49 protein-coding genes and 1 pseudogene (2 of these 50 cut by a window edge) are annotated in these 57,671 nt (G+C 66.9%); 26 read left to right on the top strand and 24 right to left on the bottom strand.

The genetic code is table 11. From position 1 onward, the window contains the following. Together ACWDTI_RS21375 and ACWDTI_RS21370 are read left to right on the top strand one after the other, a co-directional pair. A protein-coding gene (locus ACWDTI_RS21375; RefSeq protein WP_449740134.1) for an Rv0361 family membrane protein crosses the window boundary here: on the top strand, nt 1–1,732 show its 3' portion. 692 nt of this gene lie to the left of the window's left edge; 1,732 of the gene's 2,424 nt are visible here — the last part of the coding sequence; the start codon falls outside the window, past its left edge; it ends in the stop codon at nt 1,730–1,732. After that, complete coding sequence (locus ACWDTI_RS21370; RefSeq protein ID WP_449740133.1) at nt 1,729–1,929, top strand: hypothetical protein; 201 nt, start codon at nt 1,729–1,731, stop codon at nt 1,927–1,929. Before ACWDTI_RS21375 ends, ACWDTI_RS21370 begins: the two co-directional genes overlap by 4 nt. 78 nt (nt 1,930–2,007) lie before the next feature. Here ACWDTI_RS21370 and fbaA read toward each other — a convergent pair whose 3' ends face one another. Continuing rightward, complete coding sequence (fbaA, locus tag ACWDTI_RS21365; RefSeq protein ID WP_449740132.1) at nt 2,008–3,042, bottom strand: class II fructose-bisphosphate aldolase; 1,035 nt, start codon at nt 3,040–3,042, stop codon at nt 2,008–2,010. A gap of 150 nt (nt 3,043–3,192) precedes the next feature. On the opposite strand from fbaA, the gene ACWDTI_RS21360 reads away from it, so the two are divergent. Both ACWDTI_RS21360 and ACWDTI_RS21355 read left to right on the top strand, forming a co-directional pair. Next, nucleotides 3,193–4,221, top strand: a complete 1,029-nt coding sequence (locus tag ACWDTI_RS21360; protein ID WP_449740131.1) for a DUF368 domain-containing protein — start codon at nt 3,193–3,195, stop codon at nt 4,219–4,221. Between the two features lie 64 nt (nt 4,222–4,285). Next, the gene (locus tag ACWDTI_RS21355; RefSeq protein ID WP_449740130.1) at nt 4,286–5,005 is read left to right on the top strand and encodes a DedA family protein; all 720 of its coding nucleotides are present in this window, start codon (nt 4,286–4,288) and stop codon (nt 5,003–5,005) included. Between the two features lie 5 nt (nt 5,006–5,010). On the opposite strand, the gene ACWDTI_RS21350 is transcribed toward ACWDTI_RS21355, so the two are convergent. Together ACWDTI_RS21350 and ACWDTI_RS21345 are read right to left on the bottom strand one after the other, a co-directional pair. Beyond that, nucleotides 5,011–5,271 carry a zinc ribbon domain-containing protein gene (locus ACWDTI_RS21350; protein ID WP_449740129.1) on the bottom strand — a complete coding sequence of 87 codons (261 nt, stop codon included), beginning with the start codon at nt 5,269–5,271 and terminating at the stop codon, nt 5,011–5,013. A gap of 96 nt (nt 5,272–5,367) precedes the next feature. Next, the gene (locus tag ACWDTI_RS21345) at nt 5,368–6,585 is read right to left on the bottom strand and encodes an FAD-dependent monooxygenase (protein WP_449740128.1); all 1,218 of its coding nucleotides are present in this window, start codon (nt 6,583–6,585) and stop codon (nt 5,368–5,370) included. Nucleotides 6,586–6,689: 104 nt separating this feature from the next. Between ACWDTI_RS21345 and ACWDTI_RS21340 the strand changes: the two genes are divergently transcribed. The 4 genes from ACWDTI_RS21340 (at nt 6,690) to ACWDTI_RS21325 (ending at nt 10,508) form a co-directional block, all read left to right on the top strand. Further along, nucleotides 6,690–7,502: an IclR family transcriptional regulator gene (locus tag ACWDTI_RS21340; RefSeq protein ID WP_449740127.1), complete on the top strand. Its 813-nt coding sequence runs from the start codon at nt 6,690–6,692 to the stop codon at nt 7,500–7,502. 152 nt (nt 7,503–7,654) lie between these two features. Then, nucleotides 7,655–8,686 (top strand): cupin domain-containing protein, encoded by a 1,032-nt coding sequence (locus ACWDTI_RS21335; protein ID WP_449740146.1) that lies wholly within the window; start codon nt 7,655–7,657, stop codon nt 8,684–8,686. A 251-nt stretch (nt 8,687–8,937) separates the two neighbouring features. Next, nucleotides 8,938–9,762 (top strand): fumarylacetoacetate hydrolase family protein, encoded by an 825-nt coding sequence (locus ACWDTI_RS21330; protein ID WP_449740126.1) that lies wholly within the window; start codon nt 8,938–8,940, stop codon nt 9,760–9,762. Between the two features lie 17 nt (nt 9,763–9,779). Further along, nucleotides 9,780–10,508 (top strand): maleylpyruvate isomerase family mycothiol-dependent enzyme, encoded by a 729-nt coding sequence (locus tag ACWDTI_RS21325; protein WP_449740125.1) that lies wholly within the window; start codon nt 9,780–9,782, stop codon nt 10,506–10,508. Between the two features lie 236 nt (nt 10,509–10,744). Here ACWDTI_RS21325 and ACWDTI_RS21320 read toward each other — a convergent pair whose 3' ends face one another. Further along, on the bottom strand, nt 10,745–11,521 hold the full coding sequence (locus ACWDTI_RS21320; RefSeq protein WP_449740124.1) for a MerR family transcriptional regulator: 777 nt from the start codon (nt 11,519–11,521) through the stop codon (nt 10,745–10,747). Nucleotides 11,522–11,661: 140 nt separating this feature from the next. On the opposite strand from ACWDTI_RS21320, the gene ACWDTI_RS21315 reads away from it, so the two are divergent. The 5 genes from ACWDTI_RS21315 (at nt 11,662) to ACWDTI_RS21295 (ending at nt 17,854) form a co-directional block, all read left to right on the top strand. Beyond that, nucleotides 11,662–12,660, top strand: coding sequence for an NAD-dependent epimerase/dehydratase family protein (locus tag ACWDTI_RS21315; RefSeq protein WP_449740123.1), 999 nt, complete (start codon nt 11,662–11,664; stop codon nt 12,658–12,660). A gap of 66 nt (nt 12,661–12,726) precedes the next feature. Beyond that, the gene (locus ACWDTI_RS21310; protein ID WP_449740122.1) at nt 12,727–13,794 is read left to right on the top strand and encodes a thiamine pyrophosphate-dependent dehydrogenase E1 component subunit alpha; all 1,068 of its coding nucleotides are present in this window, start codon (nt 12,727–12,729) and stop codon (nt 13,792–13,794) included. Then, entirely contained in the window at nt 13,791–14,804 is a 1,014-nt protein-coding gene (locus ACWDTI_RS21305) for an alpha-ketoacid dehydrogenase subunit beta (RefSeq protein ID WP_449740121.1), read from the top strand. Before ACWDTI_RS21310 ends, ACWDTI_RS21305 begins: the two co-directional genes overlap by 4 nt. A gap of 9 nt (nt 14,805–14,813) precedes the next feature. Beyond that, complete coding sequence (locus ACWDTI_RS21300; RefSeq protein WP_449740120.1) at nt 14,814–16,214, top strand: SRPBCC family protein; 1,401 nt, start codon at nt 14,814–14,816, stop codon at nt 16,212–16,214. Nucleotides 16,215–16,363: 149 nt separating this feature from the next. Further along, nucleotides 16,364–17,854, top strand: coding sequence for a long-chain-fatty-acid--CoA ligase (locus ACWDTI_RS21295; protein ID WP_449740119.1), 1,491 nt, complete (start codon nt 16,364–16,366; stop codon nt 17,852–17,854). Between the two features lie 99 nt (nt 17,855–17,953). Here ACWDTI_RS21295 and ACWDTI_RS21290 read toward each other — a convergent pair whose 3' ends face one another. The 4 genes from ACWDTI_RS21290 to ACWDTI_RS21275 are packed head-to-tail and all read right to left on the bottom strand — an operon-like array spanning nt 17,954 to nt 21,145. Next, nucleotides 17,954–18,628 carry a TrmH family RNA methyltransferase gene (locus ACWDTI_RS21290; RefSeq protein WP_449740118.1) on the bottom strand — a complete coding sequence of 225 codons (675 nt, stop codon included), beginning with the start codon at nt 18,626–18,628 and terminating at the stop codon, nt 17,954–17,956. A 1-nt stretch (nt 18,629) separates the two neighbouring features. Next, complete coding sequence (gene pyrE / locus ACWDTI_RS21285; protein ID WP_449740117.1) at nt 18,630–19,190, bottom strand: orotate phosphoribosyltransferase; 561 nt, start codon at nt 19,188–19,190, stop codon at nt 18,630–18,632. Between the two features lie 30 nt (nt 19,191–19,220). Next, nucleotides 19,221–20,120: a hypothetical protein gene (locus ACWDTI_RS21280; protein WP_449740116.1), complete on the bottom strand. Its 900-nt coding sequence runs from the start codon at nt 20,118–20,120 to the stop codon at nt 19,221–19,223. Between the two features lie 14 nt (nt 20,121–20,134). Beyond that, a complete protein-coding gene (locus ACWDTI_RS21275) occupies nt 20,135–21,145 on the bottom strand; it encodes a D-2-hydroxyacid dehydrogenase (RefSeq protein ID WP_449740115.1) in 1,011 nt (336 codons plus the stop codon). A 234-nt stretch (nt 21,146–21,379) separates the two neighbouring features. On the opposite strand from ACWDTI_RS21275, the gene ACWDTI_RS21270 reads away from it, so the two are divergent. The 4 genes from ACWDTI_RS21270 (at nt 21,380) to ACWDTI_RS21255 (ending at nt 28,837) form a co-directional block, all read left to right on the top strand. Further along, entirely contained in the window at nt 21,380–24,370 is a 2,991-nt protein-coding gene (locus ACWDTI_RS21270; RefSeq protein WP_449740114.1) for an FAD-binding and (Fe-S)-binding domain-containing protein, read from the top strand. 774 nt (nt 24,371–25,144) lie between these two features. After that, the gene (locus tag ACWDTI_RS21265; protein ID WP_449740113.1) at nt 25,145–26,338 is read left to right on the top strand and encodes a M24 family metallopeptidase; all 1,194 of its coding nucleotides are present in this window, start codon (nt 25,145–25,147) and stop codon (nt 26,336–26,338) included. 10 nt (nt 26,339–26,348) lie between these two features. Further along, nucleotides 26,349–27,584 carry an aminotransferase-like domain-containing protein gene (locus ACWDTI_RS21260; RefSeq protein ID WP_449740112.1) on the top strand — a complete coding sequence of 412 codons (1,236 nt, stop codon included), beginning with the start codon at nt 26,349–26,351 and terminating at the stop codon, nt 27,582–27,584. Further along, nucleotides 27,581–28,837: a M20 family metallopeptidase gene (locus tag ACWDTI_RS21255; RefSeq protein ID WP_449740111.1), complete on the top strand. Its 1,257-nt coding sequence runs from the start codon at nt 27,581–27,583 to the stop codon at nt 28,835–28,837. Before ACWDTI_RS21260 ends, ACWDTI_RS21255 begins: the two co-directional genes overlap by 4 nt. A 34-nt stretch (nt 28,838–28,871) precedes the next feature. Here ACWDTI_RS21255 and ACWDTI_RS21250 read toward each other — a convergent pair whose 3' ends face one another. The 8 genes and pseudogenes from ACWDTI_RS21250 to kdpF all read right to left on the bottom strand — a co-directional run bounded on the left by ACWDTI_RS21250 (nt 28,872) and on the right by kdpF (nt 38,858). Further along, on the bottom strand, nt 28,872–30,263 hold the full coding sequence (locus ACWDTI_RS21250) for an MFS transporter (RefSeq protein ID WP_449740110.1): 1,392 nt from the start codon (nt 30,261–30,263) through the stop codon (nt 28,872–28,874). Nucleotides 30,264–30,351: 88 nt separating this feature from the next. Beyond that, a pseudogene (locus tag ACWDTI_RS21245) lies at nt 30,352–30,809 on the bottom strand (GntR family transcriptional regulator). 116 nt (nt 30,810–30,925) lie between these two features. Then, nucleotides 30,926–31,618 (bottom strand): response regulator, encoded by a 693-nt coding sequence (locus ACWDTI_RS21240; protein ID WP_449740109.1) that lies wholly within the window; start codon nt 31,616–31,618, stop codon nt 30,926–30,928. Beyond that, complete coding sequence (locus ACWDTI_RS21235; RefSeq protein WP_449740108.1) at nt 31,615–34,161, bottom strand: DUF4118 domain-containing protein; 2,547 nt, start codon at nt 34,159–34,161, stop codon at nt 31,615–31,617. Before ACWDTI_RS21235 ends, ACWDTI_RS21240 begins: the two co-directional genes overlap by 4 nt. Before the next feature lie 9 nt (nt 34,162–34,170). Next, complete coding sequence (locus ACWDTI_RS21230) at nt 34,171–34,800, bottom strand: potassium-transporting ATPase subunit C (RefSeq protein ID WP_449740107.1); 630 nt, start codon at nt 34,798–34,800, stop codon at nt 34,171–34,173. A 2-nt stretch (nt 34,801–34,802) separates the two neighbouring features. Further along, entirely contained in the window at nt 34,803–36,947 is a 2,145-nt protein-coding gene (gene kdpB / locus ACWDTI_RS21225) for a potassium-transporting ATPase subunit KdpB (RefSeq protein WP_449740106.1), read from the bottom strand. Beyond that, on the bottom strand, nt 36,944–38,758 hold the full coding sequence (gene kdpA, locus ACWDTI_RS21220) for a potassium-transporting ATPase subunit KdpA (RefSeq protein WP_449740105.1): 1,815 nt from the start codon (nt 38,756–38,758) through the stop codon (nt 36,944–36,946). Before kdpA ends, kdpB begins: the two co-directional genes overlap by 4 nt. Before the next feature lies 1 nt (nt 38,759). Then, on the bottom strand, nt 38,760–38,858 hold the full coding sequence (kdpF, locus tag ACWDTI_RS21215) for a K(+)-transporting ATPase subunit F (protein ID WP_449740104.1): 99 nt from the start codon (nt 38,856–38,858) through the stop codon (nt 38,760–38,762). 356 nt (nt 38,859–39,214) lie between these two features. Here kdpF and ACWDTI_RS21210 point away from each other — a divergent pair, with 356 nt between their 5' ends. Further along, on the top strand, nt 39,215–40,009 hold the full coding sequence (locus tag ACWDTI_RS21210) for a PE-PPE domain-containing protein (protein ID WP_449740103.1): 795 nt from the start codon (nt 39,215–39,217) through the stop codon (nt 40,007–40,009). A 54-nt stretch (nt 40,010–40,063) separates the two neighbouring features. Beyond that, the gene (locus ACWDTI_RS21205; RefSeq protein WP_449740102.1) at nt 40,064–40,663 is read left to right on the top strand and encodes a DUF6611 family protein; all 600 of its coding nucleotides are present in this window, start codon (nt 40,064–40,066) and stop codon (nt 40,661–40,663) included. Nucleotide 40,664: 1 nt separating this feature from the next. Here ACWDTI_RS21205 and ACWDTI_RS21200 read toward each other — a convergent pair whose 3' ends face one another. Continuing rightward, on the bottom strand, nt 40,665–41,063 hold the full coding sequence (locus tag ACWDTI_RS21200) for a PPOX class F420-dependent oxidoreductase (protein ID WP_449740101.1): 399 nt from the start codon (nt 41,061–41,063) through the stop codon (nt 40,665–40,667). Between the two features lie 149 nt (nt 41,064–41,212). Between ACWDTI_RS21200 and sigK the strand changes: the two genes are divergently transcribed. Continuing rightward, nucleotides 41,213–41,806 (top strand): ECF RNA polymerase sigma factor SigK, encoded by a 594-nt coding sequence (sigK, locus tag ACWDTI_RS21195; protein WP_449740100.1) that lies wholly within the window; start codon nt 41,213–41,215, stop codon nt 41,804–41,806. A gap of 16 nt (nt 41,807–41,822) precedes the next feature. Here the strand turns inward: sigK and ACWDTI_RS21190 are convergent, their stop codons facing one another. From ACWDTI_RS21190 to ACWDTI_RS21180, 3 genes are all read right to left on the bottom strand, one after another. Continuing rightward, nucleotides 41,823–42,221 carry a PPOX class F420-dependent oxidoreductase gene (locus tag ACWDTI_RS21190; RefSeq protein WP_449740099.1) on the bottom strand — a complete coding sequence of 133 codons (399 nt, stop codon included), beginning with the start codon at nt 42,219–42,221 and terminating at the stop codon, nt 41,823–41,825. Between the two features lie 45 nt (nt 42,222–42,266). After that, nucleotides 42,267–42,866, bottom strand: a complete 600-nt coding sequence (locus tag ACWDTI_RS21185) for a DNA-3-methyladenine glycosylase I (RefSeq protein ID WP_449740098.1) — start codon at nt 42,864–42,866, stop codon at nt 42,267–42,269. Nucleotides 42,867–42,938: 72 nt separating this feature from the next. Then, nucleotides 42,939–43,511 (bottom strand): helix-turn-helix domain-containing protein, encoded by a 573-nt coding sequence (locus ACWDTI_RS21180; RefSeq protein WP_449740097.1) that lies wholly within the window; start codon nt 43,509–43,511, stop codon nt 42,939–42,941. A gap of 135 nt (nt 43,512–43,646) precedes the next feature. On the opposite strand from ACWDTI_RS21180, the gene ACWDTI_RS21175 reads away from it, so the two are divergent. Continuing rightward, nucleotides 43,647–44,492: a class I SAM-dependent methyltransferase gene (locus ACWDTI_RS21175; RefSeq protein WP_449740096.1), complete on the top strand. Its 846-nt coding sequence runs from the start codon at nt 43,647–43,649 to the stop codon at nt 44,490–44,492. Between the two features lie 172 nt (nt 44,493–44,664). Here ACWDTI_RS21175 and ACWDTI_RS21170 read toward each other — a convergent pair whose 3' ends face one another. Continuing rightward, nucleotides 44,665–45,399, bottom strand: a complete 735-nt coding sequence (locus ACWDTI_RS21170) for a class I SAM-dependent methyltransferase (RefSeq protein ID WP_449740095.1) — start codon at nt 45,397–45,399, stop codon at nt 44,665–44,667. A gap of 188 nt (nt 45,400–45,587) precedes the next feature. Next, nucleotides 45,588–46,238, bottom strand: coding sequence for a TetR/AcrR family transcriptional regulator (locus tag ACWDTI_RS21165; RefSeq protein ID WP_449740094.1), 651 nt, complete (start codon nt 46,236–46,238; stop codon nt 45,588–45,590). Between the two features lie 143 nt (nt 46,239–46,381). Here ACWDTI_RS21165 and ACWDTI_RS21160 point away from each other — a divergent pair, with 143 nt between their 5' ends. Continuing rightward, the gene (locus tag ACWDTI_RS21160; RefSeq protein ID WP_449740093.1) at nt 46,382–47,923 is read left to right on the top strand and encodes an MFS transporter; all 1,542 of its coding nucleotides are present in this window, start codon (nt 46,382–46,384) and stop codon (nt 47,921–47,923) included. An 83-nt stretch (nt 47,924–48,006) separates the two neighbouring features. Here the strand turns inward: ACWDTI_RS21160 and clpB are convergent, their stop codons facing one another. Continuing rightward, nucleotides 48,007–50,559 carry an ATP-dependent chaperone ClpB gene (gene clpB, locus ACWDTI_RS21155; protein ID WP_449740092.1) on the bottom strand — a complete coding sequence of 851 codons (2,553 nt, stop codon included), beginning with the start codon at nt 50,557–50,559 and terminating at the stop codon, nt 48,007–48,009. Nucleotides 50,560–50,908: 349 nt separating this feature from the next. On the opposite strand from clpB, the gene ACWDTI_RS21150 reads away from it, so the two are divergent. After that, nucleotides 50,909–51,946 carry a tocopherol cyclase family protein gene (locus ACWDTI_RS21150; protein ID WP_449740091.1) on the top strand — a complete coding sequence of 346 codons (1,038 nt, stop codon included), beginning with the start codon at nt 50,909–50,911 and terminating at the stop codon, nt 51,944–51,946. A gap of 369 nt (nt 51,947–52,315) precedes the next feature. Then, nucleotides 52,316–53,440 (top strand): metallophosphoesterase, encoded by a 1,125-nt coding sequence (locus ACWDTI_RS21145; protein ID WP_449740145.1) that lies wholly within the window; start codon nt 52,316–52,318, stop codon nt 53,438–53,440. Between the two features lie 73 nt (nt 53,441–53,513). Here ACWDTI_RS21145 and ACWDTI_RS21140 read toward each other — a convergent pair whose 3' ends face one another. Then, entirely contained in the window at nt 53,514–55,991 is a 2,478-nt protein-coding gene (locus ACWDTI_RS21140; protein WP_449740090.1) for an OmpL47-type beta-barrel domain-containing protein, read from the bottom strand. Between the two features lie 502 nt (nt 55,992–56,493). Here ACWDTI_RS21140 and ACWDTI_RS21135 point away from each other — a divergent pair. Together ACWDTI_RS21135 and ACWDTI_RS21130 are read left to right on the top strand one after the other, a co-directional pair. Further along, nucleotides 56,494–57,348, top strand: coding sequence for an oxygenase MpaB family protein (locus ACWDTI_RS21135; protein WP_449740089.1), 855 nt, complete (start codon nt 56,494–56,496; stop codon nt 57,346–57,348). A 239-nt stretch (nt 57,349–57,587) separates the two neighbouring features. Then, a protein-coding gene (locus ACWDTI_RS21130; protein ID WP_449740088.1) for a hypothetical protein crosses the window boundary here: on the top strand, nt 57,588–57,671 show its 5' end (the start). The gene runs 87 nt beyond the window's last position; 84 of the gene's 171 nt are visible here — the first part of the coding sequence; the start codon lies at nt 57,588–57,590; its stop codon lies beyond the right edge, outside the window.

Here is a 57,671-nt window from a genome sequence, read left to right as displayed (position 1 = left end):
GGCGCCGGCGGACGGCGACATCCCTGCGTCGGAGGTGGCAGCCGACGAGCATGCGGACGACGAGCCGGAGTCCGCACCCGACGCCGGCGCCGAGAGCGTGGACGGCACCCCGGCAGCATCCGACGCACCGACGGACGCCGTCGATGCGGATGCCGAAACCAGCGCTGCCGACACCAGCGACGCGGAGACCGGCGACTCCGACACCAACGACGCCGACGCCGACACCGACGACGCTGTGTCCGCTTCCGACGAGTCCGCCGAGCTGGAGACCGCCGCCGACGAGGACGAGCCCACCGCCGAGGATCAGACCGCCGAGGTCGCCGACTCCGCAGAGCCTCCCACCCCACCGACACCCAAGGGCGGTCGAGGCATCGACTCGGCCACCAAGGTGATCCGCCGCGACGAGCTGCCCGACACCAGCGACCTCGAGGACCTGGAGAACATCGACGCACTCGGCGCGCCCGCCGGGGAGGCCGAAAGCGACACGCACGATGAGAGCGACGAGTCGCCGGGTGAGGTGACGCCCGCCGGGGTCTCCGGTGCGCCGTCCGACTCGCCGACCACGGTGATGAAGGTCGCGGCGGTCGCGGGCGCAACCGCGGCGGTTGTCGGCGCCGAGCAAGCTGACAGTGATCAGTCCAGCGACGAACACTCCGAGGCACAGACCGCAGCCCTGGACACCCAGACCATCACCACCGACACGGACTCCGACGCAGCCAAGTCGGATGACACGGGCGAGGCAGCAACCACCGCACTCGAAACCTCACCTGCCGACACCGACGAGGCAGACACAGCAGAGTCAGACACCGCGGACGACGCAGCGACCACCGCACTCGCCACTACCGCACTCGCCACTACCGCACTCGCCACTACGGCACTCGCCACCACGGCAGCCGACACCGACGAGGCACACGCCGAAGAGTCAGACACCGAAAAGTCAGACGCAGCCGAGTCAGACACGGCGGACGAGGCAGCAACCGCCACCCTCGATGCGACCGCACCCGCTACCGAGGTACTCGAAGGCGCCGAATCCGACGACACAACGGCCGAAACCACCGAGGCCGAAGCCACCGAGGCCGACAACGCCACGGCCGAAACCACCGAGGCCGACGACACCGGGGCTTCCACCCCGGCCGCCACCAAGTCGATGCCGACGACTCCCGATGACGACGAGTGGGTCGACGCCGGCACTGCGAAGACCTCGGCAGCCGATGGCTGGGCGACCACCGCCCACAAACCCGAACGCATCCCCGGCAAGGTGGAGCCCGAGAAAAAGACTGCGAAGACCTCGGGCGGGCATCGCGGACGACGCGTGGCGCTCGTCGCCGTTGCGGCGGTCGTCGTCGTCGCGGCGATCGTCGGGGGCATCTTCGCGTACATGAACCTGCGGCCGCCGGCCCCCGAAGATCAGGCCGCGGATTCGGCCAAGCAGTTCTCGGAGGCGCTCTATGACGGCGATCTGACAACCCTGCGCTCGATCACCTGCGGTGATCGGCATCAGTTCTACACGTCGATCAGCGACGAGGACTTCCAGCAGATCTACGCGCGGCAGAAGGCTCGCAACGAGCTGATCGACGTCGGAGACGTCAAGGCGGTCAAGATCACGGCCGACGGCAACCAGGCCGTCGTGGAGGTCGAGGCCACCCACACCGCCCGCCCCGGCACCCCGCAAACGGTGACGATCAACCTCCAGAAGTCCGGCGACGACTGGAAGGTGTGCACGCCGCAGTGACCCATGGACCACAGCCCGACGGACCACGGCCGCTCTGGTACGAGCCGCCGACCCGTCCGACCGTGCTCCCTCGTAGCGTCGTGGAGTCCGAACCGCTCGCGGCGCGTCGGCGCCGGGTGGAACCGTCGGTCGTCATCGCCGCGATCGTCATGCTCATGCTGGCCGGGGGCGTGGTCTACGGCCTGACGGCGGTGTGAGTCACCGGCCTCCCCGCATACAACAAAAAGGGGCGCCCCGCACCGGCGGGACGCCCCTTGTCGTTCAGGTGAGGTCGATCAGGCGCTGATCGACTTGCCGACCGACTTGAGGTCGGTGCAGGCCTCGATCACCCGGTCGGTCATCGACGCCTCGGCCTTCTTCGACCACACGCGCGGATCGTAGGTCTTCTTGTTGCCGACATCACCGTCGACCTTCAGCACACCGTCGTAGTTCTCGAACATGTGGCCCGCGATCGGACGGGTGTAGGCGTACTGGGTGTCGGTGTCGACGTTCATCTTGACGACGCCGTAGCTGAGCGCCTCCTCGATCTCGCTCTTGAGCGAGCCGGAACCGCCGTGGAAGACGAAGTCGAACGGTTTGGAACCCTCGGGCAGACCGAGCTTCTTGACGACGACCTCCTGGCCGGTCTTGAGTACATCGGGACGCAGCTTGACGTTGCCCGGCTTGTAGACGCCGTGCACGTTGCCGAACGTCGCGGCCAGCAGGTAGTGACCTTTCTCACCGGTGCCCAGCGCATCGACGGTCCGCTCGAAGTCCTCGGGCGTGGTGAACAACTTGTCGTTGATCTCCGCCTCAACCCCGTCCTCTTCACCGCCGACGACGCCGATCTCGCACTCGAGAATGATCTTCGCGGCCGCGGCCTTCGCCAGCAGTTCCTGCGCGATCGACAGATTCTCGGCGATCGGCACCGCACTGCCGTCCCACATGTGGGACTGGAACAACGGATTCTTGCCCGCGTCGACCCGCTCCTGCGAGATCGCCAGCAATGGCCGGACGTAGGTGTCGAGCTTGTCCTTCGGGCAGTGATCGGTGTGCAGGGCGATCGTCACGTCATACTTCGCGGCGACCACGTGCGCGAACTCGGCGAGCGCGACCGCACCGGTCACCATCTCCTTGATACCGAGACCCGAACCGAACTCGGCACCACCGGTCGAGAACTGGATGATGCCGTCACTGCCGGCATCCGCGTAGCCCTTGATCGCGGCGTTGATCGTCGAAGAAGAGGTGCAGTTGATCGCCGGAAACGCGTAGCCCCCCTCCTTCGCCTTCGTTAACATCTCGGCGTACTGCTCCGGAGTTGCAATGGGCATCGAGCATTCCTTCCAAAGGTTGGACATACCGGACATACCCGCATGTGCGAGTTGCGACGCCCTCAGTATGGCAGGTCAACGCATCGCTGTTGCGTTGACTGACGGATCACCTGACCTGTCCGAAATGCCGTTTTCGCGACGATCCGTAGCATGGCAACGGTGACGGCCTCCGAACCTTCGACCACCTCGCGCACCGACACCCCACCCCCGACCGACAGTGGATCGGCTCCCGCGACGCCACAAACACCTTCCCGCCCGGCGCCGTCGGCTGTCGCCGGCATGCTGCTCCGCGGCGGACTCATCGGGGCCGCCGAGACGATTCCGGGCGTGTCCGGCGGGACTGTCGCCCTGGTGACCGGTATCTACAGCCGGCTCATCGCGTCGGCGAAAGCGCTCACCGACATCCCCCGGGCGATCACGTCGCCTCAGCGTTTGCGCACCACGCTCGGATACGTCGACTGGTGGCTGCTGGTGCCCGTCGCCCTCGGCATGGGGATCGTCGTGGTGTCGATCGCGGGCACCATGGAATCGTTCGTCACCGACCAGCCCGTTTACTCCAAGGCGCTGTTCATGGGCATGATCGCGGCGTCGGTGGCGATCCCGTTCCTGGAGGTCAGACCCGGAGCACTCACCAGCCCTCCCGCACGGCTGCGCGCCGGACTGCTGTTCGTCGCGACGGCCGCGATCGCGTTCACGCTGACGTCCCTCCCCCGCAACGACGTCGCCGACCCACCACTGCTCCTCGTCTTCGGCGCGGCGGCCGTGGCGGTCTGTGCGCTGGTGCTGCCAGGCGTATCCGGGTCGTTCTTCCTGCTGGTGATGGGCCTGTACGCGCCGACGATGGCCGCCGTCGATCAGCGTGACCTCCCCTATCTGGCGGTGTTCGCCGCCGGCGCCGTCGTCGGTCTCGCGTCGTTCGTTCGCGCGCTGGAATGGCTGCTCGAGAACAACCACACGATCGCCATGGTCGGTGCCGCCGGACTGATGCTGGGATCGTTGCGGGCGTTGTGGCCGTGGCAGACCGACACCGGGCAACTCCTCGGGGTCGGCGACGACTGGCCGGTGGCGCTGACCCTGTTCGTGGTGGGCGCCGGCGTCGTCGCGTCGATGGCGATGCTGCAGCGGAGGCGCTACGTCGCCGACGCGCTGGCGTCGTCGATCGCCCATTCGCGATCGTGACCGACGACACCCCAGGTCAGCGCTGTCAGCTTCTCCCAAGCTTTGGCCGGTACGCTTGGCTCCCGTGATTGTTTCCGCTCTCGCCCAGACCACGACGACCGCGGTGGCACTTCCCGGCATCCTGGACCCCATCAACGTGCTGTCCTGGTTCGGGGCCTGGGCGTTCTGGGGTCTGCTGCTCGTCGTCCTGATCGAATCCGGGGTGCTGTTCCCGGTGCTGCCCGGCGACTCGCTGCTGTTCGTCGCGGGCATGGTCGTGGCCGCCGGCGGCAAGGAAGGGATCGACAAGTTCGCCTCACTCTGGCAGCTGCTCATCTTCATCCCACTCGCAGCGATCATCGGCGGCCAGATCGGTTACTGGATCGGTCGCTACGTCGGCACGGAGATGTTCAAACCGGATGCCCGGTTCCTCAAGGAGCGCTATCTCATCGAGGCGCACGAGTTCTTCGAGAAACGTGGTCCCATCACGATCTTCCTGGCCCGATTCGTGCCGATCGTCCGGACGATCGCGCCGATCGTCGCCGGTGCCGCGCGGATGAAGTACTCGGTGTTCTTCATTTACAACGTCGCGGGTGCCATCGTCTGGGGCGCGGGCGTCACCCTGCTCGGCTACTGGCTGGGCGGCTTCGAGATCGTGCAGAAACTCATCGAACCGATCTTCATCGCGATCGTTGTGGTGTCGGTCCTGCCGATGTTCATCGAGTGGTACCGCCGTCGACGCAACACCGACAAGGTCGAGCCGGCCGCGCAGACGCCGGAACAGTCGTCGACCGACCCCGCCTGAGTCCGCTAGACCTGCTGGCGCAACCCGACGATCCTCGGGTGGTCACGCCAGGCCGGCATCTCGGCCATGAGGCGACGCGCGGAGCGCACGGCGTCCTCCCAGGACAGTTCCCGGTGTTCGGTCAAGATCTGTGCCGTCAGCGCGTCCAGCCGCGCGTCGAATGTCTGTAGGTGACCGTCGCCGTCGGTGCAATACGCGCAATAACGAGCCGTCTGCACCGGCATCCCACAACTCTCGCAATGGTGATGCGACTCCAGGACGGACATGGTGCTCTCCTTCACCTTGTGACGTTCTCTCAGACTGAACCGCCGCAGGCCGGGCACAACAGGGTCGTTGTGCCCGGCCTGGCGGATTGTGACGTATCAGACAGCCCTCGTCAGAGCCCCCGCACGGTCGCTCGAGTAGGCCCAGAGCCAGTCCGTGTACTTGTAGCTCGAGGTGTCCCGGGTACGGAACAGTTCATTGCGCGCGACCCTCGCCGTGCCGTCGAGGTGCCAGAGCTCCCCCCACATCCGGCCGGTGGTGAGGATGCGGTTGCAGCGTGGCGCACGCTCGGCGTTGACCGCGGCCAAAGTCCGGTCCCAGGCGTCGGCGCCGCCGACCGACAACTCTTCGTCCGCGTAGTCGGCGATGCACTTCGCGTCCTCGATCGCCATCACCGCACCCGAGGCCAGATACTGCAGCGGCGGATGGGCGGCGTCCCCGAGCAGGATCATCCGGCCGTCCACCCAGTTGTCGATGGGTGCGCGGTCGTACATCGGCCACCAACGGTCACGCCACAGGTGATCGGTGGCCGACCGCACCGTCGGATGGCAGTGGTCGTAGGCGTGTGCGAGCTCGTCGGGCCCGCCCCACTCGGCCTTGCCTTCCCGGTAGCCCGGTGATTCGAACACGGCGACCTGGTTGAGCATCGACCCACCGCGCAGCGGGTACTGGATGAAGTGGCACCGAGGGCCGATGTATCCGACGACGTCACGGATACCTTGCCCGGCCGGCACCTCATCCATCGGGAAGGTCCCGCGGTAGGCGACGTAGCCGGACGAGACCGGCTGATCGTCGGACAGTTTGGCGCGCAGCCGCGACTTGAGTCCGTCCATGGCCAGGACCGCATCGGCTTCGTGCGCGGCGCCGTCGGCGGTCGTCAGTACCGCTCGGTTGCCCTCGGTGACCACGTCGTCGACGGTCTGCGAGGTGAGCAGTTCGGCGCCGGCGTCACGCGCGGCATCGATCAGCAGCGCGTGCAGATCGCTGCGGTGGATGACGAAGTAGGGACCGCCGTAGCGCGCCTGGAAGTCCGCGCCCAGGTCGAGTCGGGTGAGCTCCTCGGCGGTGACCGCATCGCGGAACACGATGTTGCCGGGCAGCACTCCGCGTTCCAGTGCGGTGTCGAGCAGACCCCAGGAGTCGAGCATGCGCGAGCCGTGCGGGCCGATCTGCAGTCCGGCACCGACCTCGCCGAACTCCGGTGCCCGTTCGAACAGCGTGACCGACGCACCCTTACGGGCGAGGGCCAGCGCGGCAGCGGCGCCACCGATGCCGCCACCGGCAATCAGGACTCGTGAATCATGAAGGGAGGACATGTTCTTCTCCTTTGGAAGATCTTCGGCTCAGACGGCCGGAAGCGTGGGCGGTCATGCACACCACAGTGATGGCGCGCACAACTCGTCGCCCATACAATTCTGCTATGCAGAAACTCTCGGCGAAGCGCAAGATCGAGCGGCCGTCCTATGTCATCGAGTCGGTGGACAACGCTCTGCGGTTGCTGGAGTTGCTGCGCGACGTGGGCGAGATCCGCCTCTCGGATGCGGCGTCCGAACTCGGCGTGGCCAACTCGACGGCCCATCGTCTGCTCGCGATGCTCACCTACCGGGGGTTCGCCGTCCAGGACGAGCGGCGGCGCTATCACCCGGGCCCCGCACTCGGCGCCGGCCCGGCGCGGCAGGGGTGGACCCGCGACTTCACCGATCGCTCGCGACCCCACCTCGAAGCGCTGACCGGACTGACCGGGGAAACCACCAATCTCGTCATTCGGGTCGGCACCCAGGCGCGATTCCTCGATTCGGTCGAGTCCGGCGGCATGTTGCGGGCGGGCGACCGACGCGGGCAGGTGCTCGACGCCCATCGCACCGCAGGTGGCCGCGCCCTGCTCGCCGAGCTCCCCGAGGCCGTGCTCGAACAGCTCTACCTGCGTCCCGACGACCACGAAGGGCCCGCCGACTCGCACGATCCGCGCCTGACGCGCGACGAGTACAACCTTTTCCACGCCGAGATCCGGCGCGTACTCAACTCCGGTGTCGGCATCAACCTGCAGCAGAGCGAAGACGGCGTCGCGGCGTTCGGGATGGTCGTGCACAACGGCGCGGGCGTCGCGCTCGGCGCCATCACCGTCGCCGTTCCGGCCACCCGCTACGAACTACACGCGCGCGGCCCGCTCATCGGGCAGTTGCGGCGAACCGTCCGGGAGACCGAACTCGACGTCGCCGACATCGCACCCTGATTTTCTGCACAACAGAAAGTTCTGCCCGATCGCTCGACCCCCTCGTAGCGTGGCGTCCCAGTGATCCACCACATACCGATGGAGTAGCGATGACCACCACGATCAAGACCGGGGCCGGGCCCACGGCGCAGGAGCAAGCCGCCCTCGACGCGATGTACCGCAAGTTCGATGCCGCCCACCTCAATCCGCTGTGGACGCAGCTCGGTGACCTGATGCCGATGGCCCCGTCGCCTCAGGCCGTCCCGTATGTCTGGCGCTGGGCCGACCTGCTGCCGCTCGCCGAGGAAGCCGGGCGACTGGTGCCGGTCGGACGCGGCGGCGAACGCCGGGCCATCGCGTTGGCCAACCCCGGACTCGGCGGCCGTCCCTACATCAGCCCCACGCTGTGGGCCGCGATCCAGTACCTCGGCCCACGCGAGACGGCCCCCGAACACCGGCACAGCCAGAACGCCTTCCGCTTCGTCGTCGAGGGCGAGGGCGTCTGGACCGTCGTCAACGGTGACCCGGTGGCCATGCGCCGTGGCGACTTCCTGCTGACCCCGGGCTGGAACTTCCACGGTCACCACAACGAGACCGACAACCCGATGGCATGGATCGACGGCCTCGACATCCCGTTCAGCCACTACGCCGACACCGGCTTCTTCGAGTTCGGTTGTGAGGGGGTGAGCGACGAGTCGATGCCGAATATCTCACGCGCCGAACGCCTCTGGGCACATCCGGGGCTGCGTCCGCTGGTCGGCCTGGACGCCAAGACCAGTTCGCCGATAGCCGCCTACCGATGGGAGCACACCGACGCAGCGCTGGCCGAGCAACTGGCCCTCGAGACCGAGGGCTACCCGTCGACCACCGAACCCGGGCACGCCGCGATCCGCTACACCAACCCGACGACCGGTGGCGACGTGATGCCGACCATCCGCGCCGAGTTCCATCGCCTACGCGCCGGCACGGTGACCCGCACCCGCCAGGACGTCGGCACCACCGTCTTCCAGGTCTTCGACGGCACCGGATCGATCACTCTCGGCGAGGACGTCCATCAACTCGCCAAGGGCGACCTGATCGTCGTCCCGTCGTGGGTGCCATGGTCGGCCACCGCCGAGAACGACCTCGACCTGTTCGCGTTCTCCGACGCACCCATCATCGAGCGCCTGCACTTCAACCGCACCCAGATCACCCCTGCCGGTTGAGCCTGTCGAAACCCCATCTGCGCCGGTGGATCTCGATGCGGCGCCTCGCTTCGCTCGGAGCCTTACTCGATCAGCGGAGGAGCGAGCTCGGCATCCGCGGGACGGGCAACCCCTCCATCCGCCGGACGGGCAACCCCTCCATCCGCGGGACGGCAACCCTTCCCGCTGGTCGAGTAAGCCCGGCGACGAAGGAGCCGAGCGCATCGAGACCCACCCACCCAACCACCACCAACCACGAAGGAACCCACCCGATGAAGCTCGCCACCCTCCGCCTCGACGGAACCACCACCGCTGCCGTCGTCGACACCGACGCCAATTCCGCCACCGTCATCGACGGTCACTCCGACGTCGGTTCACTTCTGGCGCAGCCGAATTGGCGAGGAATCGCCGAGTCGGCCGCCGGCCAGACCATTGCGCTCGACGACGCCGACCTCGCCCCGGTCGTCCCACGCCCCGGCAAGATCTTTTGTGTCGGACTGAACTACGCCACCCACATCACCGAGATGGGTCGCGACCTGCCGCAGTACCCGACCCTGTTCCTCAAGGTCGCCGAAGCCCTCACCGGTCCGTACGACGACGTCGTCGTCCCGCAGTATGCGGCGAAGGAACTCGACTGGGAGGCCGAACTCGCCGTGATCATCGGCCGCGAGGCCTACCAGGTGTCCGAGGCCCGGGCCGCCGACCACATCGCCGGGTACTCGGTGATCAACGACTACACGATGCGCGACTACCAGTACCGCAGCCTGCAGTGGGATCAGGGCAAGAACTTCGAGAAGACCAGCGGCTTCGGCCCGTGGCTCGACACCGACTACGAACTGGGCTCCGTCATCGAGACCCGCCTCGACGGTGAGGTGATGCAGCACGCCACCACCGACGACCTCGTCTTCAAGCCGGCCGCGCTGGTCGAGTACATCTCACACATCGTCACCCTCAATCCCGGTGACGTGATCATCACCGGGACCACCGGCGGCGTCGGTCACGCCCGCAAGCCGGCTCGCTACATCGGCGACGGCCAGACAGTCGAAGTCACCATCGACGGCTTGGGCGCGGTGCGCAACCGCACCGTCGTGAAGTGACGAGTACGCTGACCAGCATGTCGCACAACCATTTTCCGGATCTGGATGTGGCCGACCGGCTCGCCGTCGCGCGCGCCGGCACGGCCCATTTCGGGCGGCTTCTCGCGTCACTCACCGACACGCAGCTCGACGAGGCGTCGTTGCTGCCGGGTTGGTCGCGCAAACATCTTGTCGCCCACGTCGGGTACAACGCCGCCGCGATCAGCCGGCTCGTCGAATGGGCGGCCACCGGAGACGAAGTCCCCATGTATCCCTCCGTGGAGGCGCGCAACGAGGAGATCATCAGCGGGGCAACGCTGCCCGCGCAGGCTCTGCGAAATCTCTTTGATCACACCGCGGCCCGGCTCGACGAGAAGTGGCGCAACCTACCCGACGACCGATGGGACTTCCCCGTCAAGACAATTCAGGGCCGGACCGTCCCGGTGTCGGAGACTGCATGGATGCGCACGCGCGAGGTCTGGATCCACGCCGTCGACCTCGCGTCGGGCGCGACGTTCGCCGAGTTCCCCGAACCAGTGGTGAACAGCGTGATCGATGACATCGCAAATGCGTGGCGCCGTAACGACTCCGGATTAGATCTGCGCCTCGTTCTGCCGACCGGTGAGATCGATATCGATCCCGACCGTACCGGCGACCGCGTCGTGGTGTCCGGCCCCGCCCCTGCCGTGCTGCGCTGGATGGCCGGGCGCGGCGACGAGGGAGTAACCCTGTCCGACAACACCACCCAGCCTCCCCGCTGGCTCTGACAGCGAGGACCACCCCGGCCCGCCCGCTGGGGTGGTCGCCGCTTCGCCGATCGAGCAATGACCCGATCTTGCGAGGGCACGAATCGAGATCACCTGTCGGACAAGTCATCTCGACGCGCTTTGCCATCGCTCCTCGTCCACTCGATCGGCGGAGCGGCAAGCCGTACGCTCCTTCGCGCCATCGCTCCTCGTCCACTCGATCGGCGGAGCGGCAAGCCATACGCCCCTTCGCGCCGTCACTCCTCGTTTTCCCGGTCGGCGCCGTGACCTTCCGCCCGCTCCCAGAGCTCATCGGCATGCGCGATCGCGGTGCCGATCTCCTCGGCCATGACGTGGGCCGCCGACTGCCACGCAACCGCGCGAATCCGTTCCAAATTCGCCTGGAAGTCCTCCGCGGTGCCCTGGTACTGATGGCCGCGTTCGGACATCCACTTGACCACATGCCGCTCGCAGAGGTCTCGAAAGCTCTCGCGCATGACATCGGCGGACCACTTACTCAGCGCGAAATCGGCTCCGAGAGAATGTAGTTCGAGAGCTCCCCGTAGCTGCGGGATACTTTCGGCGAACCAGACCTTCCGCCCGTCCGACGTCGTCCGGCGCTCCAGGTAGCCGCTGGAGACGAGCGCCGGCACCTGATCCGGATACGCGTCGCCGAGCACATCGGCGAGTTCGCCCTCGTCGAGTTCCCGGCTCGAGGTGGCCAGCCATGCCGACCCGGCGATGGACGGGCCGAGCAGGTCGACGACACTGCTCTGCGATTCACCCGCATCCCCCAGCACCGTACGGATCGTCTGCAGACGCAGGCCCCTGCCCTGCAGGGCGGCGATCGACCGGAGCCGTTCGAGGTGAGCGGGCCCGTATACCGCCTGCCCGCCCCGGCGCACGGGCCGCGGAAGCAACCCTTCGGATTGGTAGTAGCGGATGGTCCTCGCGGGCACATCCGCCACCTTTTCGAGCTCACTCAACGAGAACTCGGTGTTCGCGTCGGTGCCATTCGCTGCCATAAGTCCCATGAAATCACCTTCTGATGTCAGTTCGCACTGTTATGACAGGCAACACTTGACAGTGCGATGTGAAGTATCTTACTGTCATATTACAGTTTTTACTGACATACACCAGCGATCACCGTTGGCACCCACCACAGGAGGTATCCATGACGGACGCACGCCCCACCCCCGCCGTCCCGTCCAAGGTCTTCATCACCGGAGCCGGCGGCTTCATCGGCCGCACGCTGGCCGCCCGCCTGCGTGAGCTCGGCGCCACCGTCACCGGCGTCGACCTCGTCGCCGATCCGGCCGAGGGGATCGTCGAAGGCAGCACCACCGACCCGTCGACCTGGGCACATGCACTCGAGGGCGTCGACGCGGTGATCCACACCGCAGCCATCGTCAGCACCGTCGCCCCCGTCGAGCAGGCCTGGAACGTGAACGTGCTGGGCACCAAGAAGGTCCTCGACGCCGCAATCGACGCGGGCGTCGGTCGCTTCGTGCACCTCAGCTCGATCGCCGCCTACGGCTGGGATTGCCCCGATCACGTCACAGAGGATTACCCCACCCGCGTCACCGGCGGTGTCTCCACCTACACCGACACCAAGACCAACTCCGAACTGGTGGTCCTGGCCAACGGCAAGCGCGGCATGGAAACCACCATCGTGCGACCGGCCGACGTCTACGGCCCCGGCTCGGTGTGGGTGCGTGAGCCGCTGGCGATGATCAAGAAGAAGCAGATGATCCTGCCGGAGAACGGCTCGGGCGTGTTCGACGTCATCTACATCGACAACTTCGTCGACGCGATGGTGCTCCTGCTGGCCGCCGACGGCAAGGACGTCGACGGACAGGTCTTCAACTTCGGCGAGGAGCTGTTCCGCACCACCGGCGAGTACTTCGGCGAACTGGCCTCCTGGGTCCCCGGCGGCAAGGTCACCTCGGTGCCCATCAAGGTCGCGGTCCCGGCGCTCAACGTCGTCGGCGCCGTCCAGCGCCGCCTCGGCATGAAGAGCGAGCTCGGCGGCGCACTGATGCACATGTTCAACCGCAAGGTCGTCGTATCCAACGAGAAGTCACGCACCGTGCTCGGGTTCAAGCCCGTCGTCTCCTACGAAGAGGGCATGGCGCGGCAGAAGGAATGGGCCCGCCGAGAAGGTCTCATCTGAGCCTGTCGAACCAACCACAACCACGAGAAAAACAATGAACCACAAAATGATTGACGGAGGTCACCGATGAGTAAGAACCGGATGAACGCCGCCCAGATCTACCGGACGATGGTCCGGATGCGACTGGTCGACGAAGCATTTGTCGAGGCATGGAAGGACGGACTCGTCCCGGGCGAGTACCACTCGGCCCACGGCGAGGAAGGCATCAACGCCGGCGTCCTCGCACACCTGACCGAGGCCGACACCCTCGCCCTCGATCACCGCAACACCGGCCCGTTCGTCGCTCGCGGCATCGAACTCGAGCCGCTGATGCTCGAGGTGCTCGGCTCGGACGAGGGCATCGCCCGCGGTATGGCCGGACACATGCACATCTTCGATCCGGCCTGCAACGCCGGCGCGGACGGCATCGTCGGTGCGGGCGGACCGCTCGCCGTCGGCCAGGCGATCGCCCACACCCGGTCGAATCCGGGCAGCGTCGCCGTCACCTTCCACGGTGAGGCCGCGATGAACCAGGGCATGATGATGGAGGCCTACAACATGGCCGTCGCGTGGAACCTGCCCGTCGTGTTCGTCTGCAAGGACAACAAGTGGGGCATCACCACCTACTCCAGCGATCAGACCGCCGGTACCCCAGTGCAGCGCGCCAAGGGATTCGGCCTGCACGTCGAGACGGCTGCCGGACACAAGGTCGGCGACGTGCACCGCGCGGCCGGCAAGCTCATCGACCGCGCCCGTGCCGGCAAGGGCCCCGGGTTCCTCTACGTGACCTGCCATCGCCCCAACGGACACCTCGAGGGCGACCCGCTGGTCGGCCTGCTCCGTCAGCCGAAGCAGCAGCTGTCGGTCTGGCTGCCCGAGCTGATGGCCGGATTCAACAACACCCAGAGTGGAACCACCGGCGAGAAGGTGCGCGCGATGGTCGGCGTCGGCAAGCGTGCCGGCCGTTTCACCCGCGACATGACCCTCAACACCTACAAGGACCCGGTCCGACGTGGCCGGTCCCTGGTCGGGGCGGAAGCCGCGGCCACCATCGAAGCCCAAGAGCGAGCAGAAGTTCTCGCCGCCATCACCGCAACCCGTGCGCGCGTCGGAAAGCGCATCGGATTCGGCGTCACCACAGGAGGAACCCGATGACCATCATGCGTTTTGACGAAGCTGTCGATCACGGCCTGGGCCAGGCCATGGCGGCCGACCCCTCGGTCGTCACCTGGGGCGAGGACATCGAGATCCTGCGCCGCGTGCTGCAGAGCCGTTTCGGTCCCGAGCGTGTCCGCGACACACCGATCTCCGAGCAGGGCTTCATGTATGCCGGCATCGGCGCCGCCATGGCGGGCCTGCGTCCGGTGGTCGAGCTCTACATGATCGACTTCGGCATGGTCGGCTGGTCGGCCATCTCCAACGCCGGCTCCAAGTTCAAGGACTTCTCCGGCGGCCGCTGGAACGTCCCGATGGTGCTGCGCGCCGGTGTCGGCGGCTGGTACGCCGACGGCGGTCAGCACGAGCAGACCTTCTGGGGCAGCCTCGCCTCCTACCCGTCGACCGAGGTCGTGGTGCCGTCCACCCCGGCCGACGCCGCCGGACTGATGCTGTCGGCCGTGCAGAGCGACGAGTTCACCGTCTTCCTCACGCCGAAGCTGCTCGACCAGCAGATCCTCGACTACCTGGGCGGCGACCAGCGCGACACGCTGGACCTCACTCCGGTGCAGCCCAAGGCCGGCGCCATCGGCGACGTCCCCGACGTCGTCACGCCGATTCCGTTCGGCAAGGCCGCCACCCGCCGCACCGGCTCCGACATCACCCTGGTCTCGGTCGGCATCGGCGTGCACCGCTGCCTCGAGGCGGCCGAGGCGCTCGCCGCCGACGGCATCGACGCCACCGTGCTCGATCTGCGCACCCTCGCGCCGCTCGACACCGAGGCCATCGTCGAGCACGTGAGCCGCACCGGCCGGGTCGTCGTCGCCGACGAGGACTACAGCCGAGGCGGACTCACCGGCGAGATCGCCGCGCTGCTCCTCGAATCCGGCACCAACGCCCGCTATGCGCGGGTGGCCGTGGAACAGACCATCCCGTTCGCGCCGCACCTCGAGTACGGCGTGCTCCCCAACGCGGAGCGCATCGCTGCGGCCGCCAAATTCCTTGCCTGAGGACCGATCATGACCACATCATTACCCCTGGCCCAGGTTGCGCTCAGCGTGAGCGACCTGCAGCACAGCCAGCGCTGGTACCGCGACATCTTCGGTTTCGCCGAGGCCGGCGGCACCCACGCCTTCATCCCGCTGCTGGGATCCGAAGACGTGCAGAACGTGCCGGGCGCCACCAGCGTCTGCTGGTGGATGCTCGACGGCACCCCCGGATTCCAGATGGAGCTCTTCGAGTTCTCCAAGCCGGAGCCCAAGCCGGTTCCCGCAGACTGGCGTCCGAGCGACATCGGTTACACCACGGTCGGTTTCCACGTGTCCGACTTCGACGCGACGCTCGATCGGCTGGCTCGCCGCAACGTCACCCCGCTGACCGAACCGATGGGAATCCTCGGGTCGCGACGCGTGTGCGTCACCGATCCCGACGGCGTGCTGCTGGAGATCATGGAGGACGACCCGCGTGTCGACGGGATGGGCCCGCGTCCGCAGACCCCCGCCGTCGTCCGCTTCACGACTCTGTCGGTGCCGGACCTCGCCGAGGCCCGACGCACCTGGATCGACGTGATGGGTCTGCCCGAGGTGAACCTCACCCTGCACGACGCCGAGCACGAAAAGCTCTGGGGTCTGGCCGGTTCCATGCGCGACTCGTTTGTCGTCCAGGCCGGCGACGCCTTCCTCGAGGTGGTGCAGTATCTCGATCCGATCGGCAAGCCGTGGCCGGAGGGCTATCACATCAGCGACCTCGGCATCCTGAACATCGCGCTGGGTCTGCCGGATCGTGCCTCGCTCGACGCCCTCGTCGAGAAGGGCCAGAAGGTCGGCATCGAGCCCAACACCACCAAGGGTACGGTCGTCGACAAGATCTGGTACGCCTCATACGTCAACGACCCGATGGGCTTCTCCATCGAGTTGCTCTGGCACGGCAGCAAGGGCAAGCGCCGTGCGGCCGACCCACTGGGTCTGCTGGAGCTCGGCTTCACCGAGAAGAAGCCGCCGGTCAAGCGGGTCAGCGCCGTCGCCCAGACGACGGCCACGCCGGAGCAGGTGTGGGCCGTGCTCGACGACCACGCCTCGATGTCCGAGTGGACACCGTTCAAGCGCTCCCAGGTCGTCAACGGCGGCGACGAGCGTGGCGTCGGACTGGTCCGCGAACTCAGCGGCGGACCGGTCGGCATGAAGGTCAGCGAACAGATCGTCGCGGCCGATGCCCCGCATCGCATGGAGTACACCGCCAAGGGCGCACCGGGCATGAAGCGCTACTTCAGCATCATCGACGTCGAGGCCAACCCGGCCGGCGGCAGCACGATCACCTGGGAAGCGCAGTACCGCACACTCCTGCCCGGATCGACCGCGATCACCGGTCGTATGGTGCAGACCCTCGCCGACGGGCTCGCCCGCGCGGCAGAACGTAGCTGATTCCCCGCTCCCCAGCAGCACGCGACAGTCACGAAGGGTCTCAACCAGACCCTTCGTGGCTCGCCGGCGCTTCGCACCGCAGCGAGCACCGCGCCGCGCGGTCACCACGGGTCACCCCCAAATCTCTTCCCCACGAACAGGACTCACGAATGAACCTCACCGACAACCTGCGCCGCACCGCAGAGCGTCACCCCGACGTCGTCGCGATCAAGCTCGACGACGCCGAGATCACCTACGCACAGCTGAACGGCCTCGCGGCGAAAACCGCTATGTGGCTTCGTGATCTGGGCGTCGAGCCCGGCGACCGCGTCGCCGTGTCGCTGCCGAACATCCCGCACATGCCGGTGATCTACTACGGCATCCTCTGGGCCGGCGGCGTCGTCGTGCCGATGAACCCGCTGTACAAGGACCGCGAGTTCGCCCACGTCCTGCGCGACAGCGGCGCCAAGGCGTTCTTCGCCTGGAACGGCGTCGCCGAGCAGGCCGCCAAGGGCGCCGCCGAGGCGGGCGTGACCTTCGTCGAGGTCGATCCGGCCACCTTCCTCGGTCAGGTCACCGAACATTCGGCGATCAAGGCCGCCGATCGTGGCGGCGACGACACCTCGGTGATCCTCTACACCTCGGGTACCACCGGCGCACCTAAGGGCGCCGAGCTCACCCATGCGAACATGATCCGCAACGCCGAGATCTGTGCCGACGCACCGTTGGTCGGACTCTCCACCGGCGACGTGGTGTTCGGCGGGCTGCCGCTGTTCCACGTCTTCGGACAGACGTGCATGATGAACGCCGCCGTGCTGACCGGTGCGACCCTCACCCTGCTGCCGCGGTTCGACCCGGAACGCGCCCTCGAGATCATCGAGCGCGACAAGGTCACCCACATGGGCGGCGTCCCGACGATGTTCGTCGCGCTGTCTCAGTTCACCGAGCATGAGCGCTTCGACACGTCGAGCCTGACCCGGTGTGTTTCCGGCGGCGCAGCATTGCCCGTCGAGGTCCTCAAGGCGTTCGAGGACGCTTACGGCGCAGTGATTCTCGAGGGCTACGGCCTGTCCGAGACCTCCCCGGCGGTGTCCTTCAACCATGCCGACCGGGAGCGCAAGCCCGGCTCGGTCGGCCAGCCGGTCGAGGGCGTGGAGATGAAGCTCGTCGACGACGCCTGGAACGAGGTGCCCGAGGGTTCCGACGGCGAGATCGCGGTCAAGGGACACAACGTGATGAAGGGCTACTTCGGTAACCCGGAAGCCACCGATGCCGTGCTGCGCGACGGTTGGTTCCGCACCGGCGACATCGGTCGCCGCGACGAGGACGGCTACTACTTCATCGTCGATCGCGCCAAGGACATGATCATCCGCGGTGGGTACAACGTCTACCCGCGCGAGGTCGAGGAAGTGCTGTACGGACATCCGGCCGTCGGCAGCGTCGCCGTCGTCGGCATCCCGAGCCAGATGCACGGCGAGGAGGTCGCCGCGGTGGTCACCCTCAAACCGGGCATGACCGCCACCGAGGACGAGATCCGCGACTACGCCAAGGAGCGGGTTGCCGCCTACAAGTACCCGCGGGTCGTGCGTCTCGTCGATGCACTGCCCCTCGGCCCGACCGGCAAGATCCTCAAGCGCGAGATCACGGTCGATTCGCTGTAGGCACCGCATCTCCGCGTACGTCGAGGCAATCGGCGTACCGCACCGACAAGGTCGTCGGCGCTCACACTTCGAGGGGGTGAGCGCCGGCGACCATCGTCGTCACCAGGCGGTGTTCAGATCCGCATGCTGCCGCACCCACGCGTGCATGGCGATCCCCGCCGCCACACCGGCATTGATGCTGCGGGTGGACCCGAACTGCGCGATCGACACCGTCAGGTCGGCGTGATCCTGGGCGTGGTCGCTGACCCCTGGCCCTTCCTGGCCGAACAGCAGCACGCAGTCTCTCGGTAGCTCAACGGTTTCCAGAGGTTGCGCGCCCGGCGTGTTGTCCACCGCCACCACCGTCAGGCCCGAATTCCGCGCCCAGACAATCAGATCCGCCACCGTCTCGTGGTGATGCAGATGCTGGTATCGGTCGGTGACCATGGCGCCCCGCCGATTCCAGCGTCGTCGACCGACGATGTGCACCGCCGCCGCCGCAAACGCATTGGCCGTGCGGACCACGGTTCCGATGTTCGCGTCGTGCGCGAAGTTCTCGATCGCAACGTGAAACGGATGACGACGGGTGTCGAGGTCGGCGACGATCGCCTCGCGCGTCCAATACCGGTAGGCGTCGACGACGTTTCGGGTGTCGCCCTCGGCCAACAGTTGCGGGTCGTAGCGCGGATCCGTCGGCGGCGGGCCCTCGCGCGACACGTCCCACGGACCCACACCCACCGCCGGTCCCGCCTGCCACTCGGTCGGACCGGCCTCGTCGGCGTCGGCCGGAGTCACCTCAGGCGAGTCCGAGATCGGCCAGCCCGAGCAGCGAGCGATACGGCACGCCGAGCTTGCCGATCACCTCGTCGGCGCCGGTCGCCCGGTCGACCACGGTCGCGACACCGACGACGTTCGCCCCGATCGCCCGTGCGGCCTCGACGGCCGTCGACGGCGACGCACCGGTGGTGGAGGTGTCCTCGACGATCAACACGTTGCGCCCGACGATGTCGGGGCCCTCGATCTGCCGTTGCATCCCGTGTGCCTTGGCGGCCTTGCGGACCACGAATGCGTCGATCGGCCGCCCTTGCGCGTGCATGATCGACGTGGCGACGGGGTCCGCGCCCAGAGTGAGGCCACCGACCGCGTCGTAGTCCCAGTCGGCGGTGAGTTGCCGCATCAGTGCGCCTATCAGCGGGGACGCCTCGTGGTGCAGCGTGGCCCGTCGAAGGTCGACGTAGTAGTCGGCCTCTTTGCCGGACGAGAGCGTGACCTTGCCGTGCACGACGGACAGTTCCGTGACCAGGGCGGCCAGCCGCCCACGATCGGCAGCATCGACGGACGGTGTTGACGACGTCATCTCACTCATTCTTCGGTCAGTGGCGTGCGTTCAGGGCGCACGGTGCCGGTTGGGGCGGTCGGTTGGTTGTACCGGCATCGGCTGCATCCGGCGACCGGCCGTCGGCGGGCCGGCACTTTCCGGGCCTGCCGACGGGCTCGGGTTCGGTGGCCTCGGCGGAGCCGCGGGGCGTGTCGCCTCCGGAGCCGGACTCCCCACCGGTTCGCCACCCTCGATGCGGGCGCGACGCTCGTCGTCGCGCATGTGATCGGTCTTCTCGTCGGCGAACTCGGCCCGGATCGGACCGTGCGGATCCCGCGGGTCCGGGGCGTCCTGCGGGTCGGTGACCGGGGGCAGGACCCGCAGCAGGTCGGCGAACCGACGCACCACTTCGAGTCCGGTGTCGAGGTGCTCGTCGTCGGTGGTCAGCGGCATCGACCCGAGCGCCCAGTTGCCCTCGTTCCACAGCACCTCGATGTAGGTCGGCGCGTTGTTGGCCAGCGCGACCATCCGGCGGTCGCAGACACGTCGTGCGACGTCGAGGTTGTTGGAGAACATCACGCGGGGGCCCATCGCACCGAGCAGCTCGACGTCGTCCTCCGCGGGCGCCAGGACATCCTCGTGTCGCAGGTCGATCACCACCCGCGACGCCGACGACCGGCGCACGGCGATCACGGTCGCGGTCTCGGTGACGTCGAACACCACCGCTTCCGCACCCCCGTAGTGGCCGAACGCGACGTCCTGAATTTCCGCCGTATCCGCGACGTTCATGGTCGCGCGGTGAAACACCTTGCGCAGCTTGCTGTCCGTCTCACGGAATTTGAACTCGTGGCGGTCGCCCCACACTGCGCGCTGGTGGCGCGCAACATTCGAACGCCGACGATCCAGCCACAGCAGAAGGCCGGCACCGATCAATGCCAGCACTGCGATCACGAAATACACGATGGTCATCGCGCTACAGCCTACTATCGGGCGCGACTCCCGGCGGTCGCGACATAACCACGTTCTTTGTCGACGACGTTGCGCAGCACCTCGGCGGGCTCCCCGGGCTCCGCGATATAGCGCCGCAGGTTGTCCAGGAACAGTTCGGCGAGCTCGTCTCGCCAGCCCCGGACGTCACCGCTCATGTGTGCGGAGATCGCGACATTCGCCATGGTCCAGAGCGGGCTGTCGGCGGGTAGCGGTTCGGCGTCGAACACGTCCAGCGACGCCGCCCCGATGGCTCCGGTACGCAGGGCGTCGACGAGGGCGGGCTCGTCGACGAGCTGCCCACGACCGACGTTGATGAAGTGCGCGTCATCACGCATGGCGGCCAGGACCGGCGCATCGATCATGCGCTCGGTCTGCGCGGTGAGCGGCGCGATCGCGACGACGGTGTCGAAGTCGCCTACGTATGCGCGCAGGTCGGCGGTCGGGTGGACGGTCCCGAAGTCGGGGTCGTCGGCGCGCGCCGTGCGACCGGCCCCCTCGACCCGCATGCCGACCGCGCGCAGAAGCCGGGCGGTCGCCCGGCCGATGCCGCCGGTCCCGATCACCAGCGCCGACGTGCCCGCCGTCCGAGTCGTCTCCCGATGTCGCCACTCGGTCCGTCGCTGGAACTCCTTGGACTCGTGTAACTGCTTGTCACGAGCCAGTATTGAGGCGAGCACGAACTCTGCGATCGGCTGGTCGAACACGCCGGACGCATTGGTGACCACCACCTCCGAGTCGCGTAGCTCGGCGAAGAGCAGCGAGTCGACACCGGCTGCGCACACGTGCACCCACCGTAGGTCGTCGGTCGCCGGACCCCAATTGTCTTTCAGCGCACGGGAAAAGAAGTCCCAGACAAGCAGCACGTCGGCACCGGGGAGAGCCTGGGGAAGGGCGGGGGCAGTGCAAAGCCGAACAGTCGCAAGCTTTTCGATCTCCGCGAGGTTGTGCGGCCGCCGAACATGGTCCGCGCCGAGTATCGCGATGGTCGGTCGGATGCTGTTCACCTCTCCCACCGTAACCCAGAGCTGAATATGCGCGCGGTGTCAGCCGAAGGCGACGTCAACCATTGCTTCGGCCGACCGCTGGCGCCGCAGTATATTCGGCTCCGACGCCGGCGACCCTCTCCGACCCGCAGGAGGCGCACCCGGCATCGTCAGGGACGAGCAAATCGCTCTTGGCCTGCGACGATTCACCGCGGCCCTGACGGAAGCACTCGAGACCGATACCCTCGGTCAGAGATGACGCATGCCCGCAGCTCAGCAGTGACGGACGGCGACTCCGATGTCGTCGGCGATCTCGCACGTCTCGGCGTCGAGGTCGACGGCTCGTCCCGCCGTCTCAGCGAATACTCGTACGACGCATCGAACTATCGGGTGCGGCCGATGGCGGTCGTGTTCCCCCGATCGGCCGACGACGTGGCCCGGACCGCCGCCTATTGCCACGACCACCGCGTACCGATCATCGCGCGATCGGGCGGCACATCCATGGGTGGCAACGCCATCGGCGCCGGCGTGGTGCTCGACTTCTCGCGGCACCTCGACCGGCTCCGCGAGGTCGACGCCGACGGCAGAGCAGCGGTGGCCGACGCGGGCATCGTGCTGAGCACGCTGGCTTCCGAGGTCCGGGACGCCACCGGAGGTCGTCTGACGTTCGCCCCCGATCCGTCGTCGGCGTCGCGCGCGTGCCTGGGTGGCGCGATCGGCAACGACGCCTGCGGCAATCACTCGGTGCGCTACGGCCGCACCACCGATCACATCGAGGAACTCCACCTCGTCACGGCGGACGGCCTCCGGCTCACCGCCACTCGATCCGGTGTGTCCGCAACCGACGAAACCGATTCTGTCGCAACCGAACGAGCACGCGACCTGACGACCGGCCTGCAAGATCTGACCGGCCGCAACCTCGCGATCCTGCGGACCGACCTGGAGACCATTCCACGCCAGGTGTCCGGATATCACCTCGCACACCTGTTGCCGGAGCACGGATTCGATGTCGCTCGGGCGCTCGTCGGCAGCGAGGGAACCTGCGCGATCGTCGTCTCGGCACGTGTGCGGCTGGTGCCGGTTGCGTCGTCGCAGTTGCTGGTGTGCGTCGGGTATCCGTCGGTGGTCGACGCCGCCCGCGACGTTCCGGCGATACTGCCGTTCGCGCCGTCGGCGATCGAGGGCATCGATCGGAGCATTGTCGCCACCATGCAGGCACGGCGTGGCCGCGACTCGGTCACCGGTCTCCCCGGCCTTGTTGTCGCCGATGGTGAGACACAGAGTGCGGCATGGTTGTTCATCGATCTGGATGAGCAGAGTGCGGATCGGATGGGAGAGGCCGACGTGGCGTCGACCGCCAAGCGCCTCATCGAGGATCTGCAGGTGCAGGGCCGGATGATCGACGCGACCACCGTCGACGACCCGGCCGTCCGCCGGGCACTGTGGCGTGTGCGCGAAGACGGGGCCGGTCTCTCCGCTCGGCTGGCCGACCCCGACGACGAGAGTGTCGGGGCCGGCTACGAATCCTGGCCGGGGTGGGAGGATGCTGCCGTAGCGCCCGAACGCCTGGCCGACTACCTCGACGACTTCTCCACGCTGCTCGATCGTTTCGACCTCACCGGCGTGATGTACGGCCACTTCGGCGCCGGCTGCATGCACGTCCGCATCACCTTTGACCTCCGCACCGCCGCCGGTCGCGCACGGATGGACATGTTCTGCACGGCCGCAGCCGAACTCGTCGTCGCACATGGTGGTTCGCTGTCCGGAGAACACGGCGACGGCCGTGCCCGATCCGCGCTGCTGCCGATCATGTATTCACCCGCGATGCTCGCCGCCTTCGCGGAGTTCAAACGCATCTGGGACCCACACCGAATCCTCAATCCGGGCAGCATCATCGATCCCCCGCCGATCTCCGACGACCTCGCCCTCGCCGATGTCCCGAATCGGAAATGGCCGACCGAGATCCACTTCGGCGGCACACAGAGCCCGGGCACCGACTCGCGGCTCGATCCGTTCGTCCATGCGGTGCAGGCCTGTATCGGCGTCGGCCGCTGTCGAAGCGCCACCAGCGGTGTGATGTGCCCGAGTTACCGGGCTACCCGGGACGAGAAGGACTCCACCCGCGGACGAGCGCGGGTGCTGCAGGACCTGGTCCGAACCGCACCCGACCTCACAACGGCGTGGCGTTCACCGGATGTCGCCGATGCCCTGGATCTGTGTCTGTCCTGCAAGGCCTGTTCGACGGACTGCCCGACCGGCGTCGACATGGCCTCGTACAAGTCGGAGTTCCTGCACCATCACTACCGGCGGCGGCGACGTCCGCTCTCGCACTATTCGCTCGGTTGGATGCCCGCGTGGCTGTCGGCGGCGGGCATTGCCGCCCCGGTCGTCAACACGGCCTTACGCAGTCCGCTGCGGTCGCTCGCCGCCCGCGCCGGCGGCCTCGACCCACGACGATCCATGCCCCGGTTCGCCACACGCCGTCAGCGTCGCAGTCACCTCGAGTCACTGCCCGGCGTCGACCCGCACACTGACACGATCCTGTTCGTCGACTCGTTCACCACTGCGTTCCGCCCGCAGGTCGCCACCGCGGCCGCACAGGTCCTGGGCGCCACCGGCGACCGCGTCGGCTGTACCGCCGAGAACTGCTGCGGCCTCACCTGGATCTCCACCGGGCAACTCACGCATGCCCGGAAGGTGCTCTCCCGCACCGCCCTTGCGCTCGACGACGGCACCGATCGACCGATCGTCGTACCCGAACCGAGTTGCGCTGCCGCCCTGCGCAAGGATCTCCCCGAATTGGTACACAGCTCGGCCGCACAACGAGTTTCCCGACGCGTGCACAGCTTCGCCGACTTTCTTCCCACGCTGATCGACGACGGTTGGCAACCACCGGCGCTGCCCGAATCTGTGACGCTGCAGATCCACTGCCACGAGTACTCGGTCTTCGGTGCCCGATCCGGCCGTGCCGCCCTGGAAACGCTCGGCGTAACGGTCCACGCAGCCGACGGATGCTGCGGAGTGGCAGGCAATTTCGGCTTCGAGAAGGGACACTACGAGGTCAGCATGCAGGTCGCCGAACACGCGCTGGCCCCGGCCCTGCGGTCCGCCCCCGACCGCCCGGTGATCACCGACGGCTTCAGCTGCGCGATGGCCGTCTCCCACCTGGCCTCCGTCGATCCCGGCATCACCGCCACCGGCCTGCACCTCGCCGAACTGCTCACGGGTTGGCCGCAGACCCGATGACCGCCCCAAGGCCCCTTTCGCCGGTGGATCTCGATGCGCTTCGTCGCTATCGCTCCTCGCTTACTCGATCAGCGGAGGGGGCGACCGCCCGAATCAGTCCGCCGCCGCATCGAGACCACTCGCCTCTTCGCTGGTCGAGTAAGGCACCGAGCGCAGCGAGGCGCCGCATCGAGACCCCTCCCCTCCGCCGGTCGACCGAGCGCATCGAGACCCCTCCCCTTCGCTGGTCGAGTAAGGCACCGAGCGCAGCGAGGCGCCGCATCGAGACCACCGCGGCAAGAGATCTCGATGCGCGGGCTCGCAAGCTCGCTCGCTTACTCGATCAGCGGCGGGAACGACGCTTCCGATCAGCCCAGAGCGCAGCGAGGCGCCACATCGAGACCCCTCCCCTCCGCCCGTCGACCAAGCCCTTCGAGACCCCTCCCCTTCGCCCGTCGACCGAGCGCATCGAGACCCCTCCCCTTCGCTGGTCGAGTAAGGCACCGAGCGCAGCGAGGCGCCGCATCGAGACCACCGCGGCAAGAGATCTCGATGCGCGGGCTCGCAAGCTCGCTCGCTTACTCGATCAGCGGCGGGAACGACGCTTCCGATCGGCCAGAGGGCAGCAAGGCGCCACATCGAGACCACCGTCCCAGAATCACACCCCGAGAGGAGTCCGATGACCACCAACCACGCCCACCCCGCACTCCCACAAGCCCTCTCCCACCTCCTCATCGACGAGTTCCTCGACATCAAGTATGTCGCCCGTCCGATCCGGAATCGATAAGGAGGCGTATGTATCTCGGCGCTCAGCTGTTCACCGACAGCGAGTACCACCATCGGCTCACGCGCGTCCGTGAGCTGATGGATCGGCAGGGCCTCTCGGCCATCATCGTCACCGATCCGGCGAACATCTTCTACCTGATCGGGTACAACGCATGGTCGTTCTACACCCCGCAGATGCTGTTCGTGCCGATCGACGACGACATGGTGTTCTTCGCCCGCGAGATGGATGCCCATGGCGCGCACCGCACGACGTGGCTGCCCGAGGACCAGATCGTCGGCTATCCGGAGAGTTACGTGCACCGCCCGCACGTGCATCCGTTCGACTGGGTGGCATGGGCGCTGCGTCAACGGCACCAGATCGCGCCCGCCTCCAAGGGCGGTTCGGTCGGCCTCGAGATGGACTCGCACTTCTTCTCCCCCAAGGCCTACCGCGCGCTGGTCAACGCCATTCCGGAGTGGAAGCTGGTCGACAACTTCGAACTCGTCAACTGGGTGCGGTCGGTCAAGTCCGACGCCGAGGTCCAGCTGATGCGCCAGGCCGGCATGGTGTGTTCCGAGGCCATGCGTGCGGCCATCGACACCATCGATGTCGGTGTGCGGCAGTGCGATGCCGCCGCCGCCATCTCGCAGGCCCAGATCACCGGGACCGACGAGTTCGGCGGTGACTACCCGGCGATCGTGCCGATGCTACCGACCGGCGCCGCTGCCGACACCCCGCATTTGACCTGGCATCAGGGCACTTTCGCCGACAACGAGGCCGTCACCATCGAACTGACCGGTGCCCACAATCGATACCACTGCCCACTGGCGCGTACCGTCACGCTGGGCACACCGACCAAGGATCTGGACTACGTCGCCAACGCCACCGCCGAGGGTCTCAACAACGTCCTCGACGCCATCCGCCCTGGCGTGGCCACCCGCGAACTGGCGTCCACATGGAACTGGAGCCTGGCGAAGTACGGCCTCGAAAAGCCTTCGCGGCTCGGCTATTCCATCGGTATCGGCTATCCACCGGATTGGGGCGAACGGACCATCAGCATCCGCACCGAAGACGAGACCATTCTCGAAACCAACATGACCTTCCACATCATCTGCGGAATGTGGATGGACGACTACGGTTTCGAGCTCTCCGAGTCGGTACGGGTGAGCCCCACCGGCGTCGAGACGTTCACCGCCTTCCCCCGCGAACTGATCCGAAAATGAGGTGATCACCATGTCCGCCCACGCTCCCACCATCCCCCTCGCCGGGCGCGCCAAGAACCTCGTCGGGTCGCTCATCGACTCGTCGACCTCACTGCTCGCCTCGCAGCAGCACGACATCGTGCGCTTCGCGATGGGCGCCCCCGCCGACGAGGCCGTGCCGGCCGACGAGTTCCGGCAGATCGCCGGGGAGATCCTCGATCACACCTCGTTCACCTACGGCGCCACCGAAGGCGAGCCCCGGCTGCTGGGGCTCCTCGTCGACTACCTGGCAACCACCCCGGACCCGTCGAGCCACGAACGCCTCGTCATCACCACCGGCGGAATGCAGGGACTCGACCTCGCCGGCAAGCTCTTCATCGACCCGGGCGACCTCGTCGTCGTCGAGTCCCCCACGTACACCAACGGCAGCGCCACCGCCCTCTCGTACGGCGCGCAGCTGCTCGAAGTACCCGTCGACGACGAGGGAATGCAGGTCGATCAGCTCGAATCCCTTGTCGCGCACACCCATCAGGTCCCGAAGGCGATCTACACCATCCCCACCTTCCAGAACCCGTCCGGGGTGACCCTGTCCGAGGAACGCCGCCGAGAGCTCCTCCGGCTCGCACACCGGTGGGGTGCGGTGATCATCGACGACGACCCGTACGGACTGCTGCGCTTCGCCGGCGACGACATCCCCACCTTCCAGACCCTCAGCCCGCAGGATCCGCTGGTGTTCTCGGTGCGCACCTTCTCCAAGATCCTCGCCCCGGGGTGGCGCGTCGGGTGGGTCGATGCCGATCCGTCGTTGCGGCAGTTGCTGATCAACGGCAAGCAGGCGATGGACACCTGCACCAACGTCCCCAATCAGCACATCGTCGCCGAGTACATCGCTCGCGGCGGCCTCGACGATCACCTGGCGGGCATCCGTGGTCTGTACCGCGAGCGCAAGGAGGCCATGATCGACTCCATCGGTCGGCATCTCGGCGACCGGGTGACCACCACCGACCCCGAGGGCGGCTTCTTCCTGTGGGTCACCCTGCGCGATGAGTTCGCGGAGATCGACACCCGGGAACTGTTCGAGGTCGCACTCGCCGACGGCGTCGCCTTCATCCCGGGACCCGCCCTCTCGCCCGGTGGCCGGTTTCGCAACGCGCTGCGACTGTGCTTCGCGTCGAGCACCCCGGACCGCATCGACGAGGGCATCCGCCGCCTCACCACAAGTCTCGAGAAGATGGCGCATACTTCCATGAGGGGTTTTCGACGATGAGAGGTGGAGCGGTGTCGCTGACGGAGGCCGAGACCGGGGTTCTCTCGCACATCACCCCGGACACGGTCGCGATGCTCACCGCCGGTCTCGTGGAGGCCGCGAGCGAGAATCCGGGCGGCACCGAAGCCGACGCCGTCGCGGTCCTGGCGCAGGCATGCCGCGGGGCCGGATTCACCGTCGACGTCCACGAGGTCGCGCCCGATCGCCCCAACCTCGTTGCCACGCTGCCGGCCGGCGACGGTCCCGGCCTGATGCTGCTCGGCCATTCCGACGTCGTCCCCGCCGGGCCCGGCTGGACGTCGGACCCCTATCGCCCGCGCTTCGCCGACGGGCGGATCTACGGCCGCGGCACCACGGACATGAAGGGGGGCCTGGCGGCGGCGGTCGTCGCCATGCAGGCGTTGTCACATGCCGGCGCCTACGGCATCGACCTCGCCGGCCCGGTGCAGTTGGTCTGCACCGTCGACGAGGAGGAGCACGGTCTCGGTGTGCGCGATTTCGTCGCCCGCCCGTCCGGCGCCGGGAGCGAAGCGAGCGGGCCGAATGCCAACGCTCACACATTCGTCGGATGCATCGTCGCCGAGCCCACCGACTTGACGATCGTGCGCGGCTGCCGCGGGGCGTCGTACCTCCGGGTCGACATCACCGGGCGCGCAGCACATTCGGGACGGCCCGCCGACGGCCGCAGCGCCATCGAGGCGGCCGCCTCGATCGTCGACCTCATCCGCTTCGACCATCGGCAACTCGGCATGACCGCCGACGGCCTGCTCGGCTCGGGAACCTGGAACGTCGGCACCATCACCGGCGGACAGGGGATCTCGGTGGTGGCGCCGATGTGCGAACTCGGCATCGACCGGCGCCTCATGCCCGATGAGGACGCCAACGACATCGCCGACCAATTGCGCACTGCCATCACCGATTCCGGGATCGACACCGACGGCATCTCGGTGAACGTCACCGTCACCATGGAGATGCCCGGATTCGCCACCCCCGCCGACCATCCGCTCGTCACCAGCTCGGTCGCCGCGGTCACCGACGCCGGGCGGGAGACGTCCGTCGGTGGGTGGAGCGCCGCCTGCGACGGTGGATTCGTCAGCCGTGACCTCGGCATCCCGACCATCGTCCTGGGGCCCGGCAACATCAACACCGAAGCACACCAACCCGACGAGTCCGTCGCCGTCGCCGACCTCGAAACCGCCGCCCGCGCCTACACTATCGCCGCCCTGCGGCTACTGGCCGCCCCCGTCGGCTGAGCCACATCTCACCTCTCTCTCGACGCGCCTCCAATCAGGAATCCTGAGGAGTCGTCCCCGCCGGCATCTGGGAGTCGTTCTCCCTGCTCGGAATCTCCGTGCCGCGCAGCGAGCATCCGGCGGTCTCCTTGAGGAAGGTGAGGGCGAGCATGCCGATGGCGCAGGAGCCCATCATGTAGATGGCGGGGAACAGGTTCCAGCCGGTCGACTCGACCACCGCGTCGTTGACCAGCGGGGCGGTGCCGCCGAACGCGGCGGTCGCGACGTTGTAGGAGATGGCAAACCCGGCGTAGCGCACCTGGGTCGGGAACATCGCCGGGAAGGTCGCCGAGATCGTGGCCAGCTGCGGGATGTACAGCAGGCCCAGAACGACGAAACCGACTATTGCCCAGGCAAATCCCTGACCCATCAGCCAGTACAGCGGAAGCGCGAGGACGAACAGGCCGATCAGCGATCCCCACCACATCGGTTTACGCCCGGTCGTATCCGACCACCGGCCGAAGAACGGGATCATCACCATCATCGCCAGCTGACCGATCAGCACGACGGTCGATCCCGACGAATCCGAGAGTCCGATCGTGCTCTTCAAATACGTCGGCTGATAGGCCAACAGCGTGTAGTTCGCGACGTTCAACGCGATGACCATGCCGAACATGATCAGGATCGGCCGCCAGTAGTTGCTCAGCAGATCCTTCAACCCCTGCCACGCGGAGCGCTCGACCTCGGCCTTGTGCTCCAACTCCTGGAACACCGGCGTGTCCTCCATCTGCGAGCGCAGGTAGAGCCCGATGAGCCCCAGCGGCAACGCGATCAGGAATGGGATACGCCAACCCCAGGTTTGCATGGCGTCGTCGGACAGCAGCAATTCCAGCAGCAGGACCACGGCGGTACCGGCACTGAAGCCGGCCAGTGTGCCGAACTCGAGGAACGAGCCGAACCGGCCGCGTTTCTTGTCCGGCGCGTACTCGGCCATGAACGTTGCGGCGCCACCGTATTCGCCTCCGGTGGAGAAGCCCTGGATGATCCGCAGCGTGATCAGCAGGATCGGTGCCCACACGCCGGCCACGGCGTGCGTCGGCAGCAGACCGATCAGTGCGGTCGCGCCGGAGATCAGCAGAATCGTCATGGCCAGCACTGATTTCCGGCCGATACGGTCACCGATCGGACCCCAGATCATGCCCCCCAGCGGGCGCAGCACGAAGGAGATCGCGAAACCCAGCATGGTGCCGATGGTTCCGAGGTCGCCCGGGAAGAACGCCTGGGTCAGATAAGTCGTCGTGGCGGCATAGACACCGTAGTCGTACCACTCGGTTGCATTGCCGATGGCCGAGGCGCCGATCGCCTTGCGTAACAGGGATTTGCCCTCCGGGGATTCCGGATCCGGGGCGAGTTCTTCGTATGTCGCGGGTGAGGATGCTCTAGTCATCTGTGCCTCTCAGAATCGTTTGGCCAGTTGTCTTTTCGCTCTCACATCAGTGGATGGGGTACGCGGGGCGCCGGAACCAGGGCGCGCCTCACGCCGTCGATGCGGACTCCGAACCGCCGTCGCCGATCAGTCGGCGCAGCCTGTCGGACATGTGCGCGATCATCAAGCTGTCTGCCGTCGCGGTGTCTCGCGCCGCGATGGCGTCCACCAATGCCTGGTGCTCGTCGATTCTCTCCTTCCCCGAGGAATATGTCCCTCGCATGGCGCGCAAGCATATTCGCGTCTCCACGATCATCGTGTCGTGCAGGCGTGAAAGCCGCTTGCTGCGGCGGTCAGTCGCTGCATCGCTTCACGCAGCGGGCCTCGACTGACCCCGAGATCGGCAGCGAGACCGGCTTCGGTCAGTTGCGACCCCGGCGGAAAGTCACCGTTCGCGATCGCATCGCGCAACTTACGCGCGATGATCGCCGGTGTCGACTCCTGCACCAATGGGGTCAGGATTCGCTTGCGTCCGCCGGCGCCCTCCTGCGACGTATTCAGGACCATGACCCTTCGTTCTTACCGTGATTCGCCCGAAGAAGACAGCCGAGCCACCGCCTTCGTAGATTGTCGACAATCTACGTTTACGGCTGAGCGCCGCCAACGACCGTCGACGCCGCAGATCAGCGCACGAATCGGTATCCCATGCCGGCTTCGGTCAAGAGATGGGCGGGGCGGGCCGGATCGTCCTCCAGCTTCCGCCGCAGACCGGCCAGATAGACGCGAAGGTAGTTGGACTGGTTTCCGTACGACGGCCCCCATACGGCGTGCAATATCTCCTTCTGGCCGACCAGTTTCCCTTCGTTGCGCACCAGGAGTTCGAGAACACCCCACTCGGTCGGGGTCAGATGCACTCGCTTGCCGGCCCGCATCACCTGCCGCGCCGCCAGGTCGACGGAGAACGCCCCGGCATCGACGACGGGGGACTCACCGCTGACGACCGTCGCGGCGCCCCGTCGCACCGCGGCACGCAGGCGGGCGAGGAACTCCTCCATGCCGAACGGTTTGGTCACGTAGTCGTCGGCACCGGCGTCGAGGGCGGCCACCTTGTCGGCGGCGTCGGTCCGGGCGGACAGGACTATCACCGGCACACTCGTCCAGCCCCGCAGACCTTCCAGGACGGTGATGCCGTCGATGTCGGGGAGTCCGAGATCCAGGATCACCACCTGCGGGTTGACGCGTGCCGCCAGGGTCAGCGCCTCCGCACCGGTCGCCGCGGTGCTCACCGCAAAGCCGCGGGCCTTGAGGTTGATCCGTAACGCACGCACCAACTGCGGTTCGTCGTCGACGACCAGCACCCGGGTCTCACCGCTCATCGCGATCCCTCCACCGGGATCACGTCGGCGGCGGTGGTCGGCAGTGCGAGCACCATGGTGGTCCCGCCGCCCGGTGTGTCGGCCGCCATCAGGGTCCCGCCGATGGCGGAGACGAAACCCCGTGCAACGGACAGCCCCAACCCGACGCCGGTCGACGCGCTCTTCTGATCGCCGAACTGGTGAAACGGGGTGAACACCCGATCCCGTTCGGCGGCAGGGATTCCCGGACCATGGTCGATGACCCGGATGAGGCACACCCGCCCCGACGGCGTCACACCGTCGGCGAGCCGGGCATCGACGGTGACCTCTCCCCCGCCGTGGCGGACCGCATTGTCCACGAGGTTGGCGAGCGCACGCTCCAGCAACCCCGGATCGGTGTAGGCCCACGCATGCTGGAGATCCAGGGTGACGCCCGGCGCCTCGGGCTGGCGCCGGCCGACCGCCGCGACCGCCCGGTGGATCACCTCGGCCAGATACGTCTGCCGCAGTTGCGGGCGGACGGCGCCGGCCGCCAGGCGCGACGAGTCGAGCAGATTGCCGACCAGCGCGGCCAGCTGATCCACCGATTCCTCCACGGTGGCAAGCAATTCGGCCGTGTCCTCGGCGTCGAACGTGACGTCGGTGCTGCGCAGACTTGACACCGCAGCCTTGGCCGCGGCCAGCGGGGTGCGCAGGTCGTGGCTGACCGCGGCCAGCAGCGCCCGCCGCAATTCGTCGGTCTGGGCGAGTGCCTGCGCCTGGGCGGCCTCGGCCTCCAGACGCTGGCGCTGGACCGCACCGGCCGCCTGGGTCGCCACCGAGGTGACCACCCGCCGATCCCGGGCACCGACCTCCGGCCCGCGCATCAACAGCTCGAACTCGTTGCCGGACACCGGGAACACGGAATCGGCCTGCTCGGCGGACTTCGGCGGGTCCACGCCGACCGCCGCCTCCACCACGGACGTACGGTCGCCGCGACTGACGCGACGCACGATGGATACCGCACGCTGGTCGTAGGTTTCGCGGACCCGCTCGAGCAGTCCGGGCACGTCGGCCCCGCCGAGGACGGCCGAGGAGAAGTGCGCGAGCAACTCGGCGTCTCGGGCTGCCCGTTGCGCCTGCACCCGCCGGACGGTGGCCGAATCCACCAGCGCGGCAACGGCGATGGCGATCACCAGCATGACGAGGATGGTGATGAGGTTGTCCGGTTCGTCAATGGTGAAGGTGTAGCGGGGATCGGTGAAGTAGTAGTTCAGCAGCAGCCCCGACACCACCGCGGACAATGCCGCCGGTCCGACACCGCCGAGCATCGACACCGCGAGCACGGTGACGAAGTACAGTGCCGACTCACTCGCGAATCCCAGCCAGCGGTCGGCAGCCCACAGCACCGCGGTCATCGCCACCGGAACAACCACGGCGAGAATCCAACTCAGGGGCCGATGGAACCTCGTCTGCCGGATGTCCAACCGGCTGCGTTGCGGGGCCTCGTCGTGGGTGACCATGTGCACGTCGATTCGTCCGCTCTCGCGGACGACGGTCGCCCCCACGCCCTCGTCGACGACTCGTTGCCACCGGGGACGCCGGGACGTACCGATCACCACCTGGGTGGCGTTGACCCCGCGCGCGAAGTCGAGCAGGGCGGTCGGTATGTCATCCCCGACGACCGTGTGGATGCGGGTGCCGAATCCGCTTGCCAGCTCACGCAGTTCGGCCAGATCCACCGGAGTGCGGCCGGACAGCCCGTCGCCCCGGACGATGTGTACCGCGATGAGTTCCGCGCTCGAGCGGGAGGCGATGCGACTCGCCCGCCGCAGCAGGGTTGCCGACTCGGGCCCACCGGTCACCGCGACGACCACCCGTTCCCGGGCCTCCCAGATGTCGGTGATGTTGTGGGCCGCACGGTAATCGGCCAGATTGTCGTCCACCTGATCGGCCAGCCACAGCAGCGCCAGTTCCCGCAGCGCGGTGAGGTTGCCCTGACGGAAGTAGTTGGTCAACGCACCCTCGATCCGCCCGTCCGGGTAGACCTTGCCGGCGGCCAGGCGTTGCCGCAGGGCTTGCGGCGCGATGTCGACCAGCTCGATCTGATCGGCCGCACGCACCACGTCGTCGGGCACCGTCTCACGTTGCACCGCACCGGTGATCGCGGTGACGACGTCGTTGAGGCTCTCCAGGTGCTGAATGTTGATGGTGGACAGCACATCGATCCCGGCGTCGCGGAGCTCCTCGATGTCCTGCCACCGCTTGGCATTCCGCGATCCCGGCGCATTGGTGTGCGCGAGCTCGTCCACGAGAACCACCTGCGGACGCCGGGTGAGGATCGCGTCGAGATCCATCTCCTCCAGTTCGGTGCCGCGATAGGTCACCGGTTTTCGGGGAATGACCTCCAGACCCTCGACGAGTGCGGCGGTCGCCACCCGGCCGTGCGACTCGACGACTCCGACGACGACGTCACGGCCCTCGTCGCGCAGCGCCCGGGCGTGCGCCAGCATCTCATAGGTCTTGCCCACGCCCGGGGCGCATCCGAGGAAGACCTCGAGTCTTCCTCGGTCAGGTGCCGCCATACCGCGAGTCTATCGACAGGGCGACGGCCCGTGGCCCAAGGCGAGGTTGACGCCGAGGACGTTGACCCGCGGCTGCCCGAGGAAGCCCCACTGCCGCGACCGTGTGTTCTCGTCGATGATGTCGCGCACCCGCTGTTCCGAGAGTCGGTTCTCGCGAGCCAGTCGGGGCACCTGCAGTGCCGCATAGGCCGGGCTGATGTCGGGATCGAGGCCGGATCCGGAGCCGGTGACCGCGTCCGCCGGCACCTGCGCCGGCGCAACCCCCTCACGGGCGGCGATCACGGCGCGCCGCGCACTGATCCACTCACGCAACGTCTCGCTGTTGGGCCCCTGGTTGCTCGCCCCAGACGCGGACGGGTCGCCGGGTGCCATGGGGTTGTCGGCAGCACCGAGGACGCGCGCGTGCAGATACGGGTCGGGAGCACCGGCGGGCACCTGCGGGTCGAGTCCGATCATCGACGAGCCGACGTCGCACCCCCGGGCATCGACGACCTGCGAGCCCTCGGCGCTGTGGCTGCCGACGCGCGAGACCGCCCACACCGCTGCGGGGTAGGCCACCCCGAGCAGCACCGTCAGCGACGCGAGGACCGCCAATGCCACCGCGCACTGCCGTAGAAATCCGGTCACGATCGAGTTCATGGTCACCCCATTCCCGGGAGGAAGCGGACGACGAGGTCGATCAGCCAGATACCCACGAAGGGACTGACGACACCGCCGACACCGTAGATCAAGAGGTTGCGGCCCAACAGTTTCGACGCCGACGACGGGCGATACCGCACGCCGCGCAGCGACAGCGGGATCAGCGCGACGATGATCAGCGCGTTGAAGATCACCGCCGAGGTGATCGCCGACTGCGCCGAGTGCAGACGCATGATGTTGAGCGCATCGAGCTGCGGATAGATCCCGCTGAACAGCGCGGGCAAGATGGCGAAGTACTTCGCCAGGTCGTTGGCCAGCGAGAACGTGGTCAGCGCACCACGGGTGATCAACAGCTGCTTGCCGATGGCGACCACCTCGATCAACTTGGTGGGATCGGAGTCGAGGTCGACCATGTTGCCGGCCTCTTTGGCCGCCGAGGTCCCGGTGTTCATCGCCAGACCCACATCGGCCTGTGCGAGCGCCGGAGCGTCGTTGGTGCCGTCGCCGGTCATCGCGACCAGGCGTCCACCACTCTGCTCGGTGCGGATCAGGGTGAGCTTGTCCTCCGGAGTGGCTTCCGCGACGTAGTCGTCGACACCGGCCTCACCGGCGATCGCGCGGGCGGTCAGCGGATTGTCGCCGGTGACCATCACGGTCCGAATGCCCATGGCCCGCAACTGCGCGAAACGCTCGGTCATGCCCGGCTTGACGACATCGGACAGGGCGATCGTCCCCAGCACGGTGGCCCGCCCATCGGTGCCGCGTGCGGCGACCACCAGCGGGGTGCCGCCGTCCAGCGAGATCCGGTTGACGTCGGCACCGACCTCGGGTCCGATCGTTCCGCCGGCTTCGCTGACCCATCGGGTCACCGTGTCGGCCGCCCCTTTTCGGTACTCCCGGACCGACTGCCCGTGGGTCACGTCCACACCGCTCATGCGTGTCTCGGCGGTGAACGGCACGATGTGATAGTCCGGGTGCTCGTGCCGCCGCGCTGCGAGCACCGTGTCGGGATCGATCTCGGTGACGCCGTACTCGCCGGTGCACAGGTCGACGATGCTGCGGCCCTCCGGCGTGTCGTCGGCGAGGCTGCACTCGTAGCTGACCCGTGCGAGCTCCGAGAGCTCCACTCCGGGTGCCGCGGTCAGGTTGGTGGCTCGACGGTTTCCGAATGTGATGGTGCCCGTCTTGTCCATCAGGAGCGTGTCGATGTCGCCGGCGGCCTCCACCGCGCGCCCCGACATCGCGAGCACGTTGCGCTGCACCAGCCGGTCCATCCCCGCGATGCCGATCGACGAGAGCAACGCGCCGATCGTGGTGGGGATCAGGCACACCAGGAGCGCGATCAGTTTGACCGGGTCCGGTGACTGGCCGGCATACTGCTGCATCGGACCGACCGCGACGACGGCCAGCAGGAAGATGATCGTCAGGCTCGTCAGCAGGATGTCGAGGGCGATCTCGTTGGGGGTCTTCTTACGCGATGCCCCCTCCACGAGGGCGATCATCCGGTCGACGAAGGTCTCGCCGGGCGCCGTGGTGATCTTGACGGTGATGGTGTCCGAGAGCACCACGGTACCGCCGGTCACCGCGGACCGGTCACCGCCGGATTCCCTGACCACGGGCGCGGATTCGCCGGTGATCGCGGATTCGTCGACGGTGGCGATGCCCTCCACGACGTCGCCGTCCCCGGCGATCACCTCCCCGGCCCCGACGAGGATCAGGTCGCCGATGACCAATTCGCCGCCGGGCACCTCGGTGACCGTGCCGTCCGCACCGATCCGTCGGGCCACGGTGTCGCGCTTGACCTTTCGCAGGCTGTCGGCCTGGGCACGACCGCGCCCCTCGGCGACGGCCTCGGCCAGGTTGGCGAAGACGACGGTGAACCACAGCCACACGGCCACCGCCCAGGCGAACCACGAGGGCTGCCAGGCAGCGAGGACCGTGGTGACGATGGCCCCCAGGTAGACCACGAACATCACCGGATTGCGGGCCTGCGCCCGCGGGGTCAGTTTGCGCACCGCCTGCGGCAGCGACGTCACGAGCTGACGCGCATTGAAGGCGCCGGTCGTGACCAGTTGTGTGGTGTCGTCGGATGGTTCGCTCGATGCGGCCAGCCGGCCGCTCTTCGGTTCGAGGACGGGAAGACTCATAGCAGTCCCTCTGCAATCGGCCCCAGCGCCATGGCGGGGAAGAAGGTCAAGCCGGCGACGAGCAGGACGGTGCCCAGGAGGAGCGCGCCGAACAGCAGCCCGTACGTGGGCAACGTCGACGCGTCGTCCTCTGTTGTCGCCGTGGTGGTCTCGGGGAGTGTCGCAACCGCTCCACCCGTCCCCCTGGTCGAGGAGCCACCACCTGTTTCGTCGGAGTCGAGACCAGCGGAGACCGCGGTACCGACCGATATCTCCCGCACCCGCGGCTTCTGCCGCGCCAGCAGTCCGGCGAGCGCCAGCACGAAGACGATCGGCAGGAATCGGCCCAACAGCATCGCGAACCCGAGCGAGGTCTGGAACCAGTCGCTGGTCACGGTCAGTCCGCCGAACGCGCTGCCGTTGTTGTTCGCGGCCGAGGTGTAGGCGTAGAGCACCTCACTGAATCCGTGGATCGAGCCGGGTGTGCCGGTATCGCCGCTGTTGCCCTGGAATCCGGTGGTCGAACCGAGGATGACGGTGATGCCGACCCCGGTGAGCACCAGGGCAGGCATGACGAGCACATACAGTGCGGCCATGGTGATCTCGTGCTGCCCGATCTTCTTCCCGAGGAATTCCGGGGACCGACCGACCAGCAGCCCGCCGACGAACACCGTGATGATCGCCATCACCAGCAGCCCGTACAGACCGGATCCGACACCGCCGGGCGCGACCTCGCCGAGCAGCATGTTCCAGATCAGCGCTCCCCCACCGCCCGCGGAGAAGCTGTCGTGCGCGGAATTGACTGCTCCCGTGGATGTTCCGGTGGTCGACACCGCGAAGAGCGCCGACGCCGGAATGCCGAAACGCTGTTCCTTGCCTTCCATCATCGCGCCCGCGGCCTGCGCCGCCACGCCGTTGGTGCGGGATTCGAAGACCCACACGACGGCGAGCATCGCGCCCCAGATCGCGCCCATCACACCGATCAGGGTGAGCCCCTGACGGCGGTCACCGACGAGAGTGCCGTAGGTGCGGGTCAGACAGACGGGGATGATCAGCAGCGCAATGATTTCCACCACGTCCGACAGCGGCGTCGGATTGGAGAACGGATGCGCCGAGTTCGCCGAGAGCGTTCCGCCGCCGTTGGTCCCGATCTCCTTGATCGCTTCCTGGGACGCGAACGGGCCGACCATGCTGTGTGCGTGCTGCCCGTCGAGTGTGGTGAAGTCGAATCCGGTGTGCCACGACTGCACCACGCCCTGGGTCAGCAGGATCGCCGCGACCACGAGACTGGCGGGCAGCAGGATGCGTACGCAGGTGCGGACGAGGTCCACCCAGAAGTTGCCGATCTCCCCGCTGCCGCCGCGGTTGATGATGCCGCGGATGAGCGCGACCGCCACCGCCATGCCGATTGCGGCGGAGACGAAGTTCTGCACGGCCAGCCCGAGCATCTGGCTGAGGTTGCTCATGACGGCTTCCGGCGAGTACGACTGCCAGTTCGTGTTGGTGACAAAGGAGATGGCCGTGTTGAAGGCCATCGACGGTGTCACGCCGGGTTTGCCGTCGGACCACGGGAGGACACCCTGCAGTCGTTGCAGCACATAGAGAAATACCACCGACACCAGCGAGAAGCCGAGCACGGCGAGCACATAACCCAGCCACGTCTGTTGGCGCGCCGAATCGACACGGCCCACTCGGAACAGGACTCGTTCGACCCGTAGATCGCGGCGCAAAGAGTACACCCGCGCCATGTAATCGCCGAGCGGCACATACGCGACGGCCAGCACGACGATCACGAACGCCAGCTGAAGAAGGCCGGCAACTGTCACGGACACCTCAGAACCTCTCCGGACGAATGAGTGCGGCCACCAGGTAGACGACGACCGCCGCGGCAAGAAGCAGCAGGACGATGTTGGTGACGCCGTCGGCGGTCATCGGCCCGTCCGCACGTCGATGCCACGTACGACGATCAGGCAGGCGACAAAGCCCACGATCACCGCGGTCAGATACAGCAGATCGGTCACGAATCTCCGCTCCCCACTCGATTTTTCCGCACGGCACACACCACGCGGGGCGATTGACAGCATCACCCCGCGCGGTGGCGGCCGGCGACCGTCTTAACGCGTTCCATACGGTGCGGTCGCCGAAATTGACGCCGGGTTGTCGTGCGGGCCGTAATCCGGATGTCCGACGACACCTTTTCGCCCTCGACCGGTCGGCCGTATGATCGTCCCGCGTACCGGGCCATGGCGGCGGCAGCAAGCAACTGACCTCACACCAGGACGACGGCAATGAAGACCTATGTGACGGTGCGCGGCACCGGCGAACATTTCAAGACCCCGACCACGATGCTCGGCCGGGTGGCCGGGATGGTCGGCCCGGCAGTCGAATGGGTCGACGTGGACTATCCCGCATCCATCGCGGTTTTCAACCCGCAGGGCAACCCGGCCGGGCCGTCGGAAGCTCAGTCACGCGCGACGGGGGTGGAGAATCTGGTGGCGGCCATCCGCGCGACTCCGCATCTGGTGATCCTGTCCGGCTACAGCCTGGGTGCGCTGGTGGTATCGGATTTCCTCGAAGCCCAAGCACATGGCGAGTATGCGGACTGCGAGGTCTCCGCAGTGGTGAACATCGCCAACCCTGCGCGCCGACGCGGTCAGTCGTACGGGCTTCCGTCCTCCGGCTGGGGCCTCGACGGCGAACACGGTGCGTGGCCGGCGGGGCTACCCACCTATGAGATCGCCAATCCGGTCGACGGAATCACCTCGGCGCCAGGGAATTCACCATGGCGTCTCCTGGCGCGCGAGATCCGCGAGATCAGTTTGACCGTTCAGGGACTCAACGACTGGTTCGCCGATCTGATCAACCAGCTCAACACGGTTGAGACGGCCTTGTCCCATACTTCGGCGCCCTGGACGGATCCCGGCTTCTTCCAGGCCTGGTGGGAGGCGCCCGCCTGGCTGCGCGGCTATCTTTTCGACGGCCAACACGATCGGGCCTACGGCGACACCCGGTGGCGCGACTCGAGCAACGCGCCGATCAGCGGGATGCAGCTCGCGGCCGACGTCGTCAGGGGATATGCGTGACGCAGCGCAACCGGTTCCGCGTCAAGAGGGCGTCAAGATCACCGGTTCGACCGTATGGATCGCGTCGCGACCCGGCCACCACCCGACGAGTTCACGTACGCCGGATGCATGGCCGACATCCACTCCCCTCAGCAACGACCTCGCACAAGCCCCTCCCTTCCGCTCCCTGAGCAGCGGGCGTGCGAACGTGCCGCGGGCGCCCTCCGCACCGGCTGTCTGCGAATCAGCCATGCCCGCAACGGTGTTCAGTACCGTCTCGCGGTCTATCCACCGGGACTCACCGCGCCCGATCGTCGTCGGCTGCGCATCTGGCATGCGTGCCCGTTCTGGGCGATGGCCGTGTGGTTGGGACTCTGGACCCCGTTGCTGATGGTCGGGATTCCCGGCCCGGCCTGCATCACGGCGGCCACGGTGGGCACGATTGTGGCGGCCGCGTGGTCCGCGTCGTCGGCAAGTCCTGCGCGCCAACGGGTTCGGTGGATGGTCGTCTGGACCGACATCGACGACCCCGACGAGTCCGCCCGGATCGGACTCGACCGTCTGCTGCACATCGCCGACGTGCTGCGCACCGCTGACGCCGACCTCGCGCGCGGACAGATCGATCCGATCCGCCACGAGGAGATCTGGGCCCGTTGTTACGCCGAGGCCGCCTGAGTCATACCGCGCGGATCGCCAACCCCACGGTCGCATCCTTCCCGCGCCGCAGCCGGCTCCCTTTGATGGTGATCCAGCCGAAGATGCCGTACTTGCGGACGATCAGATTGCGCACCTTCTCGGTCCCGGCCGCATCGAGCACTTCGGCGATCCCCTCGACCGGTTCGCCGGACAGTTTGCCGCCGCGCATATCGCATGCCTGCACGACGACCTTCGGATTCCGTCGGAGTCGCTTCACCTTCCACGAGTCGGCGACGGTCCACATCATCAGTGTCGAGCCGTCGGCGACCGCCCAGAGCGGGGTGGCGACCGGCGTGCCGTCCTTCTTGAACGTCGTCAACGACACGTACTTGGCGTGCAGGATCGCGTCGAGGCTGCTGCGGGCGGCGTCATCGGTCATGGCATCGAGGCTACGGGACCCACTCCGTGACCGTTCTGTGATCTCGCGTTGCGATCAGATCGCGGTTGCCCGTCTGGCCCGGGACCGTTCCACGATCGTCATTACGGTCGGAGGTACCGCACGGGACGGCCCACAGAGAGGATTCGCCGATGACGGTCCTCCACGACCCACCCATTCCGCTCGTCGATCGTCAGGGCCTGTCAGATCTTCTCTCCTGCATCGCAATTGGGGATTCCGCAGCGTTCGCCGAGTTCTACGACCACACCGCCGACCACGTCTACGGCATGGTCCTGAGAATCCTCCGCGACCCCGGTTATGCCGAGGAGGCCACCCAGGAGGTCTTCCTCGAGGTCTGGCGCCACGCCGCAACGTATCGCCCGGACCGGGGCTCGGCCCTGTCCTGGGTGCTGACGATGGCACACCGGCGCGCGGTCGATCGTGTCCGCGCCGAAACCGCGTCCACCCGGCGCACCATCGCGTTCGGTGTCGCATCGATGCCGATCGACTTCGACGCGGTGGGCGAGGCCGCCGAGGTCCGCGAGGCGCGCTTGGCCGTGCTGGACTGCCTGTCCGACCTGACCGAATTGCAACGCGAGTCCGTGATCCTCGCCTACTATCACGGGCTCTCGTATTCGGAAGTCGCCGAGTATCTTTCGGTTCCGTTACCCACGGTCAAGTCGAGGATTCGGGACGGCATGCGCAGACTCCGGGCCAGTCTCGGCTCGGATCACACCACCGCGTAGCCGGAGGCGGCGTCGGTCATTCCCCGATCCCGAATGCGATCACCCGTTCGGGGTGTACGCGGATCAGTGCATCGTCCATCCCGGCACGTGGCGAGGTTCCGCCGACGATCTGCTCGCCTCGACCTCGGATCTCGACCATCCGAACCCGCCACGTCGGCTCGGGTGAGGCGATGTCGTCGACGACGAAGGCCACGCGGTCGTTGTGTGCGAGGTTGCGGAACTTTCTGCTCCTGCTGAGCCGCAAGCCGCCGATGTCGATGGTGCCGAGTTCGGTGTTCACGCGGAATCCCACGGGGCTGTTCTGCGGCGCACCATCCTTGTCGACGGTGGCCAGCCGACCCAGGCGTTGGGTCGCCAGGTATTCGAGGACCTCGGGGCTCAGCAGTTCGGTGTCGTGCATCTGCGGTGGTGGCATGCCCGCCACGCTAAGACCTCAACCTCACTTGAAGTCAAGGACGGGTCAACCCGGCCGTGTGACGCCGGCTCGCGCCGCCGCCACCCGCTCACGGATCACACAGTCGTCGGCGTGGTCGTTGACAATGCCCGCTGCCTGCATGAGCGCGAACATGGTCGTCGGCCCGACGAACTTCCAGCCGCGCTTCTTGAGATCCTTGGACAGCGCGATGGATTCCGGCGAGGTGGTCATCGATTGCGGCTCGGGTTCGGACGCCGGTTCGTAGCGCCAGAAGTATCCCGGCAGCGACCCTTCGGCGTCGACGAGTTCGACCGCTCGTCTCGCGTTGTTGATGGCCGCCTCGATCTTCCCGCGATGCCGGATGATCCCGGCGTCGCCGAGCAGGCGGGTGACATCCGAGTCGGCGAACCGCGCGACCTTCTCGATGTCGAAGCCGACGAACGCCGCGCGGAAGTTGTCTCGCTTGTTCAGGATGGTGCGCCAGCTCAACCCGGACTGGAAGCCCTCGAGGCAGACCCGTTCGAAGAACGCGTTGTCGCCAGGGAGCGGGAAGCCCCACTCCTGGTCGTGATAGGTGGTTTCCGGCTCGACGCCGGCCCAACCGCATCGCGTGACGCCGTCGTCACCAGTGACCACAAATGCCATGTGCACCCCTCTTCCGAGCCCGACACGCGCACCCTACCCCGGGCGTCCGACAGACTCAGACGACGCGTGACGTCACCCGTCCGGACCGGCCAACAGCGCCGCTTTCCACAGCGTCGCGAGGTAGGCGGCGAATCGTTCGTCGCTCCAGCCTCTTTCGACGACGAGACGGTGCCACAACACCCCGTCGGTGGTGGCCCACATGAAGTCGTGGCATTCCTGCTCACTGATCGCGAGTTGCCCGGTCGCCGCGGCATCGCGGGCCATCACCCTCATGCCCTCGTACCGTTGCCGATCCACCTCGGCGAGCATCTCGGCGGCCGCGTGGTCGGCCCCGGCCGCACCACGAAGCGCCATCATGAACGGGGTGATCCGCCGCGACGTCTCGGTGTTGAACACCGCCTGCATCTCGAGTCGGCGCGCCAGGTCCGGCTCGGCCCGGATCCGCAGGACGACCGGCCGATCATGGAACGTCACGTCCTCGTCGTCGCCGCCGATCGTGATGTCCCAGACACGTGCCAGGATCGTGGCCTTGTTCTTGAAGATCGCGTAGACGCTCTCCTTCGACACCCCTGCCGCACGGGCGATCTCGACGATGGTCGTCCGCGCATACCCCCGCTCGATGAACAGATCCCGCGCCGTGTGCAAGATGCGCAGGCGCGTTTCCCTCGCCTGATCGGCGCGGCGCGACGATACATACGGTCGACCCTCTTGACCCGTGGCTCCCACGTTCAGTACACTTTCGATGTATTCAATACATCACTACTGTACTGGAGCAGCGCCATGGACGCTTCCACAACACAATCACCCGCCTCCATGTGGAGCAGTGTCGCATCCGGTTGGGCGCGTTTCGCCACCGAGATCGAAGGCACCGAATCGGAGCTGACCGGCCGATTACGCGCCGCATCCGGCTCGCTAAACGGTTCCGCGGTACTCGAACTAGGCTCCGGCACCGGCGAACTCGCGGCACAGATCTCGGACTGGGTGGGTCCGGACGGCACGGTCACCGCGTCGGACATCGCACCATCGATGACCGAGGTGCAGCGCGCCCGACTCGCCGACGTCGCCAACGCCACCGTCGTCGGCGATGTCGATGTGCACGAGTTGCCGTTTGCCGACAACACCTTCGACGTGGCGATCTTTCGCATGGGTCTGATGATGGCATCCGATCCGGACCGTGCCCTGCGGGAGACCCTCCGCGTGTTGCGACCGGGCGGCCGTTTCGTCACCAGCGTCTGGGGTCCGTTCACCGAGAACCCATGGCTGACCACCGTCGGCATGGGCGCGATGTCGCTCGGTCTGGTCAGCGGCGGGCCGCCGTTGGATCCCGGCGAACCGTTCTCCCTCCCCGATACCGAGGACCTCCGCCGCCGCTTCATCGAGGCCGGATTCACCGACGTCGATGTCCAGACGGTCAAGGGCACAAGACATTACGCCGACAGCGACGAACACATCGAGATGGCGATGTCGCTTGCCCCGCCGCTGAACGCCGCACGGCAGAGGATGTCCGAGGAACAGGCCGCGGCGCTACAGACCACCGTCGTCGGACTCACCGAACAGTTCCGCGACGCCGACGGCGCCCTGGACATCCCGGTGTCGGCGCGGATCGCGGTGGGCACGGTGGCGTGATCCCCGCGGCCATGCGTTCGCCGATCGTCGGCGCGCACCGTGAATCATGTTTGCTCAACCCGGATTACGCGCGCTGACCAACCAGGTCTGCCCGACGAACTTCACGGTTCCGTCGACCCGGTGACGACGCACCTCGGCACGCACCTCGTCCACGAGCGCCGCCCAGCCGTCCTCACCGAGGCGCGGGTACAACGCGACGCGGGCGTTGCGACCGATGGGCGTCGCCAACACCATCGCCAGTCGCTCCTGAACGCCGTCGCTGCCGTTCATGCTGTAGTCGCACATGCATGCCGTCGAAAGGCTCGATCGCGATGTCATGCCACCCGGATTCCGACAAGACCTCGCGGAGGCGTTGATCGTCACCGAACGCGAGCGGTCCGGGCGCGGTCGAATCCGCATCGACGTCGGAGATTCCCAACCGCTCGGTCAGAACGCTCGTCCCGAGGGTGAACATCGTGTTGTCTCCGGATCGCCAGCACACAAAGGTCAGGCGCCCACCCGGTGCGACGAAACTGCGGATGTTGCCGAAGGCGGCGAGCGGATCGTCGAAGAACATCACGCCGAAACGCGAGACGACGTGATCGAACGGCGGCGCGGATGGCTCGTGCAGTTCCGCGGTCTGCGCATCGGCCAGCAGCACGTCCGCCTGTGGGACTCGAGCGCGGGCCGCGTCGACCATCGCCGCGGAGATGTCGACACCGGTCGCCGACGCGCCGCTGCGGACCGCATGCTCGAGTAAAGTTCCTGAGCCACAACCGATGTCCAGCACGCGGTCTCCCGCAGCGAAACCCGCCCGCTCGACCAGAGCCCGGGTGAACGGCGTGAACACCTGGTCGAACGTCGCCTCGTTGGCCACCCATCCGCTGCCGGCGTCGCCCCACGTCTCCTGCATGGACTCGTTCACCATGGTTCAGAGGGTAGTGTCCCGCGTCGTAAATTCGTTGCACAATTCCAACGCCCAGGAGGCGCCTCGCTTGGTTGGCGTCGTCGCAGGTACATCCAGCCGCCTCGCGATGCATCCACCTGGATCGCCGGAATTATGCGACGAATTTCCAACGCGGGACACCAGCCGTCTGGCGGACATCAGCCGCACGGTCATACGTTCTTGACGACCTCGCGGAACGTGTCGTAGGTCGCCGTCAGAGCCTTCGCGGCGACTGTGGCATCGGTGGTGACCCCCGGCTCTTGGCCACATCGCCAGGTGTCCATCGAGATGTGCACGAGTGACATGTAGACCCCGACGGTGACCCGGACCCGGGGATCGTCGGCCGGCAGTTCCATCCGCTCGGCGACCTTGTCGGTGATGCTCCGGTACTTCCTCTCGGCGAGTTCGGTGTTGCGACCGTTCACCGAGGGTGCCGACTGAATGATCCGATTCATGGTCTCGAAGCGCTCGAGATCCACCGAACCGGTAGGACATTCACCGCAGAATATCTGGGTCTGCGCGTTGACCAACGCCTCGAACTCGTTGCCGGTGTGAGGCTGGGCGTCGAGGGCAGCGGCCATCGCGGCGATCATGTCCTCGATCGGGGCCAGGATGACGTCCTCTTTGGTCGCGAAGTAGCGGTTGAACGTCCGCGGCGAGATGTCGGCCGCATCGGAGATCTGCTCGACCGTCGTCGCGTCGAACCCCTGGGAGTCGCACAGTTCCAGTGCTGCCGAGATCAGCCGATCGCGCGTCTGCAGCTTCTTGCGCTCTCGAAGACCGGCCTTGACCTGGCCTGTTTCTTGTTCCGCGTGTCCCACGCCGTGATTGTAACTCGTGGAGCGCAAACTTTCTGCCGTGAGCGCCAATTGTCTGATTCTGTATTTTGTCTGTTGACGCCTTCTGTCTGAGTCTGCCACTATTGCAGGGCACCGATCATTCACCTCTGACGATTGAGGATCTCGTGACCACATCGGACACTGCACTGACAGAAGATCTCCCCGACCCCGGACTCGCCTCGCCGGCGCCGAGTTCTCGCCGCTGGTGGGCACTGGGCGTCATCGCCCTGGCCCAGCTGATGGTGGTGCTCGACGCCAGCATCATCACGATCGCTCTCCCGTTTGCCCAGACCGACCTGCACATCTCCGATGCCAACCGCCAATGGGCACTGACCGCCTACACGCTGATGTTCGGCGGCCTACTGCTTCTCGGCGGCCGGATGGCCGACTACCTCGGTCGCCGCCGCATGTTCCTGATCGGGCTCGTCGGCTTCGCCGCGTCGTCGGCGATGGCCGGATTCGCCTGGAACGACATATCGTTCTTCGCCGGCCGCGCCCTGCAAGGTGCCTTCGCGGCCTTGCTTGCGCCCGCGGCACTCTCGCTGATCACCGTCACCTTCATCGAACATCGCGAACGTGCTCGCGCATTCGCGGTCTACGCTGCGGTGTCCGGTGGCGGTGCGGCGATCGGCCTGATCGCCGGTGGCGCTTTGACCGAGTTCTTCTCCTGGCGCTGGACGCTGTTGGTGAACACACCGATCGCCGTCATCGCCGCGATCGGAGCGCTCACGCTGGTGGTCCGCGACGTACCGACCAAGCGCACCGGCGGATACGACCTGCCCGGAGCCATCACCGTGACCCTGGGCCTGGTCAGCGTCGTCTACGGATTCACCCGTGCCGCCGAATCCGGTTGGGGTGCAACCTCGACCATCCTGCTGTTCGTCGCCGCGGCCGTGCTGCTGGCCACGTTCGTCCTGATCGAGCACCGCAGCACTCATCCGCTGCTTCCGCTCCGCATCCCCGGCGAGATAAACCGCGGCGGCGCCTACCTGGTGGCCTTCATCATCCCGACCGCAATGTTCGCGATGTTCCTGTTCCTGAGCTACTACTTCCAGAACACGTTGGGCAACAGCCCGTTACGCGCCGGCGTGCTGTTCCTGCCGTTCCCGGTGGCGCTCATCGTGTCGGCCGGAGCCGCCAGTTCACTCCTCCCCCGATTCGGACCGCGTCCCCTGATGATGATCGGCACCGTCGCCGGCATCGTTGGCTATCTCTATCTGGCACAACTTGATTCGGACTCGACCTGGTTGACGCACATCCTGCCCAGCGAGCTGTTGATCGCCTTGGGCATGGGGCTGGTGTTCGTCGCGATGCAGTCGGTGGCGCTGCACCGCATCGACGAGAAGGACGCAGGCGTGGCCAGCGCGCTGGTCAACACGTCCCAGCAGGTCGGCGGCTCGGTCGGCATCGCACTGCTGAGTACTATTGTGGCGCAGATATTTTCCAGCGACCACCGAAGCGCGATGACGCTCGATCAGGCGACCGGGCAGCCGGTCCCGGCCAATCCCGAAGACTTCATGGCGGCCACCATTCACAGCTACGATGTCGCGTTCTACTGCGGCGCCGGCTTCATGTTCCTCGCGTTCCTGGTGATCGCCGGCATGATCCGCATGGGCCGGCACGAGTTGGGCGACGAGACGCAGAACGCGGCGGTCGTCGCGGCCTGAGCTACTGCGAAAAGTGGCCCCGTGGCGGGCTTCCGAGGGGCATTGCCCCTCGGAGCCCACTCACGGGGCCAGTCTCAGTCAGGTCAGCCGAGCACCAACGACTCGCCGTCCGCACCGACATTCACCGGCACGACGTCTCCGTCGTGGATGTCGCCGGCCAGCAATGCCTTTGCCAGCTGGTCGCCGATCGCCTGCTGCACCAGCCGCCGCAGCGGACGGGCGCCGTAGAGCGGATCGAAGCCACGCTCGGCGAGCCATTCCTTGGCCTTCGGCGTCACCTCCAGATCCAGCCGACGCTGCGCGAGACGCTTGGCCAGTTGCCGCAGTTGGATGTCGACGATGGACACCAGTTCCTCGGGGCTCAGCGCGTCGAAGACGATGACGTCGTCGAGGCGGTTGATGAACTCCGGCTTGAACCGGCTGCGGACCGCCATCATCACCTGGTCCTTGTCACCGCCCGCGCCCAGATTGGACGTGAGGATGAGGATGGTGTTGCGGAAGTCCACCGTGCGGCCCTGACCGTCGGTCAGGCGACCTTCGTCGAGGACCTGCAGCAGCACGTCGAACACGTCCGGGTGGGCCTTCTCGATCTCGTCGAACAGGACCACCGTGTAGGGGCGACGCCGCACCGCCTCGGTGAGCTGACCGCCGGCCTCGTAGCCGACATATCCGGGAGGTGCTCCGACAAGGCGTGCGACGCTGTGCTTTTCGCCGTACTCACTCATGTCGATGCGGACCATCGCACGCTCGTCGTCGAACAGGAACTCGGCGAGAGCCTTGGCCAGCTCGGTTTTACCGACGCCGGTCGGGCCGAGGAACATGAACGAACCGAGTGGCCGGTTCGGGTCGGCGACACCGGCACGGGCACGACGCACCGCGTCGGACACCGCCTGCACTGCATCCTTCTGGCCGATGACCCGGTGTCCGAGTTCGTCTTCCATGCGCAGCAGCTTGGCGGTCTCACCCTCGAGCATGCGGCCCGCGGGGATGCCGGTCCACGCCGACACCACCTGCGCGACGTCGTCGGGTCCCACCTCCTCCTGAAGCATCACGTCCTGCCCGGGATCGGTGCCGGTCTTCTCGATCGCGGCCTCGAGGTTCTTCTCCAGGCCGGGGATCTTGCCGTACCGCAACTCGGCGGCGCGGCCGAGATCGCCGGAGCGTTCGGCCCGTTCTGCCTCCCCGCGAAGCTTTTCCAGCTCCTCCTTGAGGTCGCGGACGGCGTCGATCGCGGTCTTCTCCGACTGCCACCGGGCGGAGAGCTCGTTGAGCTTCTCCTTCTGGTCGGCCAGTTCGGAGCGCAGCTTCTCGAGACGTTCCTTCGACGCCGCGTCGGTCTCCTTCTGCAGGGCGACCTCTTCGACCTCGAGGCGACGGACGATGCGCTCGACCTCGTCGATCTCCTCGGGACGTGAGTCGATCTCCATCCGGAGCCGAGACGCGGCCTCGTCGACCAGGTCGATGGCCTTGTCCGGCAGGAACCGGGAGGTGATGTAGCGGTCGGAAAGCGTTGCGGCCGAGACCAATGCGGAGTCGGTGATGCGGACGCCATGGTGCACCTCGTAGCGTTCCTTGAGACCACGCAGGATGCCGATGGTGTCCTCCACCGACGGCTCACCGACGTACACCTGCTGGAACCGCCGCTCGAGTGCGGCGTCCTTCTCGATGTACTTGCGGTACTCCTCGAGGGTGGTGGCGCCGACCAGCCGCAACTCGCCACGGGCGAGCATCGGCTTGATCATGTTGCCCGCATCCATCGCTGAATCGCCGGTGGCACCGGCACCCACGATGGTGTGCAGCTCGTCGATGAAGGTGATGATCTCGCCGGCCGAGCCCTTGATCTCGTCGAGCACGGCCTTGAGCCGCTCCTCGAACTCGCCGCGGTACTTGGCGCCGGCGACCATCGAACCCATGTCGAGGGAGATGACGGTCTTGTTGCGCAACGACTCCGGCACGTCACCGGCCACGATGCGCTGGGCCAGACCCTCGACGATCGCGGTCTTGCCGACGCCGGGTTCACCGATGAGCACCGGGTTGTTCTTGGTCCGGCGCGAGAGCACCTGGACGACACGACGGATCTCGGCGTCACGGCCGATCACCGGATCGAGCTTGCCCTCGCGCGCCGCGGAGGTGAGGTCGGTGGAGTACTTCTCCAGCGCCTGATACGTCGACTCCGGATCTTCGGAGGTCACCCGCGAAGTGCCGCGCACGGCGACGAACGCCTCCTGCAGAGCCTGCGGGGTGGCCCCCACATTGGCCAGCAGTTTGGCGGTGTCGGAGTCACCGGTGGCCAGACCCACGAGGATGTGTTCGGTCGAGACGTATTCGTCGTTGAGTTCGCCCGCGAGCTGTTGAGCTGCGGTGATGGCCGCAATCGACTCGCGGGATAGTTGGGGCTGCGCGCTCGAGCTGGAGACCGTCGGGGCGCGGTTCACGAGAGCCTGGGCCTGTGCGCGAACCGTCGACGGATCGACTCCAACCGCCTTCAGCAGCGGCGCAGCGATGCCATCGGACTGATCGAGCAGCGCCACCAGGATGTGAGCCGGACGCACGTCGGAATTGCCAGCAGCGGCCGCCGCCTGCACAGCAGCACTCAGCGCCTGCTGCGTCTTGGTGGTCGGGTTGAAGCTGTCCACTTGGCGTGTACCTTTCTCTCTTTAGTCCAACAGGCTCAAGTATGAGCCATTCGAAGGGTGCAACGCCAGTAGAGTTGAGTGCATTCCGCTCAGGTTTGCGATTGCTGTGTGTCCTGGGTCACTTTATCGGCTGCGGCACCCGGTCGGTTTCCGGACTGGCGAGGGGCATGTCGTGTTGCGCCTTGTTGACCGGCTCGCGATAGCCTGGCTCGAGGAGCGCGGCGGTAGGAGTAGCCCATGAAGGACACGGCGATATCGCGGAGGCCGCAATAGTGCTCCTCGGCGCCTCGCCGGCGCGCGCTGCGATCAACGTCGGAACTCCAACGACGCCGGGCTGGGGCCTAGAGATATGTTCGGGCTGAGCTCTCGCTATCGCGCCACCGGCGCAGACCGTCCATTCGGCAATCTCCTGCCGGCACACGGCGTGGCCATGGAGGGCTACTTCTGGCGGTTCACCCAACCCGACCGGGGTCGCACGTTGATCGCGTTGTGCGGGGTGAACACGTCGCCGAGCGGCGAGCGCTGGGCCACCTTGGGCCTGGCCGCCCACCCGCATCGCTTCCTACGCACGTGCGCGCATCCGGGCGCGCTCGACAATCCCCAAGCTCTCGAGATCAGCGCGAATTCGGCCTTTCACGCCGATGTGGACGAAGTTCACCTGGACCTGGGCCCGGATGCGCGACTCGACATCCGCGTCACCGATCCGGTGTCGTGGCCGCGACGCTGTTACGGCGCCTCCGGTTTCTTCCACTCCGTGCCGGGGCTCAACCAGTACTGGCATCCGTGGCTGCTCGGCGGCCGAGCGAGCGGCAGTGCGACCGTCGGCGATGAGACCTGGGACCTCGACGGCGCACAGGTGTACGCCGAAAAGAATTGGGGCCGTGAAGGGTTCCCGGAGAGCTGGTGGTGGGGGCAGGCTCAGGGATTCGCAGAACCCGAGGCGTGCGTGGCTTTCGCGGGCGGAATCGTCCGCGCCGGACCGCTGAAGACCGAGGTAACCGTCATCGTGGTCCTGCTGCCGGACGGACGTCTGGTGCGGGTCGGCGACCCGCTGATCTCACCCGTGCGGGCACGGGTGACCGACGAATCGTGGTCGTTGCATTGCGCCGGGCGACGGTACAGCGTGCGAGTCGAAGGATCCGGCCGACTGGGCGATGCGCACGTCCTGCCGGTGCCGATCCCCAGCCAACGACGCAACGTCCCGGGCGCGATCGAGCATCTCGGCGCACGCATGACCGTCGAGGTTCGGCGACGCGGCGGCGAGCTCGTGTGGGCCGGCGAATCCGCTCTCGCAGCACTCGAACACGGTGGCATCGCGCGTGCCCGAGCAGAGGTACTGCGCCGTGGTGGCGATCCGGACGATACCGACGCTCCCCCGATCCCGTAATGTACTCGCAGGTCAGAGGCATATTATGAGCGAGCCCGAACCTGAACAACCGAACACGGGAAAGCACCTGTCGTGTATCGACTCATCTGGGCGCTCGAGTTCATTCCGGCAGTACTCGGAGTGGCGTGGCTGGTCTTGTTTCTCTGCACCGGCGCAGCCATCGATTGGATCAAGATCTGACGGACCGTCGCCCTGCGAAACCCGATCAGAGCGAAATCCCCAGCCCCACATCAAATCCATGCACGTAGCGGCTCCCTGTTCTCCCGGCCCAACCTCGGGTGAACAGGCCATTCGGTCCCGCGACGACGCGCAGCCCACCAACGGCGCCCGCCTATCGTGGGAGTCGTGCTCCTACTCATCCCCGCGATCATGCTCGGGCTGCTCACCTTCTGGTTCTATCGGCGGCTGGTCCGGGCAACCGCGGTTCCGCGACCGTGGTCGCACCTGGCGGCGGGGGTGCTCGTCGTGCTCTGGGCCCTGGTGCTGATCGGGTTCGCGTCCGGTAGCGCCCTGAACCCCGGATGGGCGCGCTACCCGGCCTTCGTAGGGATGACATGGCTGGCGATCGGTCTCTACCTCGCGCTTGGCATCATCCTCATCGGCGTCGCGTCGTTGATCGCACGGCTCGTTCATCGCCTTCGCCGTATCGACGACGCCGAGTTCGCGCGGCGACGGTTGACTGCGCTCCGGATATCCACGGCCGTGCTGGTGATCGGTTCATTGGGCGCGGTCGGGTACGGCCTGACCGAGGCCGCGACTCCCCGTGTCACCTCGGCACGCATCCAATTCGACCGCCTCCCTGCCGGTTTCGACGGCGCCCGGATCGCAGTGATCTCCGATCTGCACGTCGGCCCTGTCCGCGACGGCCGCTTCACCCAGCGCGCCGTCGACACAGTGATGGCCCAGTCTCCCGAACTGATCGTGCTCGCGGGCGATCTCATCGACGGCACCGTCGACCGCGTCGGCGCAGACCTCGCGCCGCTGGCCGACCTGTCCGCACCGCTGGGGGTCTTCGCGGTCAGCGGGAACCACGAGTTCTACGCCGACGACGGCGGACACTGGTTCGCACGCTGGAAGCAGCTCGGCATCCAACCGCTCCTCAACGACCGTGTCGAACTCGAACGCAACGGCTCCACCATCGATCTGGCCGGCGTCCACGACCACACGGCGCCGGAGCCATACCGTCCCGATCTCGCTCGGGCTCTGGCGGGACGGGACCCGTCGCGGTTCGTGATGCTGGCCGCCCACGAATCAGTCCAAGCCGAGGGCGCCTCCGACGCCGGCGTCGACTTCCAGGTCTCCGGCCACACCCACGCCGGCCAGATCTGGCCCCTGCGCTATCTGGTGCCGCTGCAGCAACCCACCGTCGAAGGTGTCGACCGGATCGGCAGGACCACCGTCTACACCACTCGCGGCGCCGGCGCCTGGGGGCCGCCGGTACGGGTGGCCGCGCCGCCGGAGATCACCATCGTCGAACTGGCGACTCGAGGGTAGACATTCCCCCGCAACCGACAGTCACGGAAACAGCATGGTCCCCCGCCGCGGCAGCGGTGGCAGCAGCCGCCCATCACTGCTCCACGGCCAACCCGCCATCCCGGCTGACGACCCGCAACGTCACCTGCCCACGCGTGTCCCGCTCGTTGACGATCTCGGGTGCACAGCGTCGTTGATGCGACGTGTCGGACGCGCGGCCCGTCGCGTGGTCGTCGGGTGTCCGCTGCCCGTCGTCGGGACGCCGGCCGCACGGGATGCACGTCAGTGCGGGCCGCTCCTCGGAGAGGATCGTGTAGTCGTCGAGCACGTCGTAGCGGGCGCGTGTCACCATTCTCGACTCCCCCGCCCCCAAGGCGACGATCTGCGTGAATCCCAGCAACGGCGTGCTGTCACGTCGGCCGGTGAGACGCGAGAAGATCAGCGTGTTCCGCTGCCGGTAAACCTGTGCGACGCGACCCAGACTTCGCAGCGCGGCGGCATCCCTTGTGTCGTCGGCGATCTCGTCCTGGGCGACCTGGTGCGGCGGGCGATGGGTCTCGTCGTCGTAGACATAGCCGAGGATGCTCGCCTCGTAGGTGGTCGGCGAGCAACGCACCTTGATGATCAACGTCGTCGAGTTGCCCGCGTTGTCGGTCAGACGGTAGCGGCGCAGTTCCGCGGTGTCGGACCCGAACGGGGTCCATTCGGTGTCCACACGACTCGCCGGTGGTTGCGCGCCGGGGTCGATCCCGGAGAGTTCGTCGCGGCCGGTCACCAGGATGTCGTCGAGGACCGGATCGTAGAAGACCGCGAACTCGGGCGCCGTCTTGTCGATCAGCACCTGGACGCTCTTCGGCTCCTCCTTGTTCTGCGAGCGGTCGATCGACCCGAAGTCGATGTCGTGCACACCTTCTGGGGAGACCGTGAACGGCGCGACGTAGTGCGTCGGCCCCAGACCGTCGACGGTGTACTCGGTCCGTGCCACCCCGGAGATGTCGTCGGTGGCGGTCAACGTCACGACCACGTCGGTGCGGTTCCAGCCGAGCGAGTTCGGCGGCGGGAAGAGTGTGGCCGTGGTGACGGGCGGTGTGGTGTCGGCGGGCAGGATGACCGAGGCCATCGATTCGGTGAGTTCGACCGTCACCGCGTTGGAGACCGCCGGCGGGGAATAGCCTGCGCCACCCACCGATCCGCCCTTGATGCGCAGATGCAGCCAGTCGTCGTAGGGCGCCAATGTGCCGGTGCTCGAGTCGTTGTTCGTGTCGAACGCGACGTTCGTCTTCGTCGTCAGCCCGTCACCATCCCAGTCGATGGGCTGGGAGGCATCATTGACCTGGACGAAGCCCGCCGGCGCGGCAGGTGTGGCCGGCACCCAGTGTTTGATCGCGACGCCGGCCGAACCCGGTCCGAGGCCGACGGTCTCATTCAACGCGGCTTCGTTCAGGGCGATGAGTGCCGCGTTCGAGTAGTCGAGAAGCGTTGTGCCGCTCCGGGTCACACCGAAGAACTGCCACAGGTAATTCATCACGCTGACATAGTTGGGCTTGTTGTTGGTCGCGTCCCCACCACCGTGGTCGAGTCCCAGGGCGTGGCCGAGTTCGTGCATGAACGTACCGCCGTACTGCGTGTTGTTGACAGCGCCGAATGTCCCGAGACTCACGATGAAGTCCGAGGTCGGGATGTCGCGCGCGATCCCGCTGTTGGCGGCCGAACCCAGTTGGTGCGCCGCTACCGCGTACCGGAAGATCTGGGCCCGCCCAGACGAGAAGTAGCCGCCGGGGCGTTTCTTGAGCTTGTCGAACTCGGTCCAGTCGTAGGTCACCACGTTGTTGCCCGAGTCGTTCACCGACGATCCGAGCTGCACGACGTGACCCACGTTCTTCGCTCGGCTCAGTCCGCCCCACGTGGCGTTGGTCGCGAAGTTCATGATGCTGTTCGGACCCGCGTCCACGTGCAGGTTGATGCCGATCGCCCCGTTACGGCTGATGTAGGGAGCATTCGCGAACGCGTCCACGACCAGTTTGATCGCGGCCTGGGTCGGGGCGTCGCTGTGCGTGGCGTCGGCCATCCAGTCGAGGTGAACGAATACGTCTGCCTTGTCGACCGTGGCGCCCATGGCCGGGAGGTCGACGAACTGGGGTCCGGAGCCGTCGCCGGGGTCGATCGTGACACCGTTGCGCTTCCAGTCGTCGGGGATGCCGTCACCGGTCGTCGACGCGTCGGTGAGGGTCAACCGGAACGTCGAGTCGTTGCCGTCGCTGCCGCCCGGCCCGGTGAAGCTGAACGCCGCCGGCGCGGACTGATCGTAGGAGTTGCTGCCGACGAACGGGTTGTCGAAGAACAAGTGGACCCGACCCGTGGTTCCGGCGCCGAGGTCCAGCTCGAAGTCCACCGATCCCTCGGTGCCGGTGGCGACGCCGTCAGACTCCGCCTCCCAGGTTGCCGACGTTCCGGGTTCGATCCGCGCGGGCGGATTGGTGCCCCACACCCCGTGGTCAAGATCCCAATGCGTCAGCACCAACGCGGCGTCGATGTCGTTGGTGAGGGTGATGGTGACGCTTCGTGCAGCCATGTCGGGCTCCGCTCTCGGATGAGTTTGAGTGCTCCGAGGATGTCCGACGCCCCTGTGCAGAACGCGAGTAGCGGCTACGCGACTTCACCCGCGACGACTACGCAGTCACGGCAAGGTCCGCAGCTGATCAACCACACCCTCCTCCCTGCGTTTGCGGTTGCGTTCGCATTCGGGGCGTCTGCGGGCATGTTTGTCCGCCACCCGACTCCGTGAGCGGATAGGACGCGTCGGCGCCGGACCCGGATCCTCAGCCCGCATCACTCTCTGGACAGGCCACCGGTGGTGACCCGCTTCATCATTCATCGATCCCGATGAACAGGAACACTACAACCGGGGTCCGACACTTTCGGGAGCGCACGAATAGGACGCCGAACCACCTTCCACCGACACACCGCCATTGACAACGCCGAATCGCGTGGCCAATACTGGGTCCATCGCAATCTGAATACACTCGTATTCAGATTTCGTGTGACCAGCCGCCGGACACCCGAGAGGTAGACCGATGACCCAGCCAACCCAACGCATGTCGCGTACCGAACTCGACAACATCGACAGCAGCTTCTTCGCGAGGTCGCTGATGTCGATGGGCACCACCATGAGCACCGCCAACATCATCATGCAGCTCGCGAATCCCGCCGTCGGCTATGGCGTCGCCCGCAGCAAGGTCGAGAGCGGCCGACTGGATCTGCACCCGGTCAAGCGGGCTCGGACCACCGCGTCGTATCTGGCGGTTGCCGCGATGGGCAACGCCGACGACCGCCGTCGATACCGCCAAGCCGTCAACCGACAGCATGCGCAGGTGCGGTCCGACGCCGACAGTCCCGTCGCGTACAACGCCATGCACGCCGACCTCCAATTGTGGGTCGCGGCATGCCTGTACGTCGGTTGGGAGGATATCTACGAACGCGTCCACGGTCCGCTCACCGGGGAGGATCGCGAGAAGTTCTACCAGCAGGGAATGGTCTGCGGCACAACACTTCAGATGCCCGCCGAGATGTGGCCGGCCACGCGCGACGACTTCACTGCGTACTGGGACGACCAGGTCTCGGCGATCGAGATCAGCGACGAGATCCGGGACTTCCTGCTGAACATCGCCCACTACGGTTACGCCTCCAAACGCATCCAGGACAGGTACGGACCGGTCAAGTACCGTCGCACCATCGGCTATCTGCCCGAGCCGTTCCGCGAAGCCCTCCGCGTCGAGTGGTCCGCCGCCGATCAGGAATGGTTCGATGCCTACGTCGCGCGGCTGGTCGAGCGCGAGCATCGCCTCCCACTTGCCATCTCGCAGTTGGGTTTTCGAGCGCTACTGGCGGATGTACGACTCCGTTCCCGGCTGGGCCGGCCGCTCGTGTGACGAGCCCGCCACGCACCAGCCCTACGGTCCGAGTTCGATCCGCAGCGGAAATGGCGTTGCGGAGACTCGCCGGCATCCACGCATGCGCGGGCGCGGCGACACCTCTTCCTATCCACAGGTCGCGCAGCCCATGTCCGCAGCGCTGGCACCACCCACCGCTTGACAGAAATCCAGTTCCGGGGTTAGCTCTAATCTGCTTCTACTGACATAGATTTTCTGCCCAGTTGTGAGGTCACAGCATGACCGTTCGGACGCATATTTCTGGGACCGACGTCGCGCCGCAATCGTGCAGCGATCCGGACGATCTGCCGCCCCTGCTTCTC

This window comes from Gordonia sp. NPDC003424 (assembly GCF_053588655.1).
The sequence above is the reverse complement of the archived record's forward strand: the minus strand, read 5'-3'. Positions and strand labels throughout refer to the sequence as shown.

Bases quoted from the DNA above. Each gene is read 5' to 3' on its own strand.
- ACWDTI_RS21200 (WP_449740101.1), bottom strand. From the start codon at position 41,063: ATGACCGATGACGCCGCCCGCAGCAGCCTCGACGCGATCCTGCACGCC.
- ACWDTI_RS21175 (WP_449740096.1), top strand. From the start codon at position 43,647: ATGGACGCTTCCACAACACAATCACCCGCCTCCATGTGGAGCAGTGTC.
- ACWDTI_RS21270 (WP_449740114.1), top strand. From the start codon at position 21,380: ATGACGCATGCCCGCAGCTCAGCAGTGACGGACGGCGACTCCGATGTC.
- ACWDTI_RS21185 (WP_449740098.1), bottom strand. From the start codon at position 42,866: ATGGCATTTGTGGTCACTGGTGACGACGGCGTCACGCGATGCGGTTGG.
- ACWDTI_RS21300 (WP_449740120.1), top strand. From the start codon at position 14,814: ATGACCACATCATTACCCCTGGCCCAGGTTGCGCTCAGCGTGAGCGAC.
- ACWDTI_RS21315 (WP_449740123.1), top strand. From the start codon at position 11,662: ATGACGGACGCACGCCCCACCCCCGCCGTCCCGTCCAAGGTCTTCATC.
- kdpB (WP_449740106.1), bottom strand. From the start codon at position 36,947: ATGAGTCTTCCCGTCCTCGAACCGAAGAGCGGCCGGCTGGCCGCATCG.
- ACWDTI_RS21170 (WP_449740095.1), bottom strand. From the start codon at position 45,399: ATGGTGAACGAGTCCATGCAGGAGACGTGGGGCGACGCCGGCAGCGGA.
- sigK (WP_449740100.1), top strand. From the start codon at position 41,213: ATGACGGTCCTCCACGACCCACCCATTCCGCTCGTCGATCGTCAGGGC.
- ACWDTI_RS21145 (WP_449740145.1), top strand. From the start codon at position 52,316: ATGCTCGGGCTGCTCACCTTCTGGTTCTATCGGCGGCTGGTCCGGGCA.
- ACWDTI_RS21345 (WP_449740128.1), bottom strand. From the start codon at position 6,585: ATGTCCTCCCTTCATGATTCACGAGTCCTGATTGCCGGTGGCGGCATC.
- ACWDTI_RS21325 (WP_449740125.1), top strand. From the start codon at position 9,780: ATGTCGCACAACCATTTTCCGGATCTGGATGTGGCCGACCGGCTCGCC.
- ACWDTI_RS21135 (WP_449740089.1), top strand. From the start codon at position 56,494: ATGACCCAGCCAACCCAACGCATGTCGCGTACCGAACTCGACAACATC.
- ACWDTI_RS21210 (WP_449740103.1), top strand. From the start codon at position 39,215: ATGAAGACCTATGTGACGGTGCGCGGCACCGGCGAACATTTCAAGACC.
- ACWDTI_RS21310 (WP_449740122.1), top strand. From the start codon at position 12,727: ATGAGTAAGAACCGGATGAACGCCGCCCAGATCTACCGGACGATGGTC.
- ACWDTI_RS21340 (WP_449740127.1), top strand. From the start codon at position 6,690: ATGCAGAAACTCTCGGCGAAGCGCAAGATCGAGCGGCCGTCCTATGTC.
- ACWDTI_RS21295 (WP_449740119.1), top strand. From the start codon at position 16,364: ATGAACCTCACCGACAACCTGCGCCGCACCGCAGAGCGTCACCCCGAC.
- ACWDTI_RS21305 (WP_449740121.1), top strand. From the start codon at position 13,791: ATGACCATCATGCGTTTTGACGAAGCTGTCGATCACGGCCTGGGCCAG.
- pyrE (WP_449740117.1), bottom strand. From the start codon at position 19,190: ATGACGTCGTCAACACCGTCCGTCGATGCTGCCGATCGTGGGCGGCTG.
- ACWDTI_RS21330 (WP_449740126.1), top strand. From the start codon at position 8,938: ATGAAGCTCGCCACCCTCCGCCTCGACGGAACCACCACCGCTGCCGTC.
- ACWDTI_RS21250 (WP_449740110.1), bottom strand. From the start codon at position 30,263: ATGACTAGAGCATCCTCACCCGCGACATACGAAGAACTCGCCCCGGAT.
- ACWDTI_RS21205 (WP_449740102.1), top strand. From the start codon at position 40,064: ATGGATCGCGTCGCGACCCGGCCACCACCCGACGAGTTCACGTACGCC.
- ACWDTI_RS21235 (WP_449740108.1), bottom strand. From the start codon at position 34,161: ATGGCGGCACCTGACCGAGGAAGACTCGAGGTCTTCCTCGGATGCGCC.
- ACWDTI_RS21190 (WP_449740099.1), bottom strand. From the start codon at position 42,221: ATGCCACCACCGCAGATGCACGACACCGAACTGCTGAGCCCCGAGGTC.
- kdpF (WP_449740104.1), bottom strand. From the start codon at position 38,858: ATGACCGCCGACGGCGTCACCAACATCGTCCTGCTGCTTCTTGCCGCG.
- ACWDTI_RS21240 (WP_449740109.1), bottom strand. From the start codon at position 31,618: ATGAGCGGTGAGACCCGGGTGCTGGTCGTCGACGACGAACCGCAGTTG.
- ACWDTI_RS21350 (WP_449740129.1), bottom strand. From the start codon at position 5,271: ATGTCCGTCCTGGAGTCGCATCACCATTGCGAGAGTTGTGGGATGCCG.
- ACWDTI_RS21265 (WP_449740113.1), top strand. From the start codon at position 25,145: ATGTATCTCGGCGCTCAGCTGTTCACCGACAGCGAGTACCACCATCGG.
- ACWDTI_RS21360 (WP_449740131.1), top strand. From the start codon at position 3,193: ATGGCAACGGTGACGGCCTCCGAACCTTCGACCACCTCGCGCACCGAC.
- ACWDTI_RS21140 (WP_449740090.1), bottom strand. From the start codon at position 55,991: ATGGCTGCACGAAGCGTCACCATCACCCTCACCAACGACATCGACGCC.
- ACWDTI_RS21320 (WP_449740124.1), bottom strand. From the start codon at position 11,521: ATGGGACTTATGGCAGCGAATGGCACCGACGCGAACACCGAGTTCTCG.
- fbaA (WP_449740132.1), bottom strand. From the start codon at position 3,042: ATGCCCATTGCAACTCCGGAGCAGTACGCCGAGATGTTAACGAAGGCG.
- ACWDTI_RS21260 (WP_449740112.1), top strand. From the start codon at position 26,349: ATGTCCGCCCACGCTCCCACCATCCCCCTCGCCGGGCGCGCCAAGAAC.
- ACWDTI_RS21150 (WP_449740091.1), top strand. From the start codon at position 50,909: ATGTTCGGGCTGAGCTCTCGCTATCGCGCCACCGGCGCAGACCGTCCA.
- ACWDTI_RS21335 (WP_449740146.1), top strand. From the start codon at position 7,655: ATGTACCGCAAGTTCGATGCCGCCCACCTCAATCCGCTGTGGACGCAG.
- ACWDTI_RS21230 (WP_449740107.1), bottom strand. From the start codon at position 34,800: ATGAACTCGATCGTGACCGGATTTCTACGGCAGTGCGCGGTGGCATTG.
- ACWDTI_RS21280 (WP_449740116.1), bottom strand. From the start codon at position 20,120: ATGACCATCGTGTATTTCGTGATCGCAGTGCTGGCATTGATCGGTGCC.
- ACWDTI_RS21255 (WP_449740111.1), top strand. From the start codon at position 27,581: ATGAGAGGTGGAGCGGTGTCGCTGACGGAGGCCGAGACCGGGGTTCTC.